The sequence below is a fragment of the Pseudanabaena cinerea FACHB-1277 genome, assembly GCF_014696345.1.
GTDB classification, from domain to species: Bacteria; Cyanobacteriota; Cyanobacteriia; order Pseudanabaenales; family Pseudanabaenaceae; genus Pseudanabaena; species Pseudanabaena cinerea.
In genome coordinates this window covers 57,672-115,342 of sequence record NZ_JACJPY010000003.1, presented here as the reverse complement: position 1 = coordinate 115,342, position 57,671 = coordinate 57,672, and the positions used below count along the sequence as shown (strand labels likewise).

Here is a 57,671-nt window from a genome sequence, read left to right as displayed (position 1 = left end):
AGTGCCAGAGGTTTTCACGATCTCCTATGATGACTTTGCCATTACCTATGAGGTGAAGTTTTTCATTAATAATTACGCCGATATTGAAAGCATTCGCGATCGCTTTATGAGTCGGATTTGGTATGCCGCCCAGCGTAATAATTTAACCATTCCCTTCCCCATTCGCACCCTCTACCATTTTCATGGTCCCACCGCCCATGCAGAAGGCTCGAAAAAATTTAGCCAGAGCTTGCAGTCTTTACCCTCCTTTGTGCCTTTGCAAAATGTCGATAGTATGGATAATCGTTCCGATGGGATTGAGTTGCAGCACTATGGCGCAGGGGAAAGGGTAATCGTCCAAGGCTCTAGCCAAAGTAGTCTATATATCATCATTACTGGTCAAGCCGTGATTACCATTAGCGATCGCCATGGTCAGGAGCAGGAATTATTAACCGTCAAGTCGGGAGAATTTTTTGGAGAAATGACTCTGTTCTCTGGCAAAACTAGCCCCATATCTGTAATTGCGATCGCTGATTTGGAAGTAATGGTAATCTCTTCGCAAGCGGTCAATCAAATGATCGATCGCCAGCCCAGCTTTGCCCGTGAAATCAGCCAAATTTTAGAAACTCGCCGCCAGTTGGTCAATGCGGTGGTAGTGTGAGAAGTTTTTAGCTTTTAGCTTTTAGCTTTTAGCTTTTAGCTTTTAGCTTTTAGCTTTTAGCTTTTAGCTTTTAGCTTTTAGCTTTTAGCTTTTAGCTTTTAGCTTTTTTAGATTACTAGCTAACCGCTAATCGCTAATTACCAATCGCTAATCGCTAATTACCAATCACCAAAAGCTAACCGCTAACCGCTAACCGCTAATCGCCAAAATTGATAGGAAAAAATTCTTTATACCTGTACTTTACGAGAAATTCGCCAAATTCCGTAGGCGGCGATCGCTAGGGTAATATTGCCGATCAAGGTCATGGCTGCCTGTACGGTTACTAGCCATTCTAGGGAATCAAGATTCTCAAAAAAATGCCATGTCACTGCACACATGGCGCTGACTAATGCAGGCAACATCGCCCAAGCGAGATTGCGCCAACCCCTTTGTGGGTGCTTTTTGTCATATTCCCAAATTAGCCAAATTGCCACCGTCCATTCAATGACGCTGGAAATATGAATGATCCATGTGGGCAGGGATAGAGCTTGCATGATTAATGTTTACCCTCACGCATTGCCAAAAATTCCATGATTTGCCGATCGCTTGGTTGTCCTGCGATCGCACCCATATCGAGGGTGGTCAAGGCTCCTGCGGCACAGGCATAGGCGATCGCCTCATTGGCAAACTGCGGATCGGCGAGATGCGTAAGGGGACGATGATAAATTTTATGGATGAATGCGGCTAAGAAAGCGTCACCAGCCCCTGTCGTATCAAGGCAATGCACGGGATAGATCGGATGTTTGCCTTGGCGCTCACCTAGATAATAGCGGCAGTCCTTGTCGCCATTGGTGATCAAGATGCCTTCGAGATGACTATATGCCTGCGCGATCGCCGCAGGGCTGCTCAAGCGCATTAGCAACTTTGCCTCATCCTCAGTCATTTTCAAGAAATCAGTATGGCGCAGCAATAGCGGCAATAATTTAAAAATTTGTTCGGGGTGCTGCCAAAACATGGGTCGCCAATTGACATCCACCACCACTTTTACATAGTACTTTTCGGCTAACCTTAATGCCCTAGCGATCGCCCTAGAGGTTTGCGGACTCGCTAAGCCCAAGCTGCCTAGCACCAAAAACTTAGCATCGGTAAACAAATGCTCTGGCAAATGCTCCGCCGACATCAGCGTATCGGCAAATAATGTACTGCCATCACCATTAAAGCGATCAAAGCTGCGATCGCCTTTAGCGTCACGGGTGACATAAACTTGGCGGGTCACAGCTTCAGGATGTACCTGTACCCCTGAAGTTTCCACCCCTGCCGCCCCTAGTTGCTTGAGCAAGTCAGCACCCGTTTGATCTTGCCCCACGCAACTAATTAAGCTCACGGGCGTGCCTAGTTTGGCTAACCCACAGGCAACATTGGCAGGTGCGCCACCAAAATAGGGCTGCCAAGAGCTGACCTGATCATAGGCAACGCCCATATTTTCAGCAATTTGATCGATTAAAACTTCGCCAAGGCAAATAACACGCGGCATAGGCGGACATTACAGAAACATTTTGGACTTTCGCGATTCAATAATACCTTACAGCAATTGGCGCTCAAACCCAAACCAACAAACTTAACTGAAGACTTGTCACTGGAGAATATTACGATCTCTATTGCTCCTATTTGACAACAGCGATCGCTAGGGTTTTCATCTGTTGGGATACAGAATCCTCCAACCATTTACTGAAGCTCTCATCAATCAACCTTTGTCGCATAGCATCATCTAAACTTGCCGCCAATAATTTCTCCAAACGCACCAATACGATCCAATCGCCGATCACCGTTGGCGTTTGCACTTGACCAACATCACTAGCAACTAACATTTTGGATAGGTTGGGATGAATAGAACCCATTTCCACGGGACCAATTAGCCCTCCTGTTTGTGCTTCTGGTCCTTGAGAATATTCCCGTGCTAACTCTTCAAAGGTTTGCTCTCCTTCCTTGATCCGAAAGTATAGCTCCTGTGCCACACAAAAGTCCTTGGTACAAATCAAGGAATAAATGACCCGATCTAGGCTTTGCTTGCGCTCCAAAAAATTAGTATTTACCTTAGCTCCCCATTGTGACTGTTTAAACATGACCAGCTTCAACGATCGCTCAGCCCTTGCCTGTAACTGGGCGATCGTCATTCCCTGCTGCCCAAGCCAAGCCGCCAGCTTTTCATCAGAGTCGATCCCCAATTGCTGAAAGGCTTGTTGATAAGCAGACTGCTGCTCTTCAGGGGAAAGACTAATATCTGCCACACAGCGATCGAGGGTCATCTCCCTAATCAACTGCGGCAGCATCCCATAGCCAACCATTTTGGTAACTAATGTATCTGCGGGAAATGTACCGCCATTAATTTCGAGGGCTTGCATGGTTACTTGTTTGATGTATAAAGTGAATTTTGGGTGTTTTCAAAATCGATCATACTGTGTTTGGACACCAAAAAAGATAAGTAACGGCACGAAGCAACAATACTCATTTTCACGATTTCATCTTGACCTTTAGACCAGATTTTCGACTAACTTCCGCGCAATTTTATTAGTTTTTTCGATCAGTATGGGCAAATCTAGGGTGGTTAGCTGACCCTGATCCACGACTTTGCGTCCATTGATAAAGCTGTAGTCCACGGTGGGCGGTGGGCAGAAAATCAAGGCTGAAACCAAGTCATGCTGTGCGCCTGCAAACTGCGACTGGTCAATATTAAAGGCAATAAAATCCGCCGCCATATTTGGGGCGATCGCGCCAATGTCATCCCGTCCCAACACCCTCGCGCCGCCGATGGTAGCAACTTCTAAGATTTCCCTAGCACTCATGGATGTCGGGTCGCATTCGTTCACTCGCGCCAATAAAAAGGCAGTCCTTGCCTCCTGCAATAAATTCCCTGTGTCATTAGAGGCAGAACCATCAACGCCTAACCCAACAGGCACACCATGATTAAGCATTTTGCGGATCGGGGCAATGCCACTGCCGAGGCGCATATTGCTACAGGGGCAATGTGCCACGCCTGTACCTGTACGCCCAAATTTCTGAATCGATTCATCGGTAAGTTTAACGCAATGGGCGTGCCAGACATCATCACCGAGCCAGCCCACTGACTCGGCAAAGTCGGCGGGAATTTTGCCAAATTTAGCAAGACTATAATCAACATCGGATTTATTTTCGGCAAGGTGGGTATGCAAGCGCACGCTGGTGTAGGAACGCGCCATTTTTGCGGATTCGCGCATCAGGTCGGGGGTGACGCTAAAGGGGGAGCAGGGTGCTAGGGTAATCCGCAACATCGAGAAGCGATCAGCATCATGATAAGTCTCAATTAACCTTTGCGAATCCTTGAGAATATCCGCTTCTTTTTCGACGAGGCGATCGGGCGGGAGTCCGCCTTGGCTCTCACCAAGGCTCATACTGCCACGACTAGCATGGAAGCGCATTCCTATTTCTTTTATCCCTGCGATTTCATCATCGAGTCTACAATCATTGGGATATATATATAGGTGATCGCTAGCAGTAGTACATCCCGACAAAATCAGTTCCGCCGCCGCCATTTGAGCGCTAATGGCGATCGCCTCAGCGTTGAGATTGCCCCAAATCGGATAGAGGGTTTGCAACCAATTAAAGAGGCTGCAATTTTGGGCGGCAGGAATCACTTTAGTAAGCACCTGATAAAAATGGTGATGGGTATTCACCATCCCAGGCATCACAATATGTTTACCGCCTAAATCCAAAACCTCATCGGCAGTATCAGGCAATTCCGATGTTAACCCCACCTGCTCGATCGCTTGATCTCTAACAAAGATCGCCGCATTTTGCAACTCACGGCGATCGCGATCCATCGTGACGAGGGTGTGAATATTTTTGACTAAAAGGGTGGGCATAGTTTTTGGGCAGTTAGCGGTTAGCGGTTAGCGGTTAGCGGTTAGCGGTTAGGTTTTGGCTATTGGGGTAATTGGTTGCAAAAACAATTGACAGAAAGAAAATGAATTAAAAGCTAAAAGCTAACGGCTAAAAGCTAAAAGCTAACGGCTAAAAGCTAAAAGCTAAAAGCTAAAAGCCAAAAGCTAATAACTCTTATCGATCGCCAAAAGCGTTTGCAACAATACCTCTGCCCCTTGAGCGCATTGCTCTGGGGAGGTGTATTCTTCTTCAGAATGGCTGATGCCATCGCGACTAGGCACGAAAATCATCGCCATATCAGTGAAGCGCCCGATTTCCTGTGCGTCATGTCCTGCACGACTGGGTAAATAGTCGTAGCTCAGATCTAGCTGTTTGCAAACATCGGCGATCGTTGCCATGAGTTCGGGTTTCGCAAGGGTGGGCAAGACGTGAAGCTTTTGCTCAAAGGTGATTTCCGTGCCAGTGTTAGCGGCGATCGCCACTGCTTCTTTTTTGATTTCTGTAATTAAATATTGCAGATTCTCCTCTGAGAGATCGCGTAAATCGATACTTAAATTCACCAATGCAGGCACAACATTTGTGCCATTGGGTGAAACGGTCAGATGCCCAACGGTGGCAACTTGATCGCCGATGGTTTCCATGCCGAGACGATTAATGGCAAGCACTAACCGGGATGCGGCAACGAGGGCATCTTTTCGCATATTCATGGGCGTTGTGCCAGCATGGTTGGGACGACCAACGATCCGCACCATATAGCGATATTGCCCGACAATGCCCGTCACTACGCCGATCTGTTTATTTTTGGCTTCTAGCACGCCTCCCTGCTCCACATGGAGTTCGATAAAGGCGGCGATTTCCGAGCGATCGCGCTGGGCAGTATGTAATTTATCCCAATCACCGCCAACCATCTGCAAACAGGTTTGAATATCCGTACCATCTTTGCGACGATAGCGTTCGGGGTCAGTGGGAGCATTGCCCGCGATCGCCTTGCAACCAATTACACTATTTTCTTCGTCACTAAAAACGATCACTTCAAAGGGATGACGCAACCGCGTTTGACTTTGATGAAGTACCCGCGCCACTTCGATTCCCGCCAACACGCCCAAGCAACCATCGTAGCGCCCGCCAATGGGGACTGTATCAATGTGCGATCCCGTCGCCAAAGCTGCTTGCGATTTTGTTCCTGCATACCTACCAATAATATTACCAACCGCATCACTGCGTACTGCCATTCCTGCCTCTTGCATCCAGCGTGATACGAGTTGTCTTGCTTGGATATCGGCTTCAGAGAAAGCAAGGCGGCATACACCACCATTATCTAGCTTACCAATTTCTGCTAGTTCATTGATACTGAGGTAAAGGCGATCGCTATTTATCGCTAATTTGGAAAGTAAAGCTACCATGACTCGGATTATTCCATAAGTAATCTGCAAAGACTAACTGCAAAGGCTATGTATACAATATACTGTATACGCATTCTATGGCTGTTGTCAGTCTGATCAAAACACAAATCTATGAAGTGAGTTACCACACTTCTTGCTGCAAATTATTTCGGATATTTTGCGCTGTTTTAAGGTAGGCGACTCAAGCTATAAAATATTTTGTACCCCATAGTTATTGGAGAACTAATTTGTTGCTTTCGTCACCACGCCCTATCCAAAGATCGCGATCGCTGCGAGAGCAAACCTACCAAGTTTTGCGATCGGCAATATTGTCGGGGGAGCTATTGGCGGGATCGCGGTTGATCGAAACGCAAATTGCCGAAAAACTACAGGTTAGCCGTACACCGATTCGAGAAGCCTTGCAACAATTACAGCAGGAGCAACTAGTTGTGATTGATGCCAATGGCAGCCTGCGAGTGGTGAGCTTTTCCACCGATGATGCTAGACATTTATATCGTTGCCGCTTAGTGTTGGAGCGTGAATCTGTATTAGAAGCTTGCAAAAATGTAAATCAGGAATGCCTCGCTAAAATCGAGACGGCAATTTTGCAAGCAGAACGTGCCAATGATCAGCAACCCAACCAATTAACTAGTTATCAACTACTACACATTGACTATCAGTTTCATCGGGCGATCGCTGACTGCTCTGGCAATCCTTGGTTAGCCATGCTATTAGATCAATTATTTGACAAAATGGCACTATTACGGATGCAGACCATCCAGCAAAATCTTAAGGTCTTAGAAATTCGTTCTGAGCATCGGCAAATTTACAATGCGATCGCCCAAGGTAACTATGAAGATGCTTTGAGTGCTATCGGCAGTCATCTATTATCAAGTCAGGCAAGGGTAATCTATGAAATTGAGCAGTTGCAAAATGCTCAAGATTAAGGCATTTCAGATTGCATTAAGCAAAAGCATTTATGCTCAGCAGGAATTTAAGCTAATCTACAAATAAATGGCGATCGCGCAACAAGGAGGCAATTATGGCTGAAACTGCATTACTTGACCTAGACAATTTGCCAAAGTTAGACAATTTGCCAGAAATTGAGATTCCCCCCACCCAAGATCAATTACCTTGCGATGATGGTATACCCATGGAAACTGCTCGCCATAAACTACAGATGGATTTGCTCGTTAACCCTTTATCATCTTGGTTAGCAAATCGGGATGCCTATGTAGCGGGGAATATGTTTGTTTACTTTAGTCCCCATCAAGTCAAAAATCATGATTTTCGCGGGCCCGATGTATTTGTGGTGCTAGATGTACCGAGAGGAGAACGCAAAAGTTGGGTGATATGGGAGGAAGGAAAAGGTCCTGATGTGGTAATTGAATTGCTGTCCACAAGTACGGCAATATCGGATAAGCAGCAAAAAAAAGAGATTTACCAAAAACGATTGCGAGTACCAGAGTATTTTTGGTTCGATCCCTTCGACCCTAATGATTTTGCAGGTTTTTCTATTCAAGATCGTGGTTATGAGCCGATAATTCCCGATGCCCAAGGCAGGCTAATTAGTCAGCAACTAGGTTTAGCATTGGTGCATTGGTATGGATCATATTTCGACACCACTACTACTTGGTTGCGGTGGGCAACAATGGACGGCGCTTTATTACCTACCGATCTAGAGATTGCCAAACAAGCGCAGCAACGAGCCGAGCAAGCGCAGCAACGAGCCGAGCAAGCGCAGCAACAAGCCGAGCAAGCACAGCAACGAGCCGAGCAAGCGCAGCAACGAGCCGAGCAAACAGAGTCTCTTTTAGAAAAAGAGCGCCAACTTACTCAAAAGTTACTAGCCCAACTACGCGCTCAAGGCATCAACCCTAATGAATAATATGCTTTATGAAGAAGATTTTTATACTTGGACGCATCAACAATCAGAGATTTTGCGTCAGCGACAATTCGATCAGTTAGATCTGTCCCATTTAATTGAGGAAATTACAGATTTGGGAAATCGACATTACGATCAACTTGAGTCTCGGTTTATACAATTGATCGCGCATTTGCTAAAGTGGCAAGTACAACATTGGCGGCGCTCTAATAGTTGGCGTGCGACAATTCGTGTGCAACGTACATCCATTGACAAATTATTACGTCGCAATCCTGGTTTAAAGTCCCGTCTTGAAGAGGCTCTGACAGAAAGTTGGACTGAAGCTAGAGATTTGGCGATCGCGGAGACGGATTTACCTGATGATAATTTTCCTGAAATTTGTCCCTTTTCTTTAGAGGAGATCATGAACCATGACTTTTTCCCTGCAATTTAAAGTGATTTGATGATGCAGCAAGTAACCTCTGAGCTATTAGGGCAGATTACTCAAAAACTAGCGGCGGCTCTGAACCCAGAACAGATAATTTTGTTTGGCTCCTATGCCTATGGTGAACCTAATGAAGATAGCGACATTGACTTGATGGTAATTGTGTCGCATTCCGATGAGCCGCGTTATCGGCGATCGCGTCCTGCTTATAGGGCTTTGCGTGGGATTGGTATAGCCAAAGATATTATTGTAATGACTCGCGCAGAGGTTGAGCGTAAGGCTAATGTCCGTAGCTCACTAGTTTATCAAGTGCTGAATCAGGGTAGGGTTTTGTATGGATAGCGCCAGATATGAGGAGGTTCAGCAATGGCTTAACAAAAGCCAAAGGGATCTCAAAGTTGCTTGGGTACTACTTAATCACGAAGAGTCTCTGCTAGATGCTGTTGTCTATCATTGTCAGCAATCTGCTGAAAAAGCTTTGAAAGCTTATTTAACCTATCAAAATGTAGCATTTAGGAAAACTCATGATCTTGATATTTTAGTGGATTTGTGCGCTTTATCTGAACCTAGTTTCCAAGACTTGAAGGATAGTGCAGACAGCCTAACCCCATATGCAACGGAATTTAGATATCCTAGTGATACTATAGAGCCTGAGATAGATGAGGCTGAAGAAGCATTAGATATCGCGGGTTCGATTTTGGATTTTGTGATTAAGGTATTGCCAGATAATTTTTAAGTTAAGTACCTAAGCATGAATTTTGAGTGGGACGATACGAAGAACGAAATATGCTTCAGAGATAGGGGTTTTGATTTTGCCTATGCAGTAAGAGCATTTTTTGATCGCGATCGCCTTGTCCGTCCTGATACTAGGTATAGCTATGGAGAAGCCCGTTATCAACTGATGGGAATGATCGATAATCGGTTGTTTGTTGTGATCTATACTTACCGTAAGGATGTGATTCGCATTATTTCAGCCCGTAAAGCCAATTCTAGAGAGGTCAAACTATATGAAAATGACAATGCTAAGGATTGATCCTACTGATCCAGATTTCTTAGACATCGGGCGTATTGATCCTGTGCAAGTTGATGCGACTACGGATGAACAGATTGCTTTGCAACAGGCTGTAGATGATGGAGAAGCGATGCAGGAAATGGCGAAATTTGTGCGGCGCGTGCGATCGCGATTGGGGTTAAGTCAGGTAGAGTTTTCGCGGTTGATTAGTGTTTCGGTGAATACTGTAAATAACTGGGAGCATGGCAAGCGCTATCCTGTTGGTACGGCTAAGGCTCTTTTAAAAATATTAGATCGTTTTCCTGAACAAGTTTTGGCGGTTTTAAGTTAAGTATGTCTGATACGGTGATTAAGGTCGAAAATTTGAGTAAGCGCTATGTGATTGGACATCAGCGCCAAGAGCGTTATAATACTTTGCGTGATGCGATCGCTAATGGGGCAAGATCTTTGAAGCAAAAAATCTTTAACCCTCAACAAAAGTTAGCAGAACCTGCCCATGATTAGCTTTGGGCGCTGAAGGATATAATAGATACGAGGAAACAAAGCTTAGTATTGACTTTTTATAGAAGCTTGTGAGCCATGACCAAAACTACCAAAACTTTGTACGAGCAGGACTATGGACTTTGGGCTGAACAGATGGCAGATCTGATCGCGGCGGGACGTTTTGGGGAATTAGACATTGAAAATTTAGTTGAAGAGGTGCGCGATTTGTCGAAACGGGAGCGCGATCGCTTATTAAGCAGCTTGCGTTTAATTGTTCATCATTTGCTAAAGTGGGATCATCAGCCACAAAAAAGATCGCGGAGTTGGTCGGGAACGATTCAACGGGAGCGGGCGAATATTTCGCTTTATTTGGAAGATAGTCCTAGTTTGAAGCGCTATTTAGTCGATGAATGGTTGCATAAAATATATGTGGTAGCCTGTGCGGATGCTTTTAAAGAAACAGGCTTACAGTTTCCAGAGGTTTGTCCTTATGAGATTAAGGATGTCTTAGTGCGGGATATCTGTTTTTAGATAATTTTGGGTTAAATATGTCGGATACGGTGATTAAGGTCGAAAATCTGAGCAAGCGCTATGTGATTGGACATCAGCGCCAAGAGCGCTATAATACTTTGCGTGATGCGATCGCTAATGGTGCAAGATCTTTGAAGCAAAAAATCTTTAGTCCGCAACAAAAGTTAACAGACCCTGCCCATGAGGAGTTTTGGGCGCTGAAGGATGTGTCGTTTGAAATTAAGCAAGGCGATCGCGTTGGCATCATCGGACGCAATGGCGCAGGAAAGTCAACTTTATTAAAAATTCTAAGCCGTATCACGGAGCCAACTTCGGGAAGAATCTCGATTAAGGGCAGGGTGGCGAGTTTGTTGGAGGTGGGGACGGGTTTTCATCCTGAGTTATCGGGACGGGAAAATATTCTTTTGAATGGTGCGATCTTGGGGATGAGTCGGGCGGAGATTAATAAAAAGTTTGATGAGATTGTGGATTTTGCGGAGGTGGCGAAGTTTCTGGATACGCCTGTGAAGCATTATTCTTCGGGGATGTATGTACGGTTGGCGTTTGCGGTGGCGGCACATTTGGAGCCTGAAATCTTGATTGTGGATGAGGTGTTGGCGGTGGGAGATGCGGCATTTCAGAAGAAGTGTTTGGGGAAGATGGAGGATGTGGCGGAAAAGGAAGGACGGACGGTCTTATTTGTGAGTCATAATATGGCAGCGATAGAAAAATTATGTCCTTTATCTTTTCTAATTGAAAAAGGTAGTTTAGTGGGAAATTCACATACTAATGATTGTATAAATCAGTACTGGAACTCAAACAAAAAAACTCATTGTGTTGATAAATATATATTTAGAAATTCTAATTTTGATTTTTATTGCATGAATATAAGTAATCAAAAAGCCAACTCTGTCCCATGTGGTTCAGGCATAAAATTTTGCTTTGAATTTTACCAAGGTATAAACATACCAAATATTGATTTTCAAATAGCTATATTTAGTGCATCTGGCAATAGAATAATGACTATCAGTAGTCGTTTTCAGTCACAATCTAGTTTTAAAATTGATAAACCTTCTCTAATATATGCAACTTTAGAAAAGCTTCCATTATCTGTTGGAACTTATGATATATCATTCAGTATTTACGAAAACAATTTGTTTTTAGAGTATTGGGAATCAGTATTTAGTATTGAAGTATATCCGTTTGATTACTATAAAACTGGAAGACTACCAGATTCAGGTATGGGAAGTATATTAAGTGACTGTAGTTGGTCAAGCTTACCTCTAACATTAGTTTAATTAGGGAAATGTATAAATGTTTAATCTTATTCGTATATCTAAGTTAATTAAAAAAAAAGCAAATAAATATGTTAGCCAATGTATAAGAATAAAATTTGTATTCAATCAAATAAAGCTTTTCCTCTCTTTATCTTGTGAAGATCAAGAAGTCATCTCTGATATTATTTTGGAAAAAACTTCCTATCGAAGCTTTACATCGTTAAGCTATTTAAATTTGAATATAACTTACAATAACTATAGTCAAAATATGAATACTGAAAATCAACTTTCAGATACGATATGGAGATTTTGGTATCAAGGAGAATTCGATCAACCTAATATAGTTAGAGTCTGTGCAAAATCTTTTGAAGTAAATGGCTATGGCGAAAAAATTATTTTTTTAGATAGGAATAATATAGAAGACTATGTTGAAATACCAAACTATATATATGATAAGAAGAAAAATGGAAAAATATCAAATGTCAATTTCTCAGATATACTACGTTGTTTTCTATTAGCAGAATATGGAGGTGTATGGGTTGACGCAACTATTTATTTAAGTGATACTATTCCAGACTTTATTTATCAAAGTCCATTTTTCGCTTTCTCAGTTACTCCAATTGAATTATGTGGACGAGGAACTCTTTTATCTTCCAGTTGGTTTTTATATAGCCATAAAGACAGCCTTTTAATGAAAGCATTACGAGATATGATGGCAGAATTTTGGAAATATAATGAAACCTGCTATCACCACTATTATTTTCATCTTTTGCTTAGGCTGGTGATTGAAAGAAATAAACTAGCAGCTTCTGAATGGCAGCAAACTCCTTTCGTCAGTAATGTTCCACCGCATATTCTTCAATTAGAACTTTTCAATACTTTTAACTCTGATCGATTTGAACAGATAAAGAAGATGAGTACAATACACAAATTAACTTTCTATGGAAATAATTTTTCTCCTCAAAAGAAAAACACGGTTTATGAATTTTTACTAAATCAAAATATTGGTTAAGCCATGAAATCATTACTTGAAATCACGAAATTTAAAACTCAGTCGATACCACTTTCTAAAATCCTGTTAGGAGGAGAGAATGATTTATCAGGTTATAAATATGCTTTGATGACGGGTGAATACTTACGTCCTTCAAGCAGAGTAGAAACTAGCCCACACTCACAACTACTTCTTGACTATATTAAGCATAAAGACAAAGTATTAGACAAAGATTTTTTTGAAAAAACAGCTTATTTTAAAAATGCCCAAACTTGCATAGATTTATTTGGTGGATATTTCCCTCAAATAGATACGGATGAAACAATATATTTAGCGGCAGAGCGCTTTATCAAACTTTTTAATAAAGAAGATGTTTCTCATTTACCTTCAGAGGGGCATTCAAAAGACGGAGAATTAATTGAAGTTATTCCTCTTAAAAATTCTGACTGCTTCCAGCTTCTACAGGGAAATCATCGTGTTGCTTTTGCTATAGCAAACAATCTTTCTCATATTAAAGCCAAAGTTAATATTAGGAAGCAAGAGATTACTCCCATTCAATTTCTTCTTGAAAATCTCCTGTGGGAACAGGGAGAAAAAATATTATATCAACCTTTACCTTGCCCTGAATTAGAATCGCATTGGGTACTAGCTCGAAATTGTGAAGATAGATTTTCTAGAATGAAATCTTTCCTTTTAGATACGATTAGAATAGAGCCACGTTACACTACTTACTTAGATTTAGGTTGCTACTATGGATGGTTTGTAAGTAGATTTCTAAGTATTGGTTTTGAAGCATACGGAGTAGAAAAAGACAATATACCTATCCAAATAGGAGAGATTGTTTTTACTAACACCAAAAACAAGATATTTAAAAATGAAATTATTAGATTTTTCAAATCATCTAATAAGCAATATGATGTAGTTAGCTGTTTAAGTATAATGCATCATTTTATGAGTCAGAGAGAGAAAAGAAATCCCCAAGAATTATTAAAGTTTTTAGATAAATACACTGGTAAAATTCTTTTTTTTGAAATGGGCGAAGAGCATGAAAAATGGTTCTCAAACTCTTTAAAAGGATGGAATGTTGATACTATTGAAGAATGGATAATCTCAAATACAAGTTTTACGAAGTCTTATAGGCTAGGAAGAGACAGTGATTCTCAAGGTGTGTTTGCAGGAAACTTTAACAGAATGTTATTTGCATTTGTAAAATAAATCAAAAAGTCTAAAAGAAAAAAATGTATGTTGATATCAGTGGTTATTCCTACCCTTAATCGTGATAAATATTTAAGAGGATGTCTTATTTCATTAGTTCACCAACACTTTAATATTGATCAATACGAGATTTTAGTGATTGACAATGGTTCAGTTGATACTACTAAAGTAAGTACCCACACAATCATCTCATTATTCAATCAACATCATATTAGATATATCTACGAACCTGAACCAGGGCTTTTGTCAGGCAGACACCGAGGAGCATTAGAAGCCAAAGGTAACATTTTAGTTTTTGTTGATGATGATATTGAAGCAGATCCAGATTGGCTATCAGCAATTTGTGAATCATTCTATGATCCATTAGTTCAATTAGTAGGAGGTCGTAACCTACCTAAATACGAATCTACACCTCCAGAGTGGCTACAATACTTTTGGGTTGAACACCCCTTTGGTCAATACTTAGGAGAACTCAGCCTGCTTGACTTTGGAGAGCAAGTTCAAGAAATAGATGCTAACTATGTTTGGGGCTTAAATTTTTCTATTCGCCGCCAAGCATTATTTGATTTAGGTGGTTTCCATCCTGATTGTATTCCCAAGCATTTACAACATTTTCAAGGTGATGGAGAAACAGGACTAACTATCAAAGCTAACCAACTAGGATACAAGGCAATTTATCAACCAAAAGCCCTAGTATTTCATCAAGTTCCTAGAAGTAGAATGACTTATGAATATTTTGAACAGCGTTACTTTTATCAAGGTGTTTGCAACTCTTATACTAAAATTAGAGAGTTAGGACACTTACCCAAAGTTAATAGGTTTAGTGAAATTAAATATCTGATCAAATCTTTGTTAAAAAAGACAAAGCAAATAACATTTAATCATCGCTCCTCGAAAGAATTTATACTGAAGTCTCATTTTTTGAAATTCTTAGAATTGGGATGTCGATTCCATCAAGAATCTGTTCGCAAAAATCCATTGCTTCTAAATTGGATTCTTAAATCAGATTATTGGGATTATAAATTACCAAACATCACACTAGAATAATCTAATATCTAATTCACTCATGTTCAATATAGTTAAACAAAAAATAAAGAGATTATTAGGATTATCTCATAATATCGCTTCTAGCGAAGAGATAAAGTTATTATCGCAAGAAATACAAGTCTTGCTTAAATTTAAGTATAGAGAGTATATTAAACATTCTCCTGAACAATTGCCAAAATTTGATGAGATTGGTTTTAAAGCTTACTCTCAAGTTGAAGAAGATGGTATCTTACTTTATATCTTCTCTTTGATTGGCGCTGCAAATAAGAAAGTAGTGGAAATTTGTGCAGGTAATGGTCAAGAGTGCATGGCAGCCAATTTGATTATCAATCACGGCTGGCAAGGGTATCTCTTTGATGGCTCAGAAAATAACGTTAAATCTGGGCAATCTTTTTTTGCTAACCACAAACAAACATTTTTAATGCCGCCGACATTTAATCAAGCTTGGTTTACAGCCGAAAATGTCAATCAAATATTATTAGACTCAGGTGCTAACGGTGAAGTAGATTTACTTAGTCTAGATATTGATGGTATGGACTATTGGGTATGGAAAGCTGTTGAATGTATTCAACCTAGAGTATGTGTTTTTGAAACTCATAATGTAATTCCTTCTCATTTATCTCTTACAGCCAAATATGACCCTGATTTTTACTATCTTAATCAGCCAATTGAGCATCAAGACTACCGCAGTGCGTCCCTATTAGCTATGGTAAATCTAAGTAAATCAAAAGGATATCGTTTGATCGGCTCTCATCGACATGGATTTAACTGCTTTTTCATGAGAAATGATATTGGACAAAAATACTTCCCTGAAGTAAGCGTTGAGTCTTGCCACGACAATCCATATACAAAGTTAGCCCAAGAATCGCGATGGAATCGAGTAAAAAGTTTAGATTGGCAGGAAGTCTAAATGCTTGAAAATATTACTAACCAAGAACAACTGTTAGCGATTATCGTTTCAGATAAATTCGATCGCCAAGGTATTCATTTTTTTACACCCAATGAGCTATCTCAACAACTTGCCTATATGCACCACCCCACAGGCAAAATCATAGAACCCCACGTTCATAACCCCGTTCATCGAGATGTTTTCTTTACCCAAGAAGTTTTATTTATCAAAAAAGGCAAACTGCGAGTTGATTTTTACAATGACGCACAGAAATATTTAGAAAGTCGGATTTTGCAAGCGGGTGATGTCATTTTATTAGTCACAGGCGGACATGGCTTTGAAGTAATCGAAGAAATTGAAATGATCGAAGTCAAACAAGGTCCCTACGTTGGCGATCAGGACAAAACAAGATTTATCGGCATATCATCAGATCAAGCCAACATTAAACCCTGATCGCTTTTTTGAATCATAACAATACTAAAATCAAACATAGGATCATGATTGGGGTTAAAAATATGTATCAAACCTTTCCACCGCGATCGCCCCGCGAAAGCCTGCCCACCATGTATGACTTACCCAGCGAAGACCCAGAGGAACTTGGTTTGCCAGACGAATTTCATCTACTCCAACCCGAATTACTACGCCAAACCTTTCGCCCCCCCACTTACGCCGCCGACAATATCTTTACCGCCAGCGACCTGAATCTTTACTATGATTTGCGCCATCCCCAATGGTACAAACGTCCAGATTGGTTTGCTGTACTAGGAGTCTCGCGGCTCTATGATGAACGCGACCTCCGCCTAAGTTATGTCGTCTGGCAAGAAGGAGTCTGTCCCTTTGTCGCCATTGAATTATTATCCCCTGGCACAGAAAAAGAAGATCTGGGGCAAACCTTACGCGAAATTAGTCAACCTCCCAATAAATGGGCAGTCTATGAACAAATTCTCAGGATTCCCTATTACTTTGTCTTTAACCGTTATACCGACGAATTGCAGGCCTTCGGCTTGGTCAGGGAAAGCTATCAGCCTTTATCAGCAATAAAGATGGGATTTTGGCTAGAAAAAGCACAATTGGGACTAGGACTATGGCAAGGCAGTTATCAAGGCATTAATCGCCAATGGCTACGTTGGTATGACCATGATGGTCAATGGATCTTGACACCTACAGAACAGGAGACCCAAGTTGCAACTCAAGAAAGGCAACGGGCTGAACAAGAAAGGCAACGGGCTGAACAAGAAACACAACGAGCTGAACAGGAGAGGCAACGGGCTAACCAAGAAGCTCAAAGGGCTGACCAAGCTATTGCTGAGGTGCAGAAACTCAAGGAAAAAATGCGATCGCTTGGCTTGTCTGTCGAATAACTCTAGGTCAGAACTGCATGGAATTTATACCTGTTAACCAACCCTTGCTAGATGGCAATGAGAAAAAATACTTAAATCAATGTATTGACACTGGCTGGATCTCTTCCGAAGGCAACTTTGTTAAACAATTTGAAGAGATGATGGCGGCAAGGTGCGATCGCCAGTATGGAATCGCCGTTAGTAATGGCTCAGTTGCCCTAGATGCTGCCATCACAGCATTAGGGATTACCAAAGGCGATGAGGTGATCTTACCAACATTCACGATTATTTCTTGTGCCGCCGCGATCGTCCGTGCAGGCGCATTACCCGTAGTCGTTGATGCCGATCCCGTCACTTGGAATATCGATGTTCAGCAAATTGAAGCAAAAATAACGCCATTCACCAAAGCAATCATGATCGTCCATATCTACGGCTTACCAGTTGATATCGATCCGATTCTAGAACTTGCCGCTAAGTATGGACTATTGATCATCGAAGATGCAGCCGAAATGCATGGTCAAACCTATAAAGGTCTTCCCTGTGGCAGTTTTGGCGACATTAGCACCTTTAGTTTTTACCCCAACAAACACATCACCACCGGCGAAGGTGGCATGATTGTCACCAATAGTCCGCACCTAGCAGAAAAATGCCGATCGCTGCGTAATCTCTGTTTTCAACCCCAAAAAAGATTCGTGCATGAAGAATTAGGCTGGAACATGAGAATGAGTAACCTACAAGCGGCGTTAGGAGTCGCTCAATTAGAACGCTTGGATACCTTTGTGCAACGCAAACGCAAAATGGGCGAGCTTTACAATAATTTATTAGCGGATATGGCTAGCATTCAGTTACCATTGCCTCAAACCGATTATGCCAATAATATCTACTGGGTCTATGGCATCGTCTTAAAAGATCTGCTACCCTTTGATGCAGAAGCAGTCATGAAAAAATTAGCAGATTATCAAATCGGTACGCGCCCATTTTTCTGGTGTATGCACCAACAACCCGTATTTCAAAAGATGGGTTTATTTGCGGGCGTTTCTTGTCCTGTAGCCGAAAATTTAGCCCGCCGAGGTTTCTATATTCCTAGTGGACTTGCCTTAACTGAGCAACAAATTCAACAGGTTTCTGATGCTTTACATGAGGTTTTACAATGACAGTTTTTGGTGATTACTCCCGTTATTACGACTTACTCTATCGCGACAAAGACTATATCGGCGAAGTCCAATTTATCCATCAACTCATTCAATCCCATGCTCCTAATAGTCTCGATATCCTAGAGCTAGGTTGCGGTACTGGTCATCATGCAGCCCTTTTAGCTCAACAAGGCTACAAATTGCATGGCATTGATGTTAGTCAAGAGATGCTAGACTGTGCGTTTAAGAGGCGATCGCAACTAACTACAGAAATAGCCTCAAACTTGCAATTTACTCAAGGCGATATTTGTCAAGTCAGACTAAATCAACAATTCGATGTAGTCATCTCTCTATTTCATGTCATTAGTTATCAAACAACCAACGCTGATTTACAAGCCGCCTTTGCCACAGCCAAAGCCCATTTAAAACCCAATGGCATATTTATATTTGATGTCTGGTATGGTCCAGCCGTGTTAACAACCCCACCAGCAGTTAGAGTAAAGAGATTAGAAGATGAAACAACCCAAATAACTCGAATTGCTGAACCAGTAATGTATCCAAATGAAAACTGTGTGGATGTAAATTACAATATTTTTATTAAAGATAAAACTGATTTTGCCATAACAGAAATCACAGAAACTCATAAAATGCGTTATTTATTCAAACCAGAACTAGAAATATTACTAGCAAATTCTCAACTAGGAATTTATAACTATCAAGAATGGCTAACCAATCAAAATGCAAGCCTTGAAACTTGGAACGTTTACTTTTTGGCGAGTAACTAAATGAAGATCGCGATTCCAATTAGTGAACAGATCGATACGAGAGGTGGTGGTTATACCTTTGAGTCTCAATTGTTAGAGGAAATAATAAGATCCTCTGCTGATTCCTCTCACGAATTTATTCTATTTGTACCAAGTTATAAAATAGTAAGCTATCTCTCAAGCATTCCTATTCAAGTTGTTTGTACTTATAGATCACCTCTCAAAAAAATTTATTCCTATCTAGATACTAAACTTAAAATCTTAATTCATAAATTATTTGATTTACCTACCTATGCCTTTCAATATCAAGGTGGCTACAAGCGCCATATTAATGCCCTACTAAATCACCACAAAATAGATATTGTTTTATCTATTTCGCCAATTATTTTTGCTGACGTAGATTGCCCTTATATAACACCAGTTTGGGATTTAGCGCATCGAATATATCCCTACTTTCCTGAAGTCAGCTCTAGCGGACAATGGGAAGAACGTGAAAATTATTATGCAAAGGTAATAAGACGAGCAACGTTTATTATTACTGGTACGGAAGTTGGTAAAGCCGAAATCGAAAAGTTTTATCAGGTTCCTTCAGAGAGAATAAAAGTAATACCATTTTTTACACCAAAGCTTCAAGCAAATGCTCAATCACATAATCAAGACATAAACCAAAAATACAATCTTCCCAAGCAATATTTGTTTTATCCAGCTCAATTTTGGGCGCATAAAAATCATATTTCTATACTTCAGGCAATACAAATATTAAAGCATGACTATCAACTAAATATGCCATTAGTTTTAGTAGGATCCGATCAAGGGAATGCCGATCACATTAAGTCAATGATACAAAAGTTAGAGCTATCTGATTATGTTCACTTTTTAGGATTTGTGCCGCAAGAAGATATGCAACCTCTTTACAGTCAGGCTTTTGCACTGATATATATGACTTTCTTTGGTCCTGATAATTTACCTCCTCTTGAAGCTATGTCTGTGGGCTGTCCTGTGATAGCATCTAATGTATCAGGGGCAAGTGAGCAATTAGGGAATGCAGCTTTAATAGTGGATCATAAAAATCCTAATGCGATCGCCAGTGCTATTAAGCTGTTATTAGATGATCCTGTACTGCGGAATAGTCTAATTGAGCGCGGATTGGTACGAGCTAATCAATGGGAAGTTGAAGATTATGTTAAGGAGCTATTTAAATTGATCGATGATTTCAAAACGGTTCGATGTTGCTGGGATTGAGTCACGAATTATAAATTTTATTAGTTGTTATATCCCAAAAATATCTATGCGAATCGCCATTCATAACTCTTTCTTTGGACAAAAGTTTGCTGAAACTGAGCTAGTTAGACGAATTATTATTGCGGCTCAAAACCTAGGATGGGAATCAATAGAAACTAATCTTGCTCAGGAAATGGATGTATATAAACCTGACTTTGTGTTGGTTACGCACTTTAACACCCCTAAGCTTTCGCAGTTTCCTACCTATGGATGTATGTGGAATCCTCCAATATTTTTTGATCGCTATGCAGAATTTAAAAGTAAGTATGTAGACTCTGAACAAATTACTGAAAAACATTCCAATATATTGAGCTATGACGCTTATCTATCCTCATCTAATAAGTTTGACTACTGGCTAAGTAAACAACTAGACAGTACTGCTAAAAAGTATTTTATCGTACCATTTTTTACTAGCTGTAATCAAACAGAATATATTACTCCTAATTTACAGAATCCTCAACTAGTTTATATAGGTAGTAATTGGGATGGAAATAGATTTAAGAATCTTTTTAAGGGGCTAGATTGCTGTAACTTCATGCAGGTCTATGGTAGTAGGTGGGACTATTTGCGAAGATCCTATCGAGGTAATCTTCCTTTTGATGGAGTTAGTGTGTTAAAAGCTCTACAAAATGCAGGAGTAGGCTTATGTCTGCATCGTCACGAACACACTGAAACTGATATGCCGTCTATGCGAATTTTTGAAATTGTCGCTTCGGGGGCGATCGCCATCTGCGGTGAACATACATTTATTAGAAATGCTTTTGGGGATAGCGTATTGTATGTTGAGACAGATGCTAGACCAAGTGAGCAAGTCAAGCAGATTAATAACCATATGCAGTGGATTCAAAATCATCCTCAAAAAGCCTTAGAAATGTCTAAACAAGCCCATGAGGTGTTTTTAGAGAAATTTACTCTTGAGAAACTATTACTAGGAATTATTCCACACCATCAAAAACTACTAATAGACAAGGGTTTTGTTAGGAACATCGTTAACTTTCAGCCTAGTTGTGGACAGGTTGAATTTATTGTTAGGGTCGGTGATCGTAGTTTATCCATGTTGAAGCGATGTTTAGATAGTATTGCTAACCAGACATATAATAATATTAGAGTTATTCTAATTAGTTATAAAAAAATTCAAGGACTAGAAACATTACTCTGCTTGTATAAAGACATCATGGATATGTCAATAGTTGAAAGTGATTACACTGGTTTTAGAAGTAGTCAAATTAGAGATGGGCTTAACAATCTTAGAGGAACGTATTTTGCAATTGTTGACGATGATGACGTTATATATCCAAATCACACATACATTCTTGTTTCTATTTTGAATCAATTTGAGAATATTGGTGTGGCATACTCAGGAGCAATTAAAGTTTGGGAACGTTTTCAAGAATCAGAATTCATAAAAAAAGAGCTTACATATTTTAAGCAGTTTGATCCCGTAAAAATTGCTAAATTTCAAAACTTTATCACTTCTAATAGTTTTATAGCTAGATCATCTTTGCTAACAGATGTCTATCAAGAAGATCCTTGCTTAGAAACAGCAGAAGACTTTTATCTTATTTTGCAGCTATGTAGTAAAACATTATTTATGTTTAGTCACGAGATTACCTGTCAGTTCTATTGGCGTGATGACATTAGAGATAACGTTAGTTTAACCGAGATAGATAGTAGCAATCGCTTATGGAAGTCATTTGAGAATGCAAATATTCTATTTGCAGATAAACTAAACCAATCTCTTGAAGAGTGTCAGCATTTAAAGTTATCTGAGTTAAGACACAGTAAGGTTGAAAAACTTTTAGGTTCTAGTAAATCTAAAGTAACTATTTATAGTTTACTTAGAGAGTTGTATTTGAATCTTTCAAAAGGCGGTAAATTCAATAAAAGCCCTAACATTGTTGGTAAATTTCTAATTTTCTTAAAGCAATTATTTTTAGAATAAGTTTTATGCTTAATATTAGTATTGTGATCACTTGCTATCGCGAAGGTGATTTGCTATACGATGCGATTAGTAGTATCTTATCGCAAACTTTACTACCTTTAGAGATAATTATTGTAAACGATGCCTCTAGCGATCGCCGTACTATTGAGGTATGCCAAGAATTAGAAAAAAACTCCCTGATTCAAGTGATTTGGCGACAAGAAAATGGTGGCTCCTCAGTGGCTCGCGATCAAGGTTTTGCGATCGCCCAAGGTGAAATCTTAGTACCTTTGGATGGCGATGACATTTTACCAAGCAATGCTATAGAGCTAATCAGTAATACTTTCAGAGAGGATGATCGATTAGGGTTTGTCTATGGAAACTACGTTAGACAAGACAAAATTAATAGACAAAAAGTAATTAATCCTCAAGATATATCATTGCGAGAAATGTTGAGATCCAAGCCATTGTCTCTAAGTTCTAATTGGAAACTCATTGGCACAACCCCAATTCGCAAGGCTCTATGGCAAAGTTTAGGTGGCTATGATCATAGTTTCGGCATCAATGATTTGCACGATGTGGAATTTTGGATTAGGGCGATCGCCTCAGGTTGTCGTTATCAATATATTCCATCGGTGATCTATGTGTGGCGTAAATATTTAGGTAATAATAGTCGCCGAGTCACTATTGATTCATGGCAGAGAATTGCCGAAAAGTACACTTCAATCTATCAAGATTTTGGTTTAAATTATCGAAATTATGAACTGATGTTACTAGCAAGTAAATGGCATAACGATAATATTCAGATCGAGTACTATTCTCAAAAGCTTAGAGACTGCCTATTTCAAGGCAATTATAGATTTTCCACTTTCCTAATTCTGCTATTACCTTCTTTTTTATTAAGGGTATTTGCAACATTTATGAGCCAGAAACGCTAAAAAGAAGCTAAAAAGAAGTTACAGCACTTTGTGCTTAGCTAAATAGACTGTACTAAAATCAAATTTATAAACTTTCTAGCCGCTTTTTAGAGGTTAGCAGAGTTGATCAATATACAGCCTAAAATCAGCAAAATCTAAGGTGTGGGGCGCAACCCTGTTAAAGTGACTTTGCCTCTATTTTGCGTAAGTCCTAATTTTCTGACTTGGTTGGGATTTGAGCGCAAAGCACTGTAATATTATGCCTATTGATAGATTGCTCTGACGTTCTTTCGGTCAGTGTTCGCCATCTTTACCCGCAGTCCAGATATAGACAAGAAATTTTCAGCATGACCTGCACCTGCACGATTAGCCAAGCGATCGCCATTACATCAGCAACGGTTGCCCACATTGAACCCTCTACGCAAAATCAAATCATCATTCAGGGCATTGTGTCCGATAGTCGGAAAATTGTCGCGGGTCAGTTATTTGTGGCTCTAGTTGGCGAAAACTTTGATGGGCATGGGTTTGTGGCAGCAGCGATCGCAAAGGGGGCAGTGGCGGCGATCGTCAGCCAAGCTTGGGCAGCACAATTTATTAACCTTGGGCTACCTATTTTAATTGTTGAAAATACGCTTACTGCCTATCAAGATTTAGCCCGTTGGTGGCGATCGCAGTTTGATCGCCCCGTAGTAGCAATTACAGGCTCGGTGGGCAAAACCACCACCAAAGAAATAATCGCGAGTATGCTGTCTTGCTATGTGCAGCCTGAACATAGGGTGCATAAGAGCCAAGCCAATCACAACAATGATATTGGGGTGGCGCAAACATTGCTGGCGCTCGACCCTGCCCACAATGATTTTGCGGTGGTGGAAATGGGGATGCGGGGTCTAGGCGAAATCGCCAGACTAGCACGTACCGCCTTACCAACGGTGAGTGTAATTACCAATGTTGGCACGGCTCACATTGGCAGACTTAGCTCAAGGGAGGCGATCGCGATCGCTAAATGTGAACTCCTCGCCGAGACCCCCTTAGAAGGCACAGCAATTCTCAATGCAGGCAACCCCCTGTTGCAAGAAACCGCCCAAAACGTTTGGCAAGGCAAAACCATTACCTATGGCTTAGGCATCGGCGATATCAATGGTACTCTCATCGACAATCAGCTTCATGTGCAGTCGCAAGGACAGCAATATGTTTGGCAAATGCCCCTACCAGGTGAACACAATGCCCTAAACTTTTTGGCAGGTTTGGCAGTGCTCAAAGCTCTAAACCTAGATTGGCAAGTCACCACTCAAGGCATTGGTAAATTGGATCTGCCCTTTGGCAGGGCGCAAATCTACGATCTGCCTAAGGATGTGGTGATTTTGGATGAAACCTATAATGCTTCCCCTGAAGGAATGTTGGCTGCCTTGCATCAATTGGCGAAAATGCCAGCTCAGCGCCATTGGGCAGTTCTTGGAACTATGAAAGAACTGGGCGAAATGTCCTCACAACTACATTATCAAATTGGTGAAACCATATCTAAATTGGGGATCGAGGCGGCAGTTGTTTTAGCCGATGGCGAAGCGGATGCAATTTTGCAGGGGGCTAATGGCTCTCTTAAATATGCGATCGCCTGTCAGTCCCATCAAGAAATTACAGATACCCTTTTAAACCAGATAAGGGGCGGCGATCGCATTCTTTTCAAGGCTTCGCGATCGGTCGGGATGGATCAGGTTGTCCAAGATTTTCGTCAAAACTGGAATTAGTTTTCCATCGTCTCAACAGGCTGCAATATCGCAGTTTGCAAATTGTCCTTGACAACTTGCAAACCATCAAATCCATATTTTTTGTCTTCTGTTTTTACCTTGTCCGTATCAATGTAAAACCCGCGATATTTCGATTTCTGATGATGAATGTGTTAAAGAATCATTAAGAATCACCATTAAAATGATTGAGCAATTTTTGTTTGATAAGTATAATTACTTAGTCAATTAATCTTGATAACTAACTCTAAAGAAAGTGTTAAGCGATCCCCAAATTATGCAAATTTCAATCAAAATAATATTATTCAAACGGAGCCAGCTTATATATAGGCTCTGAATTTATATAAGAAGTTAATAAAAACACCAAAGAATAAGTGATCCCAAGAAGCAGAAAGGTATTTTTACCTAGCTTAATGGGGTCACTTATTTTTTAGATTATTTTTTATTTTAGACTTTTAGAACAAGCCCAATTGGATTAGGGCTTCAAATTCAGTGTTTTTACCAAAGGAAATATGACAATGATCAGGGCAAAGCACATGGCAACAGGGATTATAAAGAAAATATTAAGCGATCCCAAATTTGATTCATAATCTTGCAAAATATAGTCATTCAAACGGAATCAGCCTATATACAGATTCTGAATTTTAAATCCAATTTAAGAACATTTTCATAAAAACAATTTGCGACCTCTAGGTATCCATACTTAGGGGTCGCAAATTGTTTTTTCTGGATCTGATCTAGTAATTTGATAATTATTTAACTATTGCCCCCTGCCTGTGAGTATGACTCTTGGCGATCGCCAAATCTGCATTGGGTGGTTAGACCTTTGTGCAGTAACTTTTGATAGCTAGAATCATCGATTTCAAACGCGCCAAATCGCTCAAGGTGCGGATTCATCAATTGTGCGTCAAATAGGACAAAACTCCGCGATCGCAAATGCTCGACCAGTTTTACCATTGCCACTTTTGAGCCGTCAGGAATTTTAAAAAACATCGATTCGCCAATAAACACGCCGTTAATGGCAAGTCCTAAAATTCCCCCTGCTAATTGATCCCCTTGCCATGTTTCAAAGCTATGCGCCCAACCCGCTTGATGTAGTTCTCCATAGAGCGATCGCAACTCCTTTGATATCCATGTGGTGGGGCGATCGGCGCAGCCTTCGACAATTTTTTCAAAGGCGGTGTCGATTCTCACCTCAAAGCGGTCTTGATTGAGAATGCGCTGTAAAGATTTGGGATAACGAAATCGGCGATCAAGGGGAATCAAGGTGCGCTTATTGGTGTAGTACCACTCGATCGGCTGACCATCGCCATCGGACATCAAAAAATGTCCTTGAGAATATCCCTCAATAATGCTGTTGATATTAAATTTTTTCACCATTTACCAAGCTGATAGAGCCTATTGAGTTTTTAAATCGGCGCGAAGCTCTGTAATTACGAATTATATGGCAATTTGCTTTGGCTAACCGATTTCCTGATTGGTACAACCTGTCTTCCACCAACCTGATCGGCTGACAACTCTCCCCCCAAAAGTGGACAGGATGTCCACGCTACAAGGATTTAAAACGCTTTTGTCAAACAATCAGGATTGGGTCAGTTTTAGGATTTTTATATATTACCTGAGAATGAATATCATTCTCAGGTAATATTGCTAGAATGATTACATAGGATAAGTCTAGATTAATAATATTAATTCTCAATAGTTATTACTAGAATCACTACCTATTCAACTAATCGCTAACTTCGAATTTAGCTTTTATTTTATTTTTATTTTATTTTCAATGTCAAAACTTACTTCTAAATCTCCTCCAATAAAACGCCCTCAGTCCTTGAGTCATAACTTGATTGGGGCGATCGCGGTTTCGGCGATCGCGCTAGTCACTGCTGAAGCTGACGCGCAGTCCCTCGTCACTACGCCTGATGTGATCGGGCAGAATGTCACCTCAGTTTCCCAGCTTAGTGATGTGCGTCCCACCGATTGGGCATTTACGGCTTTGCAATCGCTGGTTGAACGCTACGGATGCATCGCAGGCTATCCCGATCGCACCTTTCGCGGCAACCAAGCCACTAGCCGCTATGAATTTGCCGCAGGTTTAAATGCTTGCCTCGACAAAATCAATGAAATTATTAGCGCAGGTTTAGCGGATAAGGTGAGCAAAGAAGATCTCGCCACTCTGCAAAAATTGCAAGAGGAATTTGCCGCCGAGTTGGCAACCTTGCGCGGTCGTGTCGATGCCCTTGATGCCAAAACTGCAAAATTAGAGGCGCAGCAGTTTTCCACCACCACCAAGCTAAGCGGTCAGGTAATTGTATCCGCCTCTGCCAGTGGCTCTGGCAATGATTTCTTAGTTGATCCCCTCGGTGGCAACCCCGTGGCGGGACGCGCCAACACCACGATGATCAGCCGCGTGCGTCTCAACTTTAATACCAGCTTTACGGGTGAAGATCTCTTGCTGACGCGCCTAGAGGTTGGCAATACAGGAACCAACCTTAGTAATTCCCTTGATGGTGGCATTTTTGCAGGATTTGCGGGGTTTAATGGCAGTTCTAAATTTGACTATAGCGGCGTTGGCGCAACCGCAAGCATCAATCGTTTGCGCTACGACTTCCCTGTGGGCAGAGATGCCCGTGTTTCCATCGGTACGGCGATGTCGCTAAATGATCACCTTGATGCCAATAGTTTTGCCAATGATGAATCCGCCGATTTTGGCATTGGGATGTTTATTAACAATCCTTTGATTTTGCCTGTAAATGATGGAGCGGGGGCGGCGATCGATTGGAATTTGGGTGGTGGCGCGTTTAGTTTGAGGGCGGGCTATGTGGCTCAAAATGCCAGTAGCCCTACGGCAGATACGACTGCGCCCAATGGCACGATTAACCGTGGTCTGTTTGGCGATACCTATCAGGGTACGGTCGAGTTAGAATTTGCGCCCAAAAATGCCGAAGATGAAGCACCCTTTGCGATCAAGTTGCAATATACCCGCGCCTCTGTAAACAATCTTGATTACAATATGGGCGGCGTGAATCTGGAATGGGCTGTTAACAAGGCGATCGCCCTATTTGGACGCTATGGATTTGGCAATATTAGCAATCGCGGCACAGCGATCGCCGCCGCCCTGCCCGCTTATACAAGTGCTACTAGCGATTCCCTTAATCCGCAAACATGGTCTGCGGGGTTGGCATTCCCAGACTTATTTAAAGAAGGCGCAATGGCAGCGATCGCCGTTGGTCAGCCCTTTGTGGAAAATAAGGTCGGCAATGCCACCCAAACCAATGTGGAACTGTTCTATCGCTTCCCTATCTCCGACAATATCAGCATCACCCCTGATTTGCAGTTTATCTTCAATCCGAACAATAACAGCAGCAATGGCACAATTACCGTTGGCACATTGAGAACTGTGTTTAGTTTTTAGGAAAAAGCGCGGCTAAGCCGCGCTTTTGAGTTTTTAGACTAAGCCCAAGGTGGCTGCGACTAAATGACCACAGGCAAAGCCAGAAAATGCCACCGCATTTAAACCCTGACCTGGGAAGGTGCTGTCGCCGACACAGTAAAGGTCGGGAACGGAAGTGCGGTTAAAGGGCATTCCCAATAGTCCCCAAGGCTTGCCAGTGGGAATTGGTCCATAGGTTCCATTACTGCGTCCTAAAAAGCGGCGATGACTGCGGGGCGTACCAATCTCTTGATAGTCGAGACAGGCTTCTAATTTTGGGAAAATTGCCAATAGGCGATCGCATAGTTTTTTCGCTGCCAATTCCTTTTTCTCTTCATATGCCGCAGGTGATAAGTCTTGCCATTCCTGCATCCAGCTAGGGGTAAAGGTATGCACGATGTGATAGCCTGTGGGAGCAAGGGAGGGATCGAGCAAGGTGGGAATCGATACAAAAATTGTGCCCTGCTCCTTTTCCATATCTGCCCAATCTTCTAATAGAATGTGATGACAGGCAGCACCTTCTGGAATAGCGGCAGCTTCGACCCCTAAATGTAAGCTCAGGAAACTGGGGGACTGTTGATAGCGCGATCGCCAATTCTTTTCGCTGTTGGGTAAAGGTTCGCTCTTGAGTAAGTTGCTAAAGGTATCCCATCGGGTGGCATTGGACACAACTTTTTTAGCATAGAGAATTTCGCCATTTGCCAACTTTACGCCGATCGCCTGTTGCTCAGATTTTGCCTTGGGAATGATCTCCGTCACCCTTGCGCCATAGCGGATTTCACCCCCTGCCTTCCCTAAGCCCTCGGCTAGTTTTTCGGCGATTTTGCCCACGCCGCCCTTGGGGTAGTTGATGCCGCCATAGTGGCGATCGCTAAAGACCATACCGCCATTAATGGCGGGGGTGCGCTCTGCGGGTACAACTGACCAGCAATAGCATTCCATATCGATGAATTGTAATAATTCGCCATCGCTAATATATTTACGGGCAATGTCGCCCACGTTTTGCGGTAAATAGGCGGCTAAGCCGAGACAGGCAAAGGGATTCTGAAAAAAGACGCGCATTAAATAGCGCCATTCTTCTAAGGACAATAGCTCTATGGCATTGAGACAGTTAAAAATCTTCCAACATTCATCATAGAATTTGCGGATTCCCTCCCGTTCGTGGGGAAAGCGATCGCCTAATTCTTGAATAAACTGCTCATAGTCACGGTGTACTTCTATTTCTAAGTTATTGGGCAGATGATAGTGAATCTGTACGGGATCGGGAATGGTTTCTATCTGCATATGCACTGCTGCTAATGCACGGGTGAGCAGGTTAGTCGTGCCGTGATCGCCAAAGCCAAAAATCATGGATGCGCCTACGTCAAAATGATAACCATTGCGCTCAAAGTAACCGCCACTGCCACCTGCGATTAAGTAGCGTTCTAGCACGATTACACTTGCGCCTTTAACCGCCAACTGAGTCGCTGTCACCAAGCCACCAATCCCTGAACCAATGACGATGACATCCGCATCCAATCTTTGCTGCATTAAATTTCTTAATATCTTAATAGAGTCTGATTACTACTATATCAATCGAAGACTACGTTAGCAGTTTACGTTTAGTGCAGACCCTTCAGTTGTCTGACTAAATGGATCATCTCTGGCAAAATTAACTGCTCGATCGCTAACTTGACAGCATTACTAGAACCTGGCAAAGAAAAGATCAATTTACCTTGACAAATTCCTGCGGTGGCGCGGGAGGCGATCGCCCGTGACCCCACCTCCTGCCAACTCAAATAGCGAAACATTTCTCCAAACCCTGGCAAGGTCTTTTCTAATAACGCGGCGATCGCATCATAGGTGGTATCGCGGGGGGCAATGCCCGTCCCCCCATTGAGAATTACCACCTCTAAGTCCAATAGGTCGCGAAAATATTGCATTTGCGATCGGATTTGCTCAGGTTCATCTTTCACCAATGCGTAATAATCCACCAAATGACCAGCATTAAGCAGTGACTGTTTGATATAGTTACCACTTTTGTCATTGTCGACTGTGCGAGTATCACTCACGGTAATTACAGCACAATGGACGCGATAACTGGGCGGATCGGGACAGGGATTTTGGGAAGTTTGCATAAGTTAAATTTTGATCTGAGCCTTGATCTGAGACTCATTCTAAGCCTTATTCAAGCTCATACCGTTAGATTCGGCATAGCGTGTCATGAAACGCAAAAATCTCTGCCATTCATTATCCCCATTCAGTTTATGAATTGCCTCAATACCTGCGGACTTGCCATTGATGAACTTGGCATTTACATTGCGTGTTACCATTTCGCCTTCTTCATCAATCATATACATTCCCAAAATTTCATTGGTACTTGCACTTTCGCCAGTCATACATTTAGGAGCCGCAAATATAAATGTTGCCACACTAGTATCACCATCCTTAGAGCGAGTAATCTTCACATCCGTTGCTTCTTCGTCAATGCCGCGTGCAAGCTGAATCTTTGCTGTCATGTCCCAACCTTGAATAAAATTTTTTGTAAAGCTATCCTTTCTAACATACCTTGTTTTGCAAAAAAACAAAATTTTGAACAATCGCCGTAAATGTTTGTGGCTGCTCAAAATGAACGTTGTGTCCGCAGCGAGGTGCGAATGCTAGGTGTGCGAATGGCAACAATCGCGCCATTTGTTGATGAACCTGTACAAATTTAAGATCTAAATCGCCTGTAATTAATAATACGGGTATTTTTAGGGTTGGCAAATCTTGCCAAAGCGATCGCTGTCTCGCCACACTGAGGGTATATAAACATTTCGCCAATGCAAGGGGTTTTTGCTTAAATCGGCGATCGCCTAGATCGGTAAAATGAGGATGTAAGCGCAAATTGGCGAAAATTGGTTGACGATACCAATCATCCAGAAATTCTTGAAACTGCGTGGGCGTGGCTGCCGCTAACTTAGAGGCGATTAGTAAATCTTGAACAAGGCGATCGCCTCTTGCTGACGGCGTAGTTAACCCAGCAGAGGTAGATTCAAGGATGAGACGATCAAAATATTGGGGAAAATTTATTGCCAAGTATAAAGCGATCCGTCCGCCCATGGAGTAACCCACAAGGGTACAGCGTTGAATACTCAATAACTCCAAAAATTCAATCAGCAGATGGGCGATCGCAGGCATTGTGTAACATGGCTCTAGCAAAATGGGAGCAGATTCTCCTTGACCATGGGATCTCTGACTCTCATGATTGCTAATCGAGTGAGATCCGATCAATAATTCACTAAGTAAATAGCTATCACCATGAGCAGGCAAATCGATCGCAATACAATAAAAGTATGGTGACAATGCCCTAATCTGCTGATCAAATTCTTGGCGATCGCCCATAAAACCATGCAAAAAGAGCATTGCAGGCTGACTAGGATCACCCTCTAGCTGATAAGCAAAACAATATTTCCCAATTTGTCCTTTAATCATCAATGTTCAATGAATGACCTCGAAATCCTTGAATTGATTGAGAACGCTAAGATCAATACCACCACTTCACTTTATCTTAGTGAGATGGGCTTAACGACAGTACCCGAAGAGATTGGCAATTTAGATGAGCTAGTTTGGCTGTACCTCAGTGAAAATAACCTAACCGATCTCCCACCCGCGATCGCCCGCCTTAAAAAATTAACTTGGCTCCATTTGGAAATGAATCAGTTTACAGCCATTCCTGAAGTTGTCACCAAGATCAAAAGCTTAACAGTTTTAAATGTCGCAGAAAATCAAATTACCCACTTACCAATCACTATTCAAAATCTGCCCAGTCTTGCCAGATTGGACATGAATGATAATCTGCTCACGACCCTACCACCCGAAATCAAGTTTCTCAAATTTCTGACATGGCTCGATCTCTGCCAAAATCAGTTGCAAAGCTTGCCCCCAGAAATCGCTTTCCTGACCAATCTCACCGAAGTAGATCTGCGCCACAATCGATTAACCAGTCTGCCCCCTGAAATTGGTTCGCTGACCAGCCTCTCAGATCTATACCTTGGACACAATCAAATCAAGAGCCTGCCCCCTGAAATTAGTTGCTTGACCAAACTCACAGAGTTAGATCTTTCTTTCAATTGCCTCACCACACTGCCCCCAGAAATGTGTAATCTCAAAAATCTGGAGAGAATTGACTTACGCGGCAATGCCATTGACACAGAGTCTCTGGGCTATTTGCAGCATGGTGTGATTTTAATTTAGGTTGAGGTATTGAGGCTTTGATTAATACAAAAATATTTCTAAGCATTGACGCTTCGCGCCAATGCTCAAAATATTTCTGCTAGTTAAGTCAACACAAAAGCGCTGGATTAGCTAGCAGCAACAGGCTCACGCACAGGGATTACAGTCACAGACTTAACATCTTTGTGATTACGGCTATTGCTGATACTAACGACAGTATAGGTTTTGGTATTGCCTGCGTGAAAGGTATCGCCAACGGAGAGAGGTTTAGTGTGATTTAGCGCACCAATAAAACGTTGGTGAAGGTCGGTCATTAAATACTGCATAAACTCCTCGCTGAATAAATACGAAAATAAATATAGCGATTTCCAAACAAGTATGTACTCATTCAAAAGCTCAAAATCAATGCTAATTAGGGTTTTGAGCTTTCGCTTTGCCTTAGGTAAAATGAAAAACGCTATAGGGGAAAGAACAATAAAGCACAAAGCTTATGTCGCTGCAATCTGTATAGCACTGTTTCAGCGATTGGTATATGAAATTTCTTATATTTTTTTGTCAACTTGTCACCTTTTGCCAAACACTGGAAAATATGCAGCAAAATTTTGTGGTCAACCCGCAACATTTTTTGTTGATGTCTGTTTTGTTGAAGTCTGTAATTTGAATCGAGATGTAACTGGAGCTATGACCTCTTCGCCTGCAAACGACCTTGCGCCTGATTACGCGCTCAGTGCCTATGACTACGAACTGCCAAGCGATCGCATTGCTCAAGATCCAGTTTCGCCGAGAGATACATCGCGGCTATTGGTAATCACTAAGGCTGCATCGGGCAGTTCTGATGGCGAAAATCAAGAGCAGCAGCGCCAAATCCTGCATCATCATTTTTATGATCTGCCCCAATTTTTGCGATCGGGGGACCTCTTAGTTTTTAACAACACCAAGGTGATTCCAGCGAGAATGTATGGGCGGAAACTGTCGGGCGTGCCTGTGGAAATTTTGTTGATGGAGCCGATTGGTCCCGATCGCTGGTTAGCACTGGTAAAGCCTGGTAAGCGTCTGCCCGTTGGCAGCACGATTGTATTTGCTGATGATGTCAAGGCAACCGTTGAGGGCATTGATCCAACCACAAGGGCGCGGGAGTTGCAGTTTCATATTCCTAAAGGGGCAGGCCTTGACAAAATCATTGATCAATTAGGCAAAATTCCTTTTCCGCCCTATGTCACCGAGTCCCATACCGATCCAGAGCGCTATCAAACTATTTATGCCGAAATCGCGGGGGCGATCGCCGCACCCACGGCAGGGCTACATTTCACCGAAGAGCTATTTGCCAAGCTAGACGCGCAAGGCGTTGATCGCGCCTTTGTAACACTGCACGTTGGCATCGGCACATTTCGCCCTGTGGAGGTGGAGGATATTACTAAGCACGAGATGCACCATGAGTGGTGTGATGTCTCCGAATCCACCATTGCCAAAATCAAAGAAACTAAGGCGCGGGGTGGGCGAGTGATTGGCGTGGGCAGTACGGTGGCGCGATCGCTGGAGGCGGCAAATTATCAACCTCTGCGGGGCAAGACAAATTTGATGATCTATCCCAGCTATGAATGGCAAGTTTTAGATGCGATGATCACTAACTTTCATTTACCCAAGTCAACCCTGTTAATGATGGTGGCTTCGTTTTTGGGTGAAAGGGGGCGCGAGTTTCTGTTGGCGGCTTATCAAGAGGCGATCGCCCATGAATACCGCTTTTATTCCTTTGGTGATGCCATGCTGATCTTTCGTTAGGAATAACGGCGCTTTGCGCCATTATTTCTTAACCCGACTAAAATAGTCGGGTTTATTTGACGGCTATGTTTGAGCGTGTTAGGGTGCGTAGTAAGTTAATTCCATCAGACTTACAAAAAACCAATTAACTATTAACCAAGTTAAATTAAGGGCAACCAAAGACATGACTGCAACGATTGTTTCTCCTTACACCAGCGATCGCTTAGAAACCTTTAGTAAGCTCAAGTGCAAAGAGTGCGGTGCAGAGTATGAGGCAAAGGCAATGCACGTTTGCGAACTGTGCTTTGGTCCTTTGGAAGTTGCCTATAATTACGAAGCGATCGCCGCTAGGGTCAGCCGTGAAACCATTCAAGCGGGGCCCCTCTCAATCTGGCGCTACCGCGATTTTCTGCCTGTCAAGACTGAAAATTATATCGATGTATCCACAGGCATGACCCCCTTAATCAAGGCAAACCGTCTCGCCAAGCGCCTCGGCATCAAAAACCTCTACATCAAAAACGATGCTGTCAATATGCCCACCTTGAGCTTCAAGGATCGGGTGGTATCCGTTGCCCTCAGTCGCGCCCGTGAGCTAGGCTTTACTACCGTTGCCTGTGCCAGCACTGGCAACCTAGCCAACTCCACCGCCGCGATCGCCGCCCATGCAGGCTTAGAATGTTGTGTATTCATCCCCTCTGACCTCGAAGCGGGCAAGGTGCTTGGCACCACCATTTATAACCCCAAAGTATTTGCAGTACATGGCAATTACGATCAAGTTAACCGCCTCTGCTCCGAAGTTGCCAATACCCATGGTTGGGGCTTTGTGAATATCAATCTCCGTCCCTATTATTCCGAAGGCTCCAAAACCCTCGGCTATGAGGTAATCGAGCAGCTAGGTTGGCAACTACCCGATCACATCGTTGCGCCCCTTGCCTCTGGCTCCTTGTTCACCAAGATCTATAAGGGCTTTAACGAGTTTGTGGAAGTCGGTCTAGTCGACAAAAAAGCAGTTCGCTTTAGTGGCGCACAGGCTGAGGGTTGCTCACCGATCGCCACCGCCTTCAAGGAAGGTCGCGACTTCATCACCCCTGTCAAGCCCAAGACCATTGCCAAGAGTCTGGCGATCGGCAACCCCGCCGATGCTGTCTATGCAATCGATATTGCCCACAAGACCAATGGTAATATCGAATCCGTAACCGATGACGAAATCATCCAAGCAATGAAATTGCTGGCAGAAACAGAGGGCATTTTTACTGAGACTGCTGGTGGCACAACGATCGCCGTCTTGAAAAAGCTGGTCGAAGCAGGCAAAATTGATCCTGAAGAAACCACCGTTGTCTATATTACTGGCAATGGACTCAAGACCCAAGAGGCGATTCAAGGTTATGTGGGTGAGCCTTTCTTAATCGAACCTAAGCTAGACAGCTTTGAAAGGGCATTAGAACGCTCCCACACCCTCGAAAACCTAGAATGGCAGACAGTATCTGTGTAAATCCCTAAAATAAAAAAGCAGCGCTAAGCGCTGCTTTTTTATTTTTTATAGACTAGCAACAGCTATCGGTACTGTGCGATGATTATATATATTGTCTTGTCTTTAGGTTTTGTTGACCGTGAATACTGTCCGTACTGTTTCTGATACTAAAAAAGATTTTTATTTAGCTTTCCCTAAGCCAGTTAATCAGGTCTATCGGCGGGTTGTTGATGAGCTTTTGGTGGAAATTCACTTATTAAAGGTCAATCAGACCTTCACCTACGATGCCATTTTTGCCCTAGGCGTAGTTACAACATTTGATCGCTTTACCGCAGGTTACAAACCAGAAACCGATCGCTTTGCAGTATTTCACGCTCTCTGCTCCGCCCTACAGTTTGACTCCGATCGCATTCGGCAAGATGCCAATACCCTCAGTGAGCTTGCCCAGCGATCGCCCCATGAGGTCAAAACCCTATTGACTAGCCTTGATAGTGGGCTTAGCCTAGAGCCTCTGTCGAGCCAATTACAAGCGATCGCCAGCAAAGAAAACTTTAAATATAGTCGCTTGCTGGGTGTCGGCTTGTATGCGTTGTTGGAAATTGCTGACCCAGAGGCGATCGGCGATAATGGCAAGCGCGAAGAGCTAATCAAAGTTGTCGGCGATATTCTCAAATTTGGCAGCGATCGCCTCGTCAAAGATATAGACCTCTACCGTTCTAACCTCGACAAGATCGAACAGGCAAGGCAAATGATCGCCGATATGGTCGAAGCAGAGCGCAAGAAGCGTAGTCAAAAGTCGGCGGCGGAGACCAGTGAGCCAGTTGACAAGTCGGAACCAGTCGATAGTAAATAAGAGCCAATTTGCTACACAGCCAGCCAAACGTATGCCTAGCCTCAAAAATGTACTTGAGGAAATCGTGGTTGTAGAGGTGCAAGAGCAACTCAAACGCTTACACGCCTCATCCCGTGACAGCATTAATTTGAGTGAAGCCGCAGCCTATGCCCTAAATCGCTTGCCTGTTCTCTACGCCTGTACTAGTCGAGGATGGTTACAACAGCGCAAACGCGCCTATGCCGATTTGCGTGGTCAGGTGACAAACGCTGTACAGCAAGCCTTGCTGGGTATTAGGCGCGATCCTATTCGCAAATCCACCCAAATTGCCGCTAGTAAAGTAGAAACACCTGCCCATGTTTTGGCGAAGTTGCAAAAGCTATTTGGCAAGCCCAACCTGTTATGGCGTGATGTGCCGTCAGCATTCCATGAAACCCTCAACCTAGTTTCGCACCGAGCCGACTATGGTGGGCTTAGTGTCAGCGATCGCCATCGGCTCCAAGAAATTAAGGGCTACTTGCAACGCAAAGGCAAGCAAGACTATGAAAACCGCGAGCGGCGCGATTGGCACGTTAGCTCCGACTTACCCAATCCAGAATTAACCTCTTACATTATTTCTGCATCCTATTTCTTGATTAATGTTTTAGAAGATTTGGTCAAGCAGGAGGTGAATCAGCAGCTATTGCATATGGCAAATGTCTTGCCGCGCAAGGTGGGGATTGATGATGTCTGCGCCCATGTGTTGAACCGACTGCCACCAATGTATGCCACCACTGAGCAAGGTGTAATTTGGCAGGCGCAAAAGGTAAGAGAGCAGATGTCTAGTCAGATTGAGACAACGGTGATTCAATCATTGCTGACCCTCAGCAAAACGCCGCGCCGCCTTACCGATCCGATTCCTTTGATCAAGTTTGAGGATGAATGCGAACAGGCGATTACCGAGCTACGTAGTCTTTGGCAACGCGAGGATATTACATGGCGCAATGTCCTTGGTTTAATGGAATCGGCAATTAGCCAAGAAAAGCAGGGCAAGGTGCAATGGCGACAACAGTGGCGAATGTTGGGTCAGGTTTATAATGAAATGTATTTAAAGCCTGGGGATGCAGAGTTATCTTTGCATCAAACCCCCGAAGGTGAAGTTTTGGCAATACAAACCCACACCAAAGATGCTTTCGGTTGGTTAGCGGATAATCCTAAGAACTTGGGAATTAGTGCCTTGCGCCTATTTCCTGCGATCGCCGAAATTGAACTGCATTCCACATTTCTCGACTTTGTGATTACTTACACCCGCGAAGAAATGGCGATCGATGGCATTATTTAAAACCAACGAATTGGCGGCGCTTCGCGCCGCCAATTCATGAAAAAATTATCGACACTCTCCTTCTTAAGCCAATTCCAAACCGCAATTACCACTATGTCTGTTGTGCCAATCTTAAAAGCAGAAAATATTTCCAAGTCCTTTGGCGGCATCCAAGCTGTTAGTAATGCCAGCATTGAGGTTCCTGCGGGTAGCATTACGGGGCTGATTGGACCTAATGGCGCTGGGAAAACGACATTTTTTGGACTGTTATCCAATTTTCTCAAGCCCGATCGCGGTACAGTAATTTTTGATGACAAACCAATTCATGGTAAGCCGCCCCATGCGATCGCCAAATTGGGTATGATTCGCACCTTTCAAGTGCCGCGTGTGCTGTCCCGTTTATCGGTCATGGACAATATGCTCCTAGCTGCCCAAGATCAAGTCGGCGAAAGATTTTGGAGTACTTGGTTTGAATCTGCCAAGATTGCTCAACAGGAGCGCGAAAATCGCGAAAAGGCGCGGCAAATTTTGGCATCAGTGGGATTAATCAGGATGGCGGATGACTTTGCAGGTTCGCTATCGGGCGGACAGCGTAAGTTATTAGAAATTGCCCGTGCCTTGATGAGCGATCCGAAATTAATTTTATTGGATGAACCTGCGGCGGGGGTAAATCCTGCCCTGATTGAAGACATTTGCGGTCACATTCAACGCTGGAATCGGGAAGGGCTGAGCTTTTTAATTATTGAACACAACATGGATGTGATCATGTCCCTATGCGATCGCGTGTGGGTATTGGCAGAAGGGCATAACTTAGCTGAAGGCTCACCCTCAGATATTCAGAAAGATCCTAGGGTTTTAGAGGCTTATTTAGGCTCCTAAAAGCGACTAGCGGCGCAAAGCGCCGCTAGTCGCGCTTATTCCGAAAATTAAATGTAGGATGGGTTAGTGCAACGTAACCCATCTATTGGCTAGAGGTGATGGGTTACGCTATCGCTAACCCATCCTACGTTTAATTACTATGCTTTTTTTTGCTTTGGCATTAAGATTGCCGCGATGGGATCAAAACTGCTAAATTTAATTAATAATTAATTAAGATGAGTCTGTAACTAAAACTACATTTCTCAGTTAAATATCATACCCTTACTCAGCTACCCCCGTAAATCATATGCCTAAAAAGTCCACAGTTATTGCTCCTTCGATCCTGTCTGCTGACTTTAGCCGTCTCGGTGACGACATTCGTGCAGTTGATGCGGCGGGTGCAGATTGGATTCATGTTGATGTAATGGATGGGCGCTTTGTACCCAACATTACCATTGGTCCATTGGTTGTTTCGGCAATTCGCCCTGTCACCACCAAAATCCTCGATGTGCATTTGATGATCGCAGAACCTGAAAGATATGTACCAGACTTCGCCAAGGCAGGTGCAGATATCATCACTGTTCATGCTGAGCATACCGCTTGCCCTCACTTACATCGCAACCTCTGCCAAATCAAGGAATTAGGCAAACTGGCTGGAGTTTCGCTCAATCCTTCCACACCGCTTAGTTTCATTGAATATGTTCTAGATTTGTGCGACTTGGTTTTGATCATGAGCGTTAATCCTGGCTTTGGTGGTCAAAGCTTTATTCCTAACGTAATCCCTAAAATTGCTAAGCTTCGGCAAATGTGTGAAGATCGCGGACTTGATCCTTGGATTGAAGTAGATGGTGGTCTCAAGGCTAACAATACCTGGCAGGTGCTAGAGGCGGGCGCAAATGCGATCGTGGCTGGTTCTGCGGTATTCAATGCGCCTGACTATGCCAAGGCGATCGATGGCATCCGCAATAGCAAGCGTCCTGAACTTGTAACGGCTTAGGAATGAAAGTTTATTAAAGCCCAATTATTACAGCGCTTTGCGCTTACTTAAAACCCAGAAAAGCCTTTGAAAGCGGCGCTTCGCGCCGCTTTCAAAGGCTTTTCTATATTACTTAAAAATTAAAAATCATTCTTTTACAAAGAACTTTCATAGGCAGCGATCGTGCCAAGGGTCATTGCTTCGAGGGTAAATTTTTGATTCGATAGTTTGAGCGCCCCTGACTGCATACGCGATCGCAACTCGCGATCGCTTGCCAACCTAGCTAAATAATCTGCCAACGCATCGCGCCCATCAAAGGGGATGATAAAACCATTAACTCCCTCCTCGATCTGGTCAAAGGTTCCTGCGGTGGGTGTACGAATAGCAACTACACCGCAGGTTAGAGCTTCAACAATTACCAAGCCAAAGCCTTCAGCCAAACTTGGCAACACAATCACATCCGAAGCCCAATAGACGCTGCGTGTATCTTGGATGTAACCCAGAAAATTAAAAATACTGTGACTAGCAGACTCATTAAAAGCATAATTTTTAATCTCTTCGGTTTGGTCGCCTGATCCTGCAAACAGACATCTAAAAGCATAGTCAGGATGACCCACCGCAGTCTGACGCACCGCATCAATTAGTAGGCGGTGTCCTTTATCCCATTGAGTTCTCCCCACTAAGCTAATCACAAAATCCTGTTCGGTAAGATGGAATTTGTGCCGTGCCTCTTGTTTCTCTTCAGCGCTGGGGGGATGGAAGTAATTAGTATCAATGCCATTAAATACCTTCCTAATTTTTGCAGGGGCAATACCTATATCATCGATGAGCCATGTTTCAATATCTGAGGCGATCGCGATAAATATTTTGGGCGCAAAGATTCGCAAATAAAACTTGAGCAGCAACTTTTTCAGGCGCAGTTTCAGATCTTGATGTTTCTCATAATGGATTGGCTTAAGTAAATGGAATGTGGAAACACAATTAACCCCTGATAACAGCCTCAATGCCGATGCTAGCCCTAGCATTGCATAGCCATGAACGTGCAGTAATTCAATTTTGTACTGTTTGATAATCTGACGAATCCTGCCTAAATTGCCAAAGCTTGCCAAGGTTTGATCAAATTTATCAATAACAATCCATTCGGCCGCTAATGCTTTAAGAGACTCAAATCTTCTTTTAGATGAATCGTCATAGCCAATTTTCCCCGTAATTAAGATCACTTTCCATCCCGACTTGATTAATCCACGCATCAAAGTTTCACAATGGGAAGTAATGCCATCGTTGCAGTCAACGCGCTTTAAAAGGAATGCTACGACATGGCAATCATTCATGATTTTGCTACGGAAAAGCATTTAGTTATCATACAGCCAAGTCCCAAGCACAGGACAAAATGATCAATTTTATATACTAAGGCGGTTGCCCCATTGGTCATCATAGTCGCATAACATTCCCGCCACACTTCGGAAATGCTATGCCAGAAGAAATTATAAGCTCGCGCAAATCACCATGCTATGCCATCAATTCATGGGCTTGCGAGAGGGTGCTGATATTAACTAATCCTAGGCTGGGAGCCGATCGCTTGACTAGACCTGTCAAAACCTTGCCAGAGCCAACTTCGATCGCTTTGGTAAAGCCCTGCTCGGCGAGGTATAGACAAATTTCGCGCCAGCGCACAGGGGCGGTCATTTGTTGACTGAGGAGATCGCGCAACTCTTGCCCTGATGTGGTTGGCGCGTTGGGCGCAACATTAGTAATTACAGACATATCGGCATCATTGAAAATAGTTTTTGCTAAAACCTGAGCAAACTGGTTTGCCGCCGCGCCCATCAAGGGTGAATGAAATGCGCCACTGACTGCCAAGGCGATCGCCCTTTTGCTTTTGACCCGATCGCAAATTGACTTAACAGCATCGGCTGTCCCTGAAATCACCACCTGGTCAGCACTATTATCATTAGCAAGGACAACATCAGCAGTTTCGGCGATCGCCATTTCCAATTGGGGGCGATCAAATCCAATCAAAGCGGTCATTGCCCCACCACTAGCATCTGCCATCAAGAGCGATCGCTCCTTAACCAACTCCAACCCCGTTGCAAAATCAATTACCCCTGCACAATAAAGGGCGCTATATTCACCGAGGCTATGCCCTGCCACCGCATCTGGCTTGATACCACGCCCCTGCAAAATATCTGTCAAGATCGCCGAAATCACATATAAACAAGGCTGTGTAAATTGGGTTTTGGCAAGCTCGGCGGCATCGGTTTGCGATTTATCTAGCACCGACCATCCCAAGATCTGCTCCGCCTTTGCCAATTTATCCTTACCAACTTCCGCCAAATCTAAGCCCATACCCACAGCTTGAGATCCTTGTCCAGGAAATATCCATACGGTTTTAGTCATTTTTTAAAAGCTACAATAGAAATTATAATTATTTACAGAAAAGTCTATATTCTATCACCAATAAGACTTACAGTATTTTGCGCTAACTTAAAACCTAAGGGAAATCTATAAATTGCCCCTAACTTTGGCTGTTTGGCGTAAATCCTTACCAAGCAGAGGGGTTTCATTCAGCTAAAATAGTTGTGATCGCCTCAGCACTCAAGGGACGGAATAGAAAGAAGCCCTGTCCATCTCCACTTTTGGATAACAAACTTTGCAGATAATGCAACTGCTCCAAGGTTTCAATGCCCTCCGCCACAATATGCGCGTTCATACTATTCGCTAAAGTGACGATCGCCTGAATAATGTCAGCGCCAATACTATTGTTACAAATATTATTGACAAATGAGCGATCGATCTTCAGTCCATCAAAGGGAAACTCATGCAGATAAGCAAGGGAAGAATAACCCGTACCAAAATCATCGATATAGATTTTAATCCCATGCTGCCGCATCTTTTGCAACATCTGCATCGCAAATTGGGGATTCTCCATCAGAGAGCTTTCCGTTAATTCAATCTTGAGATATCGAGGTTCTAGATGTGCCTTTTCCAGAGTTTGCAGGCACTTCACCAATACATTTTCATGGACTAATTGCTTTGCCGAAAGATTCACACTAACGGTTAAATTTTGGGCTTTGGCTAGAGTTTGCTGCCATGTATATAGCTGTGTACAGGCTTGCAGCATAATCCAATCACCAATGGGAACAATTAGATTAGTCGCTTCGGCAAGGGGAATAAATTGGGCAGGGGAAATGAACCCCTTTTCTGGGTGTTGCCATCGAATCAATGCTTCTAGCCCCACAATCTGCATATTGTGGAGAGAGAGAATCGGCTGATAATGGATTAAGAATTCTGAAGCATCAGCTTTATTTTCAAGCATCAGTACTGCTTTACGTAGATCTTGCTCCATTTGTAAACGACTGAGAATATGTTCACGCATGGCAATCTCAAATACAAGATAGCTGTTGTTGCCTAGCCTTCTGGCAAAGGACATAGCTGTATCGGCATCGCGTAATAATGTCTCTGGAGTAACTGGTTCGCCATATTCTGATAAATTATCAGCACTTCCATAAAACTTCAATCCAATATTGGTTGAGATATCTATTTGATGTTGTTGAATTATAAAAGGTTGACCCAGACTGATTTGTATATTTTGAGATAGGGCGATCGCTGCCTGTTGATTTTGGAGATTTTCTAGCAAAATTACAAATTCGGCTCCACCTAATCTAGAGATCGTAGCATTTTCAAAATTTTGACCGACATGGCTATTTGCTTCCTGTGAGACAACAACCTGCAAACGTTGAGCAACTTCAACTAAAAGCAGGTTAGCGACTTTATGCCCAAAGGTATCATTAATGGTTTTAAATCGATTTAGAGTCAAACAAAGAATGCCGAAAAGAGGCTGTTGATCGGCGATCGCTATGGCGTTGCTCAGAGTAAATTCATCTATGGGGAGTGATGTCTGATTGAATAGGGATGGGATTCTATAGGTCAAGAGATATTGCAGGCGCTCCTCAACTAGTTCGCGATTGGCTAAGTTGGTGAGGGTATCGTGGGTGATGGCACGGCGGAGCTTTTGATGAACGATTTGTAATGATCGCTGAATTTGTCTGTAACTTTGGAAGGCGATCGCGCCACCTGTGCATAGGGTCATCAATAACGGTGTCGATACTGCTAACCAATGGTTGGCGAGAAAGGCAAAATAGGCAACGACTAGCCATAGGACCGCAATGCTTAGAGCGTTTAGGATTGGGAGCCAGAGGCTGCGCCTTGATATCAATAGACTCATGCACAGGCTGGTACATAGGGACATCAGCCAAATATTTTGGGGGGCGATCGCCTTAAGGTAATCACTTTGGAGCAAGTTACGGAGGGTGATCGCGTGCAGATGGACACCACTAACAGGGGGATTACGCTCAAAGGGAGTGACTAATGTATCTATGCCTGCGGCAGTAACACCCACCAATATTATTTTATTGCGAAATTTTGCTGTAGGAACCTTGCCATTAATCACATCACGAAAAGGGAAGGTGGTCATGGATCTGGTATGGTTAGTCCAATTTAGCCAGAGAGGACGATTGAGGTTAGGCGGTGCGGCGATCGCCTGTGTAGTCAAGTCATAGGTTTGCAAAATCGCAAGGCTAAGGGCAGGAATATCCTGAATTTGCAGATCGACTTGGCGCACAATGCCATCGCCATCTTCGCGCTTGAGAATATGCCCGATCGCCACAGTGGCATTACTCAGAATTTCCACAGGCAAAATCGGCTTCCCTGAACGATCCCAAGCCATTGCTAACACACTGTTGGCACTATTCTCAAGGGCTTTAGATAGGGCGACATCTTCGGGGGTCGCCTCAGTCCAAAGAATATCAAAGGCAATCACACTAGCTTGGGCAGGACGGATTTTCTCAATTAGCTGTTTGTAGCGATCGCGGTTCCAAGGAAATCGCCCCAACTCCTGAATGCTATCATCATCAATGGCAATAATGGCAATACGCTCATCCCAAGGGCGATCGCCACGCCAAACCGTAAAATTGTTATAGAACTGGTAATCAAGGTTTTGGAGCCAGCCCCCATAGAGCAAAATAGCTAACAAAATTGCGGTGATTAAGCTAGGCAATATTTGCCAAAACAGTTTCAAGGAGAACTTATCCCATGCTCCAGCAATCACCTGTGAATTTGACTTAGAGAATGGGAATCTCATAGGGGTTGACCTTTCCTTGAGGAGTTTCAACAGTAATTTTTAAAGTCAGGGTTGATACTGCTGGGAGCAGCAATGAAAACCGCCCATTGCGATCAAGAGTTTGCTCTATGCCATCCACTGTGACAGTGTTTACAGGGTTAGTATAGCCCATGAATAAAATTGACCTTTGGGAGGCAACAAGACGGCGATCAATTGCATACCTTAAGGTGGGATCATTCTTGATGGGCATTGGTGTAGAGGGGGGCTGACCAGCAATCATAAAATTTTCTGTGCCACCCTTGACCAAGATAGTCTGATTCTGTGAAGTACTAGCAACACTGCCTTTATAAGTAGTCAATACAGTTTTACCGTCAGTTTTGGCAAGTATGCTGAAGTCAGTCCCCCTGACCCCACTAATCCCCGCAGGAGTTTGAATGCTTAGCTGTGAGCCACGATGCGTAAATTTGCGAATTTGTAATCTTGCCTTGCCCCTCGGCACAAACAGATTGGTAATACGCCCATTATCAGGGGCAATCCTAAAACCACTAATTCTAATGGTGGTATTTGGTGCAACATAGATTGTACCCACGGCAGTATCCACACTCAATACAGCAGAGCCATTGTTACCCGTGGATATTTCATCGTTAACCGCTTGCAGGCGATCGCCCACCTTTGCAGCGCGGTTGCGATATTTGACATTGCCCGAAACCTGCTCTACTTTTAGCCATTGGTTAGTACGGACTTGTAAACTCGTCTGGGCATAGCCCACACCTTGCCATGGGATCACTGCACTGGGTACAAAAAATATGCCGATAGCGGCAACAGTGTACCAAGAAGCTGTGGAAAAATTTGACTGATTTGTATAATGGGGAGAAAGCATTTGATTTACAGCCTATCGAGGCTTGGAGTAATGCAGAAATGTTGTTGAAGGTCGGCACATCACGCTGATACTCAACAATACTTCTGGGTTTTAAGTCAGCGCCAAGCGCTGTAATTTAACTTAATCTATGCCAATAGGGGAAACCCTATTGGTGAAGGGTTAGATTTGTCTGAAGCTTGTCATAAAATTGTTATAGATCAACATCCTATAATAAGTTTCCCAATTTCGTCTTTATGAAATCTTTCAAACTAAATTCCCTCATTCTCAAGTTGCTTCCACCTTCGCTAAACATGATCCACAAGGTCAAGACCAATTTATCCCGCATTAACTTTCCTAATATTATGCAAGTTTTAACTAGCAACAGTTTCAAGAATTGGGGGCGATCGCTGGGGGTTGTTTCCCTCATGGCGATCGCTATATTGGGTAATGCCCATGAAGCCCATGCCCTGCGTGGGGCAGGACGCGCAGGTGGCAGTTCCTTTAGTCGCCCCTCTGCCCCTAGCCGTTCTGTGTCGCCTTCCTATGGCGGCGGCAGCAATACTTACTATGGCGGCGGCGGCGGTGGATTTTTCTTCCTACCCATGTTTTTTGGTGGAGGCAGTAGCCTATTTGGTTTAATAATATTGGTGATCGTTGCTGGTGTGATTTTGCAAGCTTTTCGTGGCAATAGTGGCGATGGCACAGGCATTACCAGCAACAATAGCAAAGTGACCGTAGCCAAAGTGCAGGTGGGACTACTGGCATCGGCGCGATCGCTGCAACAAAACTTAACCCGCCTTGCCCTAGAGTCAGACACTTCCAACGCCGAAGGGTTGGCAACTGTTGCCCGTGAAACAGCGATCGCCCTCATGCGACACCCTGAATATTGGGTTTATGTCAGCAGTGCCAGTGAAAACACCAAATTTGCTCTAGCCGAACAAAAATTCAATGGGTTGGTCATGTCTGAGCGTAGCAAGCTCAATGATGAAGTGTTGAGTAATGTTAGTGGTCGTGTTTTGCAAGGTAAAACGGCAACTGCCAATCTTCCCGACAGTACCAAGCCCCTCGGCTTCGAGATCCCTAGTGAATACATCATTGTGACCATGCTCATCGCGGTGGCAGGTGAATCTCTCAGCAAGCTGCCCACTCTGCGCTCCAGCGCAGACCTGCAATCTACTCTATCGACAATTGGTTCAATCCCCACTGATGATTTATTGGCGATTGAAGTCCTTTGGGAACCTCAATCCGATGAATTTACGCTCACCAGCGATGAAGTGTTAGCAGTCTATCCCGATTTAGTCCGCATCTAGTTACTGAAAACACCCTCAAAAATATCCTCAAAAGTCAAAAGGGGCAAAGCACCTTGGATTTTTTCTAAAAAAACGCCGCTCTGCGGCGTTTCCGTCTTTCTTAGTTAATAAATCACTTCAAAAACCTCAACCAAATTCTTTTTGCCCTTGACAGGCAAAGTGCCAAAATCGCGAAATTCAAAACTAGCGATCGCCGCCTCATAGACACTGCGAGTAACTAAAATCTGACCACCCTTCGCCATGCCCTGAAGCCGCGATGCAATATTCATCTCATCACCGATCGCTGTATAGTCCATATGCTGGGGTGAGCCAATATTACCGACAATCACATCACCAGAACTAATACCAATTCCTGTAATAAAGTTATCGCGAATCCAAGTATTAGCGATTTCCTTGAGTCGTCTTTGCATACTCACCGCCGCCGCGATCGCGCAATGCTCTTGGTCAGTGATGGCGGTAGGAGCGCCAAACATCGCCACAATCATATCACCGACAAACTTATTGACCGTCCCCTGATGGCTAAAGATCACATCCACCATCTCCGTAAAGTATTCATTGAGATAAGCTACTAATTGCTCTGGCTCCAACTCCTCGCATTTGGTGGTGAAGTTGCGAATATCAGAAAACAACATAGCAATCTTGCGCTTGCTAGTGGTCAGCGACACATTTCCCTTCGCACCAATCACCGCTTGGGCAACCTGTGGTGATAGATATCTCTCTAAGTTATTTTTGATGCGTTCTTCTTTTAGCTTATTCTCATGGAGAACTGCATTCTCGATCGCCCCCGACGCTTGCGTAACTAGGGCAGTAAATAATTTTAAATCTTGAGATGTATAGCTAATTGGTTCGGAATTACTAATATTAACTACGCCTAATACACGGTCTTTGGTACAAATTGGCGCACAAATGAGTGCATAGGATTCATTCTCATTGGTAATATAGCGCGGATCTTTACTGGCTTCATTTAAAAGTTCAGGCTTGCCACTGGCAAACACATGACCAGCGATGCCTTGTTTAGGCGCGATCACTAATGAGGGATTATTGAGGGCTGTCCCCCTAGCTGCAATAATCTCTAAAATATGCAATTTTGGGTTATATAACATTACCGAGGCGCTAGTGGCACGAATCAGACGACTAGCTTCATCAATTACTAATCCTGCAATTTCCTTGACATCAAGACAGTGCGACATTTTGCTCGCGATCGTATAGAGCAGATTGATCTCGCGGTATTTATCTAGAGCATCGTTCGCCAACATTTTGCTTTCAAACTCTCGCATAACCACAAACCCAATCAGGTCAGCAATTTGCTGAGCATGGGCGATCGCGCCATCATAAATTATCCATCCTAATAATTCTTCATTTATTTGAATGGATAGTTTATGCATAGATTCTGAGTCTACTGGCTCTAACAGGCGTTCACTAAGATTAATTGGCAGAGTTTTGCCCTCATGGTTTTGAATGGCGATCGCCAAGTCTAAAGTGTTTACTAACCCTTTGAGTAAAGGGAATACCTCTGACTTAAGAAGTACCTTTTTGAGATTAACAGAGGGCATAGATTTAGATAAAGTAGGTGAACTGTATCAGTTCGCAAATGAAGACTTACTGATTTGCGAATCAAAAAATAAGCCTAGCAAAGATCTTGAGTTTTCATTTTACTTACAGCAAGAAGAAAACTGTCCTAGCAGTGTCAAGTAAGTAGCTAAGCATAAGTAAACTAAAAACCTAGAAATCATTGCCGTCTGCTACGTGGGCGGCAATAATTCTGGCTGTAATTACGATGAGCTACTTACTGGTGTAGCTATTTTCAGCTTCGGCGCAGCAAAAGCGGCAAAATCTATAAAATGCACATTTTGCTTGTCGGAAAATTGGGCTTAAAACCCTGTGCTTCCAGCAAAGCTTTATATTACAGTAAAGCAAATACCGTAGGGCATACGGAAATTCACGCTTGAGAAGCTAGTTGCTAAACTAGGTATCACTGAGCAAGACAATGCGATGGCAAGTCTTACAGGCAATAGTGAACCCAATAATCCTCACACCTTTAGGCTGAGGATTGTCAAAGTAACACCATCATCATATTCAACCCAAGGTTGTAGCAATCGCCATATTGCTGAAACTAAGGCATTTACCGAGCAGTCACCCCCTTTATAGGACTTATTGAAGTTTGCAAGTTGTCTTTGATAACTTGCACGCTTCGATATCCTTGACCCATGGTGCATTGCCAGGGCAATTAGTTCTTTTTTTAATGTCTATTTTTAATGTCTATTTTTAATGTCTATTTTTAATGTCTTTTTTTAGGCTGGAAAGGGAGTATTTTTAGACTCAGTATCGTCTATTGAGTAAAATTGCCGAACTTTGTTTGCAATCCATGCAATTACGCTCGACTTTGCTAGACTTGGTTAAAGTCTTGAGACATACTACATAAAAAATCAGGGCAAATTCGATATGCCTTACTCAGCCGAAATCAGTCGCCGCCAACCTAGTTGTTTTCTCTTTCTCATTGATCAATCGGGATCGATGGCTGATGCCTTCTCCCGCGAGACTGCCACTGTTGGAACCGCTAGAGGGGTTAATGCCAGCCTCCACAAAACCAATGAGTCCATTCAAAAGGCTCAAGCTGTGGCGGATGCAGTCAACCGCCTTCTCGATTCCCTCGGACAGCGCTGCGTCAAGGGGAATGAAATTTATGATTATTTTGATGTGGGGGTAATTGGGTATAACAGCGAAGTTGCCTCAGCCCTAGATAATGTGATTAGCGATCGCCCGATCGCTCCCATTGGCAAAATCTATGAAAACCCCACAGAATTAGAAAAAAGGGCGCAGCAACTGCCCGATGGCATGGGTGGACTAGTGGAAGTTTATAACGACTTCCCAATTTGGTTTAAGCCCGTAGCAAGTGGTGGTACGGCAATGTGTAGTGTGTTCGCTTTAGCAAGGATTCTTTTGGAAGAATGGATTGAGAAGCACCCCAATAGCTATCCACCGACGGTGATCAATATTACTGATGGGGAGTCCACCGATGGCGATCCCACTGAAGAAGCAACTAATCTTAAAAAGCTCAGTACTTCCGATGGTTCTGTACTGCTCTACAATATCCATCTTTCCGCAGAATATACCCAGCCTGTATCCTTCCCCAATACCGCCGATGTCCTGAATGATCCTTACGCACGCCTAATGTTTGAAATCTCTAGTCCTCTGCCCTATGCTGCCCAAAAAGCAGCCGAAAAGGAAGGTTACAAGATCACTCCCGATTCTAGAGCTTTTATGTTTAACGCCGATCCTGTGAAATTGATTCAATTTCTGGATATTGGTACTCGTACCGACAATTTGCGTTAAGAGCGCTAGCAAAGCTTATCTGTCTTAGTTTTTGGTGATTTGCAGCAGCGATCGCTTAGCAATTCTGGCGATGTAAATGCTCACGGCTATGGTGGCAATCAGTCCAATTAAGCGCAGACTCCATTGCATGATTTGGGCTTGGGGGCTATTGTCTATTTGAGAATTCAGGTGAGTAATATCCATAGCTAGAGAGCCTAGATAGACATACATAATTGTGCTAGGAATCATGCCGATTGAGCCTAGGATGTAGTCTTTTAAGGCAACGCGGGTAATTCCAAAAACATAGTTAAGCATATTAAATGGAAAAATAGGTGAAAGACGCGCCAAAAAAACAATTTTGAATCCTTCTTTACAGATGGCAGCATCGATCGCCCTAAAAGTAATATTATTGCGAATTTTTCGGCTAATATAGCCCCTGGCAAAGTATCTGCCGATTAAAAAGGCAAGGGTTGCGCCCAAGGTCGCAGCGATAAATACATAGATTGAGCCGAAAAATACTCCATAGAGTGCGCCCCCTCCCAAGGTGAGGAATGAGCCAGGAATAAACAAAATTGTGGCAAGATTGTAAATAATGATGAAGGCGATGATGCCAATTATTCCCTGTTCTTTGATCCAATTAATAATATTTTGTAGTAAGTCATTGATATTTAGGTAATGAAATGCCATCACTAAAAGTACTATAGCGATCGCATTGAGAATTATTCTTAGCCAAAATCGATAATTAGTTAATCGAGATCTTGCCATAGGATTAGGATGTGTCAAACTCTTTAGTTATATCGACCGAGTTTAAATTTAAGAAAGCTCTACAATTTTTTTATACTAAAAGCCCCAATAGGCTGTAATGGGGATGTAGTCATTTTAGCTTTGGTATTAAAGTACTTTTATGAAGGGAAGATAAATCTTTTAAAATAGTTTTTACAATGGATATTTGATAATGAGTATAAGGTGGGCAATTAAAGACCTGCAAAATTTTTGTGGAAGTTTAGTCAATCCTCAATTTGTACCTATGGGTGTCAAAGTGGCTTTGGTGGTGGGGTCTATACTCTTTTTGATCAATCACGGTAATGCTTTTATCCAAGGGCAGATGAGTCGCGATCGCTGGATTTCGGCATTACTAACTTACTGTGTACCCTATATGGTGAGCATTCATGGACAATCTATCAATCACAGGCGAAAATAATATCAAATAAAAATGGATCGACTTTCATTATTTCCAACTCAGGATGGCTCGCTTACTTTTTGGTCAGAAACCTATCAACAGAGTTTTCATAGTGATGCGGGGGCAAGGATTGAAGCAGAAGCTAAGTTTGTGATACCTGCCCAAATCGCGGCAAAGTCGCAAACGCAAGAGCATTTAAATATTCTCGATGTCTGTTATGGGCTGGGGTATAACAGTGCGGCGGCGATCGCGGCGGCATCACAACCCCATAGCAATGCCCATTTGCAAATCATTGGCTTAGAGAATAATCTAGAGGTTCCGCAAAAGGCTGTTGCTGATCGCTTGATTGATATTTGGTCGCCAGAAATTGTCGATATTTTAACCAAGGTTGCCGAATATCAATGCTTTACCTCTAGCGATCGCCAGATCCAATTGCTAGTTGGCGATGCTCGACAAACTATTCAGCAAGTGCCGCCGCGTTGGGCTGATGCCATTTTTCTCGATCCCTTTTCGCCGCCCCATTGCCCCCAGCTTTGGACTGTGGAATTTCTGCAACTCCTCGCCGATCGCCTCAAACCCGATGGCTATCTCTTGACCTATTCGGCCGCCGCCGCCGTGCGGACAGCCCTGTTAAGTGCAGGTTTGCAGATTGGCGCGATCGCTGCCATTGGGCGCAAATCCCCCAGTACGATCGCCGCTTTTGCACCAATGCCCTTGCCACCAATTTCCCAAATCGAAGCTGATTTTCTCAAAACTCGTGCTGCCATTCCTTACCGTGATCGCCATCTCAATGCCACTGCCACCGAGATTCTACGCGATCGACAGCTTGAGCAAAGCCAAAGCAATCTGCCATCAGGCTCCAGTCTTCGCAAAACTTTGCATAGCCTGTGCCGCAATCCAAGCAGTTGTCCAAGCACTTTGAAAATTAAACCCGCCTGTCACCCCATCAATATCTAAAACTTCCCCTGCAAAAAATAACCCTTGACAAATTTTACTCTCCATAGTCTGAAAATTGACATCAGCTAGGCGAATACCACCACAGGTTACGAACTCCTCCTTAAATGCGCCTTTACCCGCGATCGCATATTCACTAGCACTCAAGATATTGCCTAACTGTTGAATAGATCTATTCGAGAGATCTGCCCAGCGCGTATCGGGGGCTATGGCTGCTTTGAGTAATAAATATTCCCATAGGCGCAGAGATATTGCTAGGGGGCAGTAGTTGGCAATGAATTTTTTAGGTTGCTCTGCCTTGACCTTAAGCAAATTTTGCTTAATAGCCTCTAACTTAAGATCTGGCAGCCAATTAACAAGCAATTTTGATTGATAGTTGCAGTCATACAGTTCCCTAGCCGCCCATGCCGACAGCTTGAGGATCGCGGGTCCACTAAAACCCCAATGGGTAATCAGTAATGCTCCTAACTGCTCTAACTGATTTTGTGGTTTATTTTGCTGTTTATTTTGTGGTTTATTTTGCTGCTTATTTTGTGTACTAGAGGCATCTACTGTTAGGTGCGAATTAACTTTACTAACTAATTTGACATTCACAGAGTTGACGCTTACTCCCGCCAGTTCATGGAGCTGTTTATCCTTAATATTAAAAGTGAATAAGGAAGGGACAGGTGGCTCAATTTCGTGACCTAGCGATCGCGCGATCGCATAGCCCGAAGGACTACTACCTGTCGCCAATAGCAAGCGATCGCTGAGAATAATTTCACCACTTTTAAGGGTTAACTGGAACTTACCATACTCCAATTTTTCTACCCGATGCACAGGCACATTAGTCCGTATTTCCACGCCAGCTTTTCTAGCAGCCCGCATCAAAGTTTCCACAATTGTCTCAGAGTCGTCAGTAACAGGAAACATCCTGCCATCGGCTTCAGTTTTTAGCTGTACCCCTTCGGCACGAAACCAATTTACAACATCAAGGGGTTGAAACCGCGAAAATGCTCCTCGTAAAGCTTTACCGCCCCTCGGATAGTTTTGAACCAGTTGAGACGCTTCAAAACAATGATGGGTAACATTGCAGCGCCCTCCACCTGAGATCCTCACCTTGGCAAGCGGTTGTCTGCCTGCCTCCAAAAGCATCACATGGCTGTGACTCTGGGCTGCATGGACTGCCCCAAAGAAACCTGCCGCTCCACCACCAATTACCACAATTTGCATCTTTGCCATATGTCTATCAATTACAGCCCATCGCGGCTTTGAGTAATCCAGAAATAAGTTGATCATCAACATTGTCGTATCGAAGCTCAACTTATTTCTAGATTTTAGTTTTCTAGATTTTAGTCAGCGCAAGACGCTGGATTTTGCTGAAGCTTTTTGAAAAGAAAGAAAGTACATTGACTAGAGTTACTACTTCAAGATTAATTCATGCGTAACCTATTCTATCTTTACGCAACCCTGATCGGCTTTCCTGTCGCTGGCTATATGCTGCGGCGCGTACTGTCTAAATATGCCATATCCTATGCCCATCAGTTTATAACCTTTGTGGCGATGCCTTTTTTAATCATTACATCAGTAAGCGCTAGTAACTTCATTGATGACCTTTGGCTTGCACCACTAATTAGCATAATTGCGATCGCCATTGGCGGCATTTTGGGATTAATTGCGATCGACATTAGTAAAATCAATGAGAATACTCGCACGCTCTTATATAGCAATAAGCTAATCAATGTCCTTGATGCTAATGCTTACCATCGTCAAAGTATAGTTGCCAAATCGCCAAATAACTCCTCAAGAATTCCCAAGCAGAAACCATCAACAAAAAATCCATCTAAACAAACATCGTGGCATCCAAATTTACAATCAAATTTCCTAATTGCCGCCACTACAAGTAACGGAGGCTATATAGCTTTTCCCATTATTTTACTACTATTAGATCATAACCATTACCAATATTTTGCTATTACGGTCATATATGATCTATGCAGCGCTGCTGTTGGAGGATATGTTTTATTAAAAATTCTAGATAAGAGCTTTTACAAATTACCACACAGCCAGACTAGCACTCTAAGTTTAGATATCGATAAAACTAATCATATTTATTGCCCAAGCACATCAGTTAATAATAGGGTTAGCGTACTTAAGAAAACAGATTTCAACTGTGATTTTAGGAAGTTATTAGATAATTTTGTTAGCGGTAAATCAAAAATTATTTTGAGTAGCTTGATTGTCGGTATTATCTTTAGTGTTTTTATCAAAAATGGCTTGCCAAATATTATTTTGCAAACGAAATCTTTAATGATTTATTTATATTTAACGGCCATAGGAATGCAGATAAATTTATCTAAATACAAGTTTTATCCTAGCCAAATTACATCATGTTTGATCATTAAAATGCTATTAATACCCATAGTAATTGCAGCATTTTTAGCATTTTTAGAAACAGATAAATTGATCGCAACTACAATTCTAATAATGGTATCTATGCCTCCTTTATTGATTGATCATCAATTATGTAAGGAGTATGGACTGGCAGTAGAGTTTCAAGTTGGCTGTCACTCTACTGGTCTAGTTCTATTAGGTTTGACAGTGCCATTATGGATTACTCTATTTAGCTAAATCACCGACAGCGAACGGCACAGGCTTTTGTGTTATTTCTGCACCTTGCCATCGGGTAGCGTTGCCCCAGTGAGAATTGCACCAATTAAATTGGCACTGCTCATCTCTGCACGGTTGAGAATGGCATCAGTTAAATTTGCATCAGTTAAATTTGTCCGTGCTAGATAAGCCTCAATTAAATTTGTCCTGATCATGATCGCCCCTTGCAGATCGGCACGACTGAGATCGGCGCGGGTTAATTTCACATCGGTGAGATCAGCCCCACGCATCTGCACGCGGCTTGCCTTAACATCGGGCATCACCGCACTTTTGAGGGAAACACCATTGAGATCGGCATCAATAATCATGGCTCGCTCCAGCCTAGCATTATTTAAAACTGCCCCCGAAAGAACTGCCATGCTAAGGTTTGCCTCGGTGAGAAATACCCCCTGCATTCGCGCATCGTTAAACTTAGTTTCTTGAAGATTTGCGCCAGTGAGATTGGTGTCTTGCAGGTTTGCACCACTAAGATCGGCACGAAATAGATCCGCCCCTGCCAAATTTGCGCCCCGTAGATCCGCCCCCCGCAAATCTGCACCCACTAGATTAGCGATTGATCGCTTTTTCTTATTCCCAGCCTCGCCCTCCTGCTCGCCCAAAGCTCTTTCTTGGCGTAGGTTCGCACCATGCAGACAAGCCCCCATCAAATTTGCGCCACTCAAATTAATGGTTCGCATATCCGCATCAATCAAATTCGTATCCATGAGGTTTGCTAGGCTAAGATTTGCGCCAAATAAAGTTGCACCCTGAAGGCTGGCTCCATGCAAATCAGCGTTAGAGAGATTGACGTTACTCAGACTTGCCTGATTGAGGTTTGCACCACAAAGATTTGCGCCTGTCATCAAGGCTCCGCGCATATTTGCTCTTGTCAAACAGGCGAATAATAACACTGCGCCGTTGAGATAGGCTTTGGATAGATTTACATCTAGCCAGTCGGAATGGCTCAGTTGTGCGCCGTTGAGCTTGATGCCACTGAGGTTAAGTCCGCTAAAGTCGCGATCGCCTTTAGCATAGCGTTTGAGAATATCTAGATGATTACTATTGGCGGCATTCATAAAATAGCTGGGTAAATAGCTGGGTAAATGGCTAGATTTGGGGTTGGCGGTTGGGCGATCGCTTGTTGATATACTTGGCTAAATCGATAAAAGCATCGCGGCGCACATAGGGATAGTCACCCACCCAGAGATTGTATTGCGGGATATAGGCATCGGAGGTCTGGCGGCTGACCCTGCCAAAGCGGCGATCGTTGGAAAACAACAACATATATACAGTTTGCTCAGGGCGAATCCGCTTCAGTTCCCGCTTCATCGGCAATCGCAAAGTGGTCACAAATTCTGTTTCATCCCCAAGTTCAATATTCAAGAAACTTTCAGCATCATAGCTAACATCCACCCTGCCTCTGGCATTCACCTTTTCTGATCGCGCCAGTACCTCTTGGGAAACATAAACATCTAGAACTTCCGCTTGCCAAAATCCACAATAGGCAAAGCGCCGTAACTTGGCATTGCGAATACTCGCCGTGATTACTGGCTCTAGCATCCAATACAAACCGCCCAAAGCTGCACATACAAACATCATCAATGCCGCAAAGCTACTGGGGTTATTCTCATGGACGCGGTTGTAAAGGATCGTAAAAATAATTACACTGGCAATGGAAATGGCAACTCGGCGAAAGACACTCTGACCATCGCCCCAATAGTATTGATACTGCTCAGCCGTCGGCACGGCTGGAATCAGTTCATCAAAGCTTTTACGTTTGAGAGGTGTAATCATGATTTTATTTTACATGAGTAGGCTGATGTATACGCACTGATGTATACGCACTGATGTATACGCACTAAGGTAGTAGTCCTATGAAGCGAGACGAAGCAATTATTGTCATGCTTGGCATTGCCTCCACATCTCATCCAACCATTGCCAAAACGCTATAGTTTGAACAATTTATCATCACAATGCCTAAATCTATCTCAAAAAATATCTCCCAGCAACTAGCGCATAGTTGGCGGGTCACCCATACGCTCTTCACCACCTACTACGCCTATATGCTCGAATATCGGGCGGAACTATTTATTTGGATGCTATCTAATGTTCTGCCATTTATTTTAATGGGAGCTTGGCTTAAAGCTGCTGAAGCCAAGGAAATTGCCCTAACTTCCATTGAGTTTATTCGCTACTTTTTAGCTGTATTTATCGTGCGCCAGTTCAATATCGTTTGGGTGATTTGGGACTTTGAGAACGATTTAGTTTCAGGACAGCTTTCCCATCGCCTGTTGCAGCCCGTTGCTCCATTTTGGCATCACTTTCTAGGACATCTCGCCGAACGCTGGGCAAGATTTCCTTTGTTGGTGGGTTTAGTCGTTCTATTTTTTATGATTTATCCACAATCTTTTTGGGTTCCCTCCTTTACTAATGCTTTAGCCGCCATCATCACGGTGGCGATCGCCTTTAGTTTGCGCTTTCTAATTCAATATGTATTTGCCCTATTTTCCTTTTGGACAGAGAGAGCCAGTGCGTTAGAGCAGTTTTGGTTTTTGCTATACATTTTCCTGTCAGGAATTATTGCGCCATTGGATCTATTTCCGCCACTTATGCGCGATATTGTCATGTTTACACCTTTTCCCTATATGGTCTATTTCCCTGCGGCAATTTTGATTGGTAAGACGGTAAATATTTGGCAAGGGATTTTGGTGATGTTGGGATGGATGGCGATCGCTTTTGT

58 protein-coding genes (2 of these 58 cut by a window edge) are annotated in these 57,671 nt (G+C 43.0%); 38 read left to right on the top strand and 20 right to left on the bottom strand.

All coding sequences use genetic code 11. The features are described from left to right. Positions 1–640, top strand: the 3' end of a protein-coding gene (locus tag H6F44_RS01925; protein ID WP_190349226.1) for a mechanosensitive ion channel family protein. 800 nt of this gene lie to the left of the window's left edge; only the last 640 of its 1,440 coding nucleotides appear in the window; its start codon lies beyond the left edge, outside the window; the stop codon is at positions 638–640. Positions 641–867: 227 nt separating this feature from the next. Here H6F44_RS01925 and H6F44_RS01920 read toward each other — a convergent pair whose 3' ends face one another. The 5 genes from H6F44_RS01920 to H6F44_RS01900 form a co-directional block, all read right to left on the bottom strand. Beyond that, complete coding sequence (locus H6F44_RS01920; protein WP_190349225.1) at positions 868–1,173, bottom strand: DUF2499 domain-containing protein; 306 nt, start codon at positions 1,171–1,173, stop codon at positions 868–870. A 2-nt stretch (positions 1,174–1,175) separates the two neighbouring features. After that, the gene (locus H6F44_RS01915) at positions 1,176–2,153 is read right to left on the bottom strand and encodes a carbohydrate kinase family protein (RefSeq protein WP_190349224.1); all 978 of its coding nucleotides are present in this window, start codon (positions 2,151–2,153) and stop codon (positions 1,176–1,178) included. 130 nt (positions 2,154–2,283) lie between these two features. Beyond that, positions 2,284–3,021 (bottom strand): peptidylprolyl isomerase, encoded by a 738-nt coding sequence (locus H6F44_RS01910; RefSeq protein ID WP_190349223.1) that lies wholly within the window; start codon positions 3,019–3,021, stop codon positions 2,284–2,286. A 129-nt stretch (positions 3,022–3,150) separates the two neighbouring features. Continuing rightward, positions 3,151–4,518 carry an 8-oxoguanine deaminase gene (locus H6F44_RS01905; RefSeq protein ID WP_190349222.1) on the bottom strand — a complete coding sequence of 456 codons (1,368 nt, stop codon included), beginning with the start codon at positions 4,516–4,518 and terminating at the stop codon, positions 3,151–3,153. Positions 4,519–4,701: 183 nt separating this feature from the next. Next, positions 4,702–5,940: a Zn-dependent hydrolase gene (locus H6F44_RS01900; RefSeq protein WP_190349221.1), complete on the bottom strand. Its 1,239-nt coding sequence runs from the start codon at positions 5,938–5,940 to the stop codon at positions 4,702–4,704. Between the two features lie 227 nt (positions 5,941–6,167). On the opposite strand from H6F44_RS01900, the gene H6F44_RS01895 reads away from it, so the two are divergent. The 22 genes from H6F44_RS01895 to H6F44_RS01790 all read left to right on the top strand — a co-directional run bounded on the left by H6F44_RS01895 (position 6,168) and on the right by H6F44_RS01790 (position 24,753). Further along, positions 6,168–6,866, top strand: coding sequence for a GntR family transcriptional regulator (locus H6F44_RS01895; protein WP_190349220.1), 699 nt, complete (start codon positions 6,168–6,170; stop codon positions 6,864–6,866). Between the two features lie 95 nt (positions 6,867–6,961). Further along, positions 6,962–7,807: a Uma2 family endonuclease gene (locus H6F44_RS01890; protein ID WP_190349219.1), complete on the top strand. Its 846-nt coding sequence runs from the start codon at positions 6,962–6,964 to the stop codon at positions 7,805–7,807. After that, positions 7,800–8,237, top strand: a complete 438-nt coding sequence (locus H6F44_RS01885; protein ID WP_190349218.1) for a DUF29 domain-containing protein — start codon at positions 7,800–7,802, stop codon at positions 8,235–8,237. Before H6F44_RS01890 ends, H6F44_RS01885 begins: the two co-directional genes overlap by 8 nt. 12 nt (positions 8,238–8,249) lie before the next feature. After that, a complete protein-coding gene (locus H6F44_RS01880; RefSeq protein WP_190349217.1) occupies positions 8,250–8,570 on the top strand; it encodes a nucleotidyltransferase domain-containing protein in 321 nt (106 codons plus the stop codon). Further along, positions 8,563–8,964 carry a HEPN domain-containing protein gene (locus tag H6F44_RS01875; RefSeq protein ID WP_190349216.1) on the top strand — a complete coding sequence of 134 codons (402 nt, stop codon included), beginning with the start codon at positions 8,563–8,565 and terminating at the stop codon, positions 8,962–8,964. The genes H6F44_RS01880 and H6F44_RS01875 overlap by 8 nt, the downstream gene beginning before the upstream one ends. 15 nt (positions 8,965–8,979) lie before the next feature. Continuing rightward, a complete protein-coding gene (locus H6F44_RS01870) occupies positions 8,980–9,261 on the top strand; it encodes a BrnT family toxin (RefSeq protein ID WP_190349215.1) in 282 nt (93 codons plus the stop codon). Then, positions 9,236–9,571, top strand: coding sequence for a helix-turn-helix domain-containing protein (locus H6F44_RS01865; RefSeq protein ID WP_190349214.1), 336 nt, complete (start codon positions 9,236–9,238; stop codon positions 9,569–9,571). The genes H6F44_RS01870 and H6F44_RS01865 overlap by 26 nt, the downstream gene beginning before the upstream one ends. Before the next feature lie 2 nt (positions 9,572–9,573). Beyond that, positions 9,574–9,744, top strand: coding sequence for a hypothetical protein (locus H6F44_RS01860; RefSeq protein ID WP_190349213.1), 171 nt, complete (start codon positions 9,574–9,576; stop codon positions 9,742–9,744). A gap of 75 nt (positions 9,745–9,819) precedes the next feature. Continuing rightward, positions 9,820–10,254, top strand: coding sequence for a DUF29 domain-containing protein (locus tag H6F44_RS01855; RefSeq protein ID WP_190349212.1), 435 nt, complete (start codon positions 9,820–9,822; stop codon positions 10,252–10,254). 17 nt (positions 10,255–10,271) lie between these two features. After that, positions 10,272–11,531, top strand: a complete 1,260-nt coding sequence (locus tag H6F44_RS01850) for an ABC transporter ATP-binding protein (RefSeq protein ID WP_199301947.1) — start codon at positions 10,272–10,274, stop codon at positions 11,529–11,531. Positions 11,532–11,547: 16 nt separating this feature from the next. Beyond that, the gene (locus H6F44_RS01845; protein ID WP_190349211.1) at positions 11,548–12,522 is read left to right on the top strand and encodes a capsular polysaccharide synthesis protein; all 975 of its coding nucleotides are present in this window, start codon (positions 11,548–11,550) and stop codon (positions 12,520–12,522) included. A 3-nt stretch (positions 12,523–12,525) separates the two neighbouring features. After that, positions 12,526–13,716 carry a methyltransferase domain-containing protein gene (locus H6F44_RS01840; RefSeq protein ID WP_190349210.1) on the top strand — a complete coding sequence of 397 codons (1,191 nt, stop codon included), beginning with the start codon at positions 12,526–12,528 and terminating at the stop codon, positions 13,714–13,716. Between the two features lie 39 nt (positions 13,717–13,755). Continuing rightward, entirely contained in the window at positions 13,756–14,763 is a 1,008-nt protein-coding gene (locus tag H6F44_RS01835) for a glycosyltransferase (RefSeq protein ID WP_190349209.1), read from the top strand. Between the two features lie 19 nt (positions 14,764–14,782). Further along, on the top strand, positions 14,783–15,673 hold the full coding sequence (locus H6F44_RS01830; RefSeq protein ID WP_190349208.1) for a hypothetical protein: 891 nt from the start codon (positions 14,783–14,785) through the stop codon (positions 15,671–15,673). Continuing rightward, entirely contained in the window at positions 15,674–16,105 is a 432-nt protein-coding gene (locus H6F44_RS01825) for a cupin domain-containing protein (protein WP_190349207.1), read from the top strand. It abuts the gene before it with no gap. 62 nt (positions 16,106–16,167) lie between these two features. Next, positions 16,168–17,013 carry a Uma2 family endonuclease gene (locus H6F44_RS01820; RefSeq protein WP_190349243.1) on the top strand — a complete coding sequence of 282 codons (846 nt, stop codon included), beginning with the start codon at positions 16,168–16,170 and terminating at the stop codon, positions 17,011–17,013. A 17-nt stretch (positions 17,014–17,030) separates the two neighbouring features. Then, complete coding sequence (locus H6F44_RS01815; RefSeq protein ID WP_190349206.1) at positions 17,031–18,146, top strand: DegT/DnrJ/EryC1/StrS family aminotransferase; 1,116 nt, start codon at positions 17,031–17,033, stop codon at positions 18,144–18,146. Further along, positions 18,143–18,910, top strand: a complete 768-nt coding sequence (locus H6F44_RS01810; protein ID WP_190349205.1) for a class I SAM-dependent DNA methyltransferase — start codon at positions 18,143–18,145, stop codon at positions 18,908–18,910. Before H6F44_RS01815 ends, H6F44_RS01810 begins: the two co-directional genes overlap by 4 nt. Continuing rightward, the gene (locus H6F44_RS01805) at positions 18,911–20,131 is read left to right on the top strand and encodes a glycosyltransferase family 4 protein (RefSeq protein ID WP_190349204.1); all 1,221 of its coding nucleotides are present in this window, start codon (positions 18,911–18,913) and stop codon (positions 20,129–20,131) included. It abuts the gene before it with no gap. Between the two features lie 46 nt (positions 20,132–20,177). Continuing rightward, the gene (locus H6F44_RS01800; RefSeq protein WP_190349203.1) at positions 20,178–22,112 is read left to right on the top strand and encodes a glycosyltransferase family protein; all 1,935 of its coding nucleotides are present in this window, start codon (positions 20,178–20,180) and stop codon (positions 22,110–22,112) included. A 5-nt stretch (positions 22,113–22,117) separates the two neighbouring features. After that, positions 22,118–23,029, top strand: a complete 912-nt coding sequence (locus H6F44_RS01795) for a glycosyltransferase family 2 protein (protein WP_190349202.1) — start codon at positions 22,118–22,120, stop codon at positions 23,027–23,029. 326 nt (positions 23,030–23,355) lie between these two features. Next, positions 23,356–24,753 (top strand): UDP-N-acetylmuramoyl-tripeptide--D-alanyl-D-alanine ligase, encoded by a 1,398-nt coding sequence (locus H6F44_RS01790; protein WP_190349201.1) that lies wholly within the window; start codon positions 23,356–23,358, stop codon positions 24,751–24,753. 753 nt (positions 24,754–25,506) lie between these two features. Here the strand turns inward: H6F44_RS01790 and aat are convergent. Continuing rightward, positions 25,507–26,127, bottom strand: a complete 621-nt coding sequence (aat, locus tag H6F44_RS01785; RefSeq protein WP_407681859.1) for a leucyl/phenylalanyl-tRNA--protein transferase — start codon at positions 26,125–26,127, stop codon at positions 25,507–25,509. Between the two features lie 403 nt (positions 26,128–26,530). On the opposite strand from aat, the gene H6F44_RS01780 reads away from it, so the two are divergent. Continuing rightward, entirely contained in the window at positions 26,531–28,162 is a 1,632-nt protein-coding gene (locus H6F44_RS01780; RefSeq protein ID WP_190349199.1) for an iron uptake porin, read from the top strand. Between the two features lie 33 nt (positions 28,163–28,195). On the opposite strand, the gene crtH is transcribed toward H6F44_RS01780, so the two are convergent. From crtH to H6F44_RS01760, 4 genes are all read right to left on the bottom strand, one after another. Next, complete coding sequence (gene crtH, locus H6F44_RS01775) at positions 28,196–29,710, bottom strand: carotenoid isomerase (protein WP_190349198.1); 1,515 nt, start codon at positions 29,708–29,710, stop codon at positions 28,196–28,198. A 71-nt stretch (positions 29,711–29,781) separates the two neighbouring features. Next, positions 29,782–30,297: a MogA/MoaB family molybdenum cofactor biosynthesis protein gene (locus H6F44_RS01770; RefSeq protein WP_190349197.1), complete on the bottom strand. Its 516-nt coding sequence runs from the start codon at positions 30,295–30,297 to the stop codon at positions 29,782–29,784. Positions 30,298–30,336: 39 nt separating this feature from the next. Beyond that, positions 30,337–30,678, bottom strand: a complete 342-nt coding sequence (psb28, locus tag H6F44_RS01765; RefSeq protein ID WP_190349196.1) for a photosystem II reaction center protein Psb28 — start codon at positions 30,676–30,678, stop codon at positions 30,337–30,339. 40 nt (positions 30,679–30,718) lie between these two features. Beyond that, positions 30,719–31,633, bottom strand: a complete 915-nt coding sequence (locus H6F44_RS01760; RefSeq protein WP_199301946.1) for an alpha/beta fold hydrolase — start codon at positions 31,631–31,633, stop codon at positions 30,719–30,721. A gap of 9 nt (positions 31,634–31,642) precedes the next feature. Here H6F44_RS01760 and H6F44_RS01755 point away from each other — a divergent pair, with 9 nt between their 5' ends. Beyond that, complete coding sequence (locus H6F44_RS01755; protein ID WP_190349195.1) at positions 31,643–32,395, top strand: leucine-rich repeat domain-containing protein; 753 nt, start codon at positions 31,643–31,645, stop codon at positions 32,393–32,395. A gap of 107 nt (positions 32,396–32,502) precedes the next feature. Here the strand turns inward: H6F44_RS01755 and H6F44_RS01750 are convergent, their stop codons facing one another. Then, on the bottom strand, positions 32,503–32,688 hold the full coding sequence (locus H6F44_RS01750; RefSeq protein WP_242016396.1) for a hypothetical protein: 186 nt from the start codon (positions 32,686–32,688) through the stop codon (positions 32,503–32,505). Positions 32,689–33,055: 367 nt separating this feature from the next. Here H6F44_RS01750 and queA point away from each other — a divergent pair, with 367 nt between their 5' ends. The 6 genes from queA (at position 33,056) to rpe (ending at position 39,590) form a co-directional block, all read left to right on the top strand. After that, a complete protein-coding gene (gene queA, locus H6F44_RS01745) occupies positions 33,056–34,153 on the top strand; it encodes a tRNA preQ1(34) S-adenosylmethionine ribosyltransferase-isomerase QueA (protein ID WP_190349193.1) in 1,098 nt (365 codons plus the stop codon). Positions 34,154–34,316: 163 nt separating this feature from the next. After that, entirely contained in the window at positions 34,317–35,624 is a 1,308-nt protein-coding gene (thrC, locus tag H6F44_RS01740) for a threonine synthase (RefSeq protein WP_190349192.1), read from the top strand. 118 nt (positions 35,625–35,742) lie between these two features. Continuing rightward, a complete protein-coding gene (gene psb29, locus H6F44_RS01735) occupies positions 35,743–36,456 on the top strand; it encodes a photosystem II biogenesis protein Psp29 (RefSeq protein ID WP_190349191.1) in 714 nt (237 codons plus the stop codon). 31 nt (positions 36,457–36,487) lie between these two features. After that, positions 36,488–37,756 carry a late competence development ComFB family protein gene (locus H6F44_RS01730; protein ID WP_190349190.1) on the top strand — a complete coding sequence of 423 codons (1,269 nt, stop codon included), beginning with the start codon at positions 36,488–36,490 and terminating at the stop codon, positions 37,754–37,756. A 93-nt stretch (positions 37,757–37,849) separates the two neighbouring features. Beyond that, positions 37,850–38,614, top strand: coding sequence for an ABC transporter ATP-binding protein (locus H6F44_RS01725; RefSeq protein ID WP_190349189.1), 765 nt, complete (start codon positions 37,850–37,852; stop codon positions 38,612–38,614). 286 nt (positions 38,615–38,900) lie between these two features. After that, positions 38,901–39,590 carry a ribulose-phosphate 3-epimerase gene (gene rpe, locus H6F44_RS01720; RefSeq protein ID WP_190349188.1) on the top strand — a complete coding sequence of 230 codons (690 nt, stop codon included), beginning with the start codon at positions 38,901–38,903 and terminating at the stop codon, positions 39,588–39,590. Between the two features lie 134 nt (positions 39,591–39,724). Here the strand turns inward: rpe and H6F44_RS01715 are convergent, their stop codons facing one another. From H6F44_RS01715 to H6F44_RS01700, 4 genes are all read right to left on the bottom strand, one after another. Continuing rightward, positions 39,725–40,900 carry a glycosyltransferase family 4 protein gene (locus tag H6F44_RS01715; RefSeq protein WP_190349187.1) on the bottom strand — a complete coding sequence of 392 codons (1,176 nt, stop codon included), beginning with the start codon at positions 40,898–40,900 and terminating at the stop codon, positions 39,725–39,727. Between the two features lie 178 nt (positions 40,901–41,078). Continuing rightward, positions 41,079–41,966, bottom strand: coding sequence for an ACP S-malonyltransferase (gene fabD / locus H6F44_RS01710; protein ID WP_190349186.1), 888 nt, complete (start codon positions 41,964–41,966; stop codon positions 41,079–41,081). A 163-nt stretch (positions 41,967–42,129) separates the two neighbouring features. Continuing rightward, positions 42,130–44,709 (bottom strand): EAL domain-containing protein, encoded by a 2,580-nt coding sequence (locus tag H6F44_RS01705; protein ID WP_190349185.1) that lies wholly within the window; start codon positions 44,707–44,709, stop codon positions 42,130–42,132. Then, positions 44,690–45,568 (bottom strand): FecR family protein, encoded by an 879-nt coding sequence (locus tag H6F44_RS01700; RefSeq protein ID WP_190349184.1) that lies wholly within the window; start codon positions 45,566–45,568, stop codon positions 44,690–44,692. The genes H6F44_RS01705 and H6F44_RS01700 overlap by 20 nt, the downstream gene beginning before the upstream one ends. A gap of 341 nt (positions 45,569–45,909) precedes the next feature. Between H6F44_RS01700 and H6F44_RS01695 the strand changes: the two genes are divergently transcribed. Beyond that, on the top strand, positions 45,910–46,857 hold the full coding sequence (locus H6F44_RS01695) for a DUF1517 domain-containing protein (protein ID WP_190349183.1): 948 nt from the start codon (positions 45,910–45,912) through the stop codon (positions 46,855–46,857). Between the two features lie 104 nt (positions 46,858–46,961). Here the strand turns inward: H6F44_RS01695 and H6F44_RS01690 are convergent, their stop codons facing one another. Beyond that, positions 46,962–48,410: an adenylate/guanylate cyclase domain-containing protein gene (locus H6F44_RS01690; RefSeq protein ID WP_190349182.1), complete on the bottom strand. Its 1,449-nt coding sequence runs from the start codon at positions 48,408–48,410 to the stop codon at positions 46,962–46,964. Positions 48,411–48,849: 439 nt separating this feature from the next. Here H6F44_RS01690 and H6F44_RS01685 point away from each other — a divergent pair, with 439 nt between their 5' ends. Together H6F44_RS01685 and H6F44_RS01680 are read left to right on the top strand one after the other, a co-directional pair. Then, a complete protein-coding gene (locus H6F44_RS01685; protein ID WP_190349181.1) occupies positions 48,850–49,005 on the top strand; it encodes a hypothetical protein in 156 nt (51 codons plus the stop codon). Positions 49,006–49,299: 294 nt separating this feature from the next. Next, the gene (locus H6F44_RS01680; protein WP_190349180.1) at positions 49,300–50,190 is read left to right on the top strand and encodes a vWA domain-containing protein; all 891 of its coding nucleotides are present in this window, start codon (positions 49,300–49,302) and stop codon (positions 50,188–50,190) included. 24 nt (positions 50,191–50,214) lie between these two features. Here the strand turns inward: H6F44_RS01680 and H6F44_RS01675 are convergent, their stop codons facing one another. After that, positions 50,215–50,934: a TVP38/TMEM64 family protein gene (locus H6F44_RS01675; protein WP_190349179.1), complete on the bottom strand. Its 720-nt coding sequence runs from the start codon at positions 50,932–50,934 to the stop codon at positions 50,215–50,217. A gap of 190 nt (positions 50,935–51,124) precedes the next feature. Here H6F44_RS01675 and nrtS point away from each other — a divergent pair, with 190 nt between their 5' ends. Then, positions 51,125–51,370: a nitrate/nitrite transporter NrtS gene (nrtS, locus tag H6F44_RS01670; protein WP_277874097.1), complete on the top strand. Its 246-nt coding sequence runs from the start codon at positions 51,125–51,127 to the stop codon at positions 51,368–51,370. A 12-nt stretch (positions 51,371–51,382) separates the two neighbouring features. After that, a complete protein-coding gene (locus H6F44_RS01665; RefSeq protein ID WP_190349178.1) occupies positions 51,383–52,306 on the top strand; it encodes a tRNA (5-methylaminomethyl-2-thiouridine)(34)-methyltransferase MnmD in 924 nt (307 codons plus the stop codon). Here the strand turns inward: H6F44_RS01665 and H6F44_RS01660 are convergent. After that, positions 52,202–53,524: a BaiN/RdsA family NAD(P)/FAD-dependent oxidoreductase gene (locus H6F44_RS01660; protein ID WP_190349177.1), complete on the bottom strand. Its 1,323-nt coding sequence runs from the start codon at positions 53,522–53,524 to the stop codon at positions 52,202–52,204. The genes H6F44_RS01665 and H6F44_RS01660 overlap by 105 nt on opposite strands. A gap of 255 nt (positions 53,525–53,779) precedes the next feature. Between H6F44_RS01660 and H6F44_RS01655 the strand changes: the two genes are divergently transcribed. Further along, on the top strand, positions 53,780–54,913 hold the full coding sequence (locus H6F44_RS01655) for an AEC family transporter (protein ID WP_206754439.1): 1,134 nt from the start codon (positions 53,780–53,782) through the stop codon (positions 54,911–54,913). Between the two features lie 32 nt (positions 54,914–54,945). Here H6F44_RS01655 and H6F44_RS01650 read toward each other — a convergent pair whose 3' ends face one another. Both H6F44_RS01650 and H6F44_RS01645 read right to left on the bottom strand, forming a co-directional pair. After that, positions 54,946–56,007 carry a pentapeptide repeat-containing protein gene (locus tag H6F44_RS01650; protein WP_190349175.1) on the bottom strand — a complete coding sequence of 354 codons (1,062 nt, stop codon included), beginning with the start codon at positions 56,005–56,007 and terminating at the stop codon, positions 54,946–54,948. A gap of 31 nt (positions 56,008–56,038) precedes the next feature. Continuing rightward, on the bottom strand, positions 56,039–56,725 hold the full coding sequence (locus tag H6F44_RS01645) for a hypothetical protein (RefSeq protein ID WP_190349174.1): 687 nt from the start codon (positions 56,723–56,725) through the stop codon (positions 56,039–56,041). A gap of 179 nt (positions 56,726–56,904) precedes the next feature. Here H6F44_RS01645 and H6F44_RS01640 point away from each other — a divergent pair, with 179 nt between their 5' ends. Continuing rightward, on the top strand, positions 56,905–57,671 hold the 5' portion of the coding sequence (locus tag H6F44_RS01640) for an ABC transporter permease (RefSeq protein ID WP_190349173.1). The gene runs 58 nt beyond the window's last position; 767 of the gene's 825 nt are visible here — the first part of the coding sequence; it begins with the start codon at positions 56,905–56,907; the stop codon falls past the right edge of the window.

Coding starts and splice junctions, on each gene's coding strand:
- H6F44_RS01875 (WP_190349216.1), top strand. CDS start 8,563: ATGGATAGCGCCAGATATGAGGAGGTTCAGCAATGGCTTAACAAAAGC.
- H6F44_RS01725 (WP_190349189.1), top strand. CDS start 37,850: ATGTCTGTTGTGCCAATCTTAAAAGCAGAAAATATTTCCAAGTCCTTT.
- H6F44_RS01880 (WP_190349217.1), top strand. CDS start 8,250: ATGCAGCAAGTAACCTCTGAGCTATTAGGGCAGATTACTCAAAAACTA.
- H6F44_RS01815 (WP_190349206.1), top strand. CDS start 17,031: ATGGAATTTATACCTGTTAACCAACCCTTGCTAGATGGCAATGAGAAA.
- queA (WP_190349193.1), top strand. CDS start 33,056: ATGACCTCTTCGCCTGCAAACGACCTTGCGCCTGATTACGCGCTCAGT.
- H6F44_RS01890 (WP_190349219.1), top strand. CDS start 6,962: ATGGCTGAAACTGCATTACTTGACCTAGACAATTTGCCAAAGTTAGAC.
- H6F44_RS01715 (WP_190349187.1), bottom strand. CDS start 40,900: ATGAATGATTGCCATGTCGTAGCATTCCTTTTAAAGCGCGTTGACTGC.
- thrC (WP_190349192.1), top strand. CDS start 34,317: ATGACTGCAACGATTGTTTCTCCTTACACCAGCGATCGCTTAGAAACC.
- H6F44_RS01655 (WP_206754439.1), top strand. CDS start 53,780: ATGCTGCGGCGCGTACTGTCTAAATATGCCATATCCTATGCCCATCAG.
- H6F44_RS01645 (WP_190349174.1), bottom strand. CDS start 56,725: ATGATTACACCTCTCAAACGTAAAAGCTTTGATGAACTGATTCCAGCC.
- H6F44_RS01915 (WP_190349224.1), bottom strand. CDS start 2,153: ATGCCGCGTGTTATTTGCCTTGGCGAAGTTTTAATCGATCAAATTGCT.
- nrtS (WP_277874097.1), top strand. CDS start 51,125: ATGAGTATAAGGTGGGCAATTAAAGACCTGCAAAATTTTTGTGGAAGT.
- fabD (WP_190349186.1), bottom strand. CDS start 41,966: ATGACTAAAACCGTATGGATATTTCCTGGACAAGGATCTCAAGCTGTG.
- H6F44_RS01680 (WP_190349180.1), top strand. CDS start 49,300: ATGCCTTACTCAGCCGAAATCAGTCGCCGCCAACCTAGTTGTTTTCTC.
- H6F44_RS01685 (WP_190349181.1), top strand. CDS start 48,850: ATGGCAAGTCTTACAGGCAATAGTGAACCCAATAATCCTCACACCTTT.
- H6F44_RS01855 (WP_190349212.1), top strand. CDS start 9,820: ATGACCAAAACTACCAAAACTTTGTACGAGCAGGACTATGGACTTTGG.
- H6F44_RS01840 (WP_190349210.1), top strand. CDS start 12,526: ATGAAATCATTACTTGAAATCACGAAATTTAAAACTCAGTCGATACCA.
- H6F44_RS01700 (WP_190349184.1), bottom strand. CDS start 45,568: ATGCTTTCTCCCCATTATACAAATCAGTCAAATTTTTCCACAGCTTCT.
- H6F44_RS01730 (WP_190349190.1), top strand. CDS start 36,488: ATGCCTAGCCTCAAAAATGTACTTGAGGAAATCGTGGTTGTAGAGGTG.
- H6F44_RS01820 (WP_190349243.1), top strand. CDS start 16,168: ATGTATCAAACCTTTCCACCGCGATCGCCCCGCGAAAGCCTGCCCACC.
- H6F44_RS01830 (WP_190349208.1), top strand. CDS start 14,783: ATGTTCAATATAGTTAAACAAAAAATAAAGAGATTATTAGGATTATCT.
- H6F44_RS01810 (WP_190349205.1), top strand. CDS start 18,143: ATGACAGTTTTTGGTGATTACTCCCGTTATTACGACTTACTCTATCGC.
- H6F44_RS01905 (WP_190349222.1), bottom strand. CDS start 4,518: ATGCCCACCCTTTTAGTCAAAAATATTCACACCCTCGTCACGATGGAT.
- H6F44_RS01900 (WP_190349221.1), bottom strand. CDS start 5,940: ATGGTAGCTTTACTTTCCAAATTAGCGATAAATAGCGATCGCCTTTAC.
- H6F44_RS01650 (WP_190349175.1), bottom strand. CDS start 56,007: ATGAATGCCGCCAATAGTAATCATCTAGATATTCTCAAACGCTATGCT.
- H6F44_RS01920 (WP_190349225.1), bottom strand. CDS start 1,173: ATGCAAGCTCTATCCCTGCCCACATGGATCATTCATATTTCCAGCGTC.
- H6F44_RS01675 (WP_190349179.1), bottom strand. CDS start 50,934: ATGGCAAGATCTCGATTAACTAATTATCGATTTTGGCTAAGAATAATT.
- H6F44_RS01885 (WP_190349218.1), top strand. CDS start 7,800: ATGAATAATATGCTTTATGAAGAAGATTTTTATACTTGGACGCATCAA.
- H6F44_RS01860 (WP_190349213.1), top strand. CDS start 9,574: ATGTCTGATACGGTGATTAAGGTCGAAAATTTGAGTAAGCGCTATGTG.
- H6F44_RS01755 (WP_190349195.1), top strand. CDS start 31,643: ATGAATGACCTCGAAATCCTTGAATTGATTGAGAACGCTAAGATCAAT.
- H6F44_RS01660 (WP_190349177.1), bottom strand. CDS start 53,524: ATGGCAAAGATGCAAATTGTGGTAATTGGTGGTGGAGCGGCAGGTTTC.
- H6F44_RS01800 (WP_190349203.1), top strand. CDS start 20,178: ATGCGAATCGCCATTCATAACTCTTTCTTTGGACAAAAGTTTGCTGAA.
- H6F44_RS01770 (WP_190349197.1), bottom strand. CDS start 30,297: ATGCAAACTTCCCAAAATCCCTGTCCCGATCCGCCCAGTTATCGCGTC.
- H6F44_RS01845 (WP_190349211.1), top strand. CDS start 11,548: ATGTTTAATCTTATTCGTATATCTAAGTTAATTAAAAAAAAAGCAAAT.
- H6F44_RS01760 (WP_199301946.1), bottom strand. CDS start 31,633: ATGATTAAAGGACAAATTGGGAAATATTGTTTTGCTTATCAGCTAGAG.
- psb28 (WP_190349196.1), bottom strand. CDS start 30,678: ATGACAGCAAAGATTCAGCTTGCACGCGGCATTGACGAAGAAGCAACG.
- H6F44_RS01865 (WP_190349214.1), top strand. CDS start 9,236: ATGAAAATGACAATGCTAAGGATTGATCCTACTGATCCAGATTTCTTA.
- H6F44_RS01790 (WP_190349201.1), top strand. CDS start 23,356: ATGACCTGCACCTGCACGATTAGCCAAGCGATCGCCATTACATCAGCA.
- H6F44_RS01850 (WP_199301947.1), top strand. CDS start 10,272: ATGTCGGATACGGTGATTAAGGTCGAAAATCTGAGCAAGCGCTATGTG.
- H6F44_RS01690 (WP_190349182.1), bottom strand. CDS start 48,410: ATGCCCTCTGTTAATCTCAAAAAGGTACTTCTTAAGTCAGAGGTATTC.
- H6F44_RS01750 (WP_242016396.1), bottom strand. CDS start 32,688: ATGACCGACCTTCACCAACGTTTTATTGGTGCGCTAAATCACACTAAA.
- H6F44_RS01705 (WP_190349185.1), bottom strand. CDS start 44,709: ATGAGATTCCCATTCTCTAAGTCAAATTCACAGGTGATTGCTGGAGCA.
- crtH (WP_190349198.1), bottom strand. CDS start 29,710: ATGCAGCAAAGATTGGATGCGGATGTCATCGTCATTGGTTCAGGGATT.
- rpe (WP_190349188.1), top strand. CDS start 38,901: ATGCCTAAAAAGTCCACAGTTATTGCTCCTTCGATCCTGTCTGCTGAC.
- H6F44_RS01695 (WP_190349183.1), top strand. CDS start 45,910: ATGCAAGTTTTAACTAGCAACAGTTTCAAGAATTGGGGGCGATCGCTG.
- H6F44_RS01665 (WP_190349178.1), top strand. CDS start 51,383: ATGGATCGACTTTCATTATTTCCAACTCAGGATGGCTCGCTTACTTTT.
- H6F44_RS01780 (WP_190349199.1), top strand. CDS start 26,531: ATGTCAAAACTTACTTCTAAATCTCCTCCAATAAAACGCCCTCAGTCC.
- H6F44_RS01795 (WP_190349202.1), top strand. CDS start 22,118: ATGCTTAATATTAGTATTGTGATCACTTGCTATCGCGAAGGTGATTTG.
- H6F44_RS01870 (WP_190349215.1), top strand. CDS start 8,980: ATGAATTTTGAGTGGGACGATACGAAGAACGAAATATGCTTCAGAGAT.
- H6F44_RS01910 (WP_190349223.1), bottom strand. CDS start 3,021: ATGCAAGCCCTCGAAATTAATGGCGGTACATTTCCCGCAGATACATTA.
- H6F44_RS01805 (WP_190349204.1), top strand. CDS start 18,911: ATGAAGATCGCGATTCCAATTAGTGAACAGATCGATACGAGAGGTGGT.
- H6F44_RS01825 (WP_190349207.1), top strand. CDS start 15,674: ATGCTTGAAAATATTACTAACCAAGAACAACTGTTAGCGATTATCGTT.